The organism is Pseudomonas sp. RA_15y_Pfl2_54, assembly GCF_963971015.1.
Lineage (GTDB): Bacteria > Pseudomonadota > Gammaproteobacteria > Pseudomonadales > Pseudomonadaceae > Aquipseudomonas > Aquipseudomonas baetica_A.
On record NZ_CAXAPN010000011.1, the window covers coordinates 113,855 to 154,445 of the forward strand.

The following is a 40,591-nucleotide window of genomic DNA, read 5'->3' on the forward strand; positions in this document are numbered from 1 at the left end:
GCTGAGCTACGACGTCAACCAGGACATCGCCGCGCCCTACATCAAAAAAGGCATTCGCCCACAGGTTGCCGTACTGCGTGAGCAGGGCGTCAACGGTCAGGTGGAAATGGCGGCAGCGTTCGACCGCGCCGGTTTCAACGCGATTGACGTGCACATGAGCGACATTCTGGCCGGCCGTGTCGACCTGAACGAGTTCAAAGGTCTGGTGGCGTGCGGTGGTTTCTCCTACGGCGACGTGCTGGGTGCCGGTGAAGGCTGGGCCAAGTCGGCCCTGTTCAACAGCCGCGCTCGCGATGCGTTCCAGGGGTTCTTCGAGCGTAACGACAGTTTCACCCTCGGCGTGTGCAACGGTTGCCAGATGATGTCCAACCTGCACGAACTGATCCCGGGCAGCGAGTTCTGGCCGCACTTCGTGCGCAACCGCTCCGAGCAGTTCGAAGCGCGCGTGGCGATGGTTCAGGTTCAGGAGTCGAACTCGATCTTCCTGCAGGGCATGGCCGGTTCGCGTATGCCGATCGCCATTGCTCACGGTGAAGGTCATGCCGAGTTTTCCAGCGAAGAAGCTCTGCTGGAAGCGGATCTGTCGGGTTGCGTGGCGATGCGTTTTGTCGACAACCATGGCAAGGTCACCGAATCGTACCCGGCCAACCCGAACGGTTCGCCGCGCGGGATTACCGGTCTCACCAGCCGTGATGGCCGCGTGACTATCATGATGCCGCACCCGGAGCGTGTGTTCCGTGCTGTGCAGAACTCGTGGCGTTCGGAAGACTGGAACGAAGACGCGCCTTGGATGCGTATGTTCCGTAATGCTCGTGTGTGGGTTAACTAAGGTCCGTGTACAAGCTGGCGTTTTTTGTTCCTGACAGTCATGTCGAGGTGGTCAAGGAAGCCGTATTCGCTGCCGGTGGTGGGCGGATCGGGGGCTATGACCACTGTGCTTGGCAGGTGCTCGGTTTGGGCCAGTTTCGACCTTTGGACGGCAGTCAGCCGTTTATTGGGGAAGCGGGGCAGGTTGAGCGTGTTGAGGAATGGAAGGTTGAGCTTGTGGTGGCGGATGAGTTGATTCGCTCTGTAGTGGCGGCTTTGAAGTTGAGCCACCCGTACGAGACACCGGCTTATGAAGTGTGGCGGCTGGAAGATTTCTGATAGCCGCTTATTACAAGAAACCCGCAGATGAGTGATTGTCTGCGGGTTTTTTGTTGCCCCCGATTTTTTGCGCGATGGGGTTCCTATGTGGGAGCGGGCTTGCTCGCGAAGGCGTCGGCTCAGGCAATGATGTTCTGGCTGACCGAGTACATATCCATTGCTGTGGTCACGGCTGCTCAGGGTTCCGCCCTTACGGCGGGTCACTTTTTACAGACGCCTAAAAAGTAACCAAAAACGCTTGCCCCAACGTTCGGCCCGCTCGCTGGGGCTCGGGGTTCCTTCGCTCCGGGATCCATCCGGGGCATCGCCTCCGGTTTGCTTCGCTGCACCTCCTCTCGATGTTCTCCCCGGATGAATCCCTGCGCTCAGCCTGCCGACGGGGCCTGTGGATCAAGATCAAGAGCTGCAGCCGAGCTTGCGCTCATCCTGTTGAGTGGTGAGAAGCAGGAGCGAGTAGGTGGCGCTGCTTTGCTTTTCTGTGGGAGCTGGCTTGCCAGCGATGGCGGCCTGATAGCCGACCAGTCTCTATCTGGATGCACACACTCCAACTGTGGGAGCCCGATGAGGCCCGCCCGGCCACCCCATCACCCAAGGTTGTTTAAAAATGCATCAAATCACCAGAACCTTCCCACAAGGTTTTCAGGTTGTCCGTCGGACGTCGGGTCTCTAGTCTTTGGCTGTCACCGCAAATCGGTGATCGGGTGTGAGAACCCGGTAAGAGGTTTTAATCAAACGTCAGTAGCACCATAATCGCCGCCAGCTCATTTGCTGCCGGCAATGCTCTATGGCGGCTGTGTGCGGACGAACTTCGGTTCGGCCGGGTTGATCTCTTACCGGTTTCTCACTCCGCACATAGCTGCCACCTCCTCGTCGCGTGAGAAACGACCAGTGATGGCTTCAATCATTTGATTAGAGATCATTGCAATGACCAAGCCCGTACCCGACCCACCCGAAACCAAAACCCCACTCGAAGAAGCTCTCCGCGCCGAAGACCAGGCCCGAAACCGCGAAGCCATCAAGCGCGCCCTCGACTTCTACCTGTGCCCCGAACCCGCAAAGCCCCGCCGACCAAGCACCATGTTCATGGTCTGCCCCCAAGTCGACACCGAAAGCCTGCTCGCCCACGCTTGCGAGTCATTAGCCTCGGCAAGTCCCGCCGCCAGCCACTTCGCCAATGAGCTAAATGGTTCTCAGCGCAGCACCGTATTAGGCATCCAGCAAATCGTCATGCTTGCCGAACTGGCGGTAAATCGCGCACTGGATCGGGTAGACCCGCAAACCTGATTGATCAGGTTTACCGTGTCATCGTTCTTCGCGAGCAAGCCCGCTCCCACAGTTTTGATTGAGTAGAGGCTCGACGGGCGTCATCGCTGGCAAGCCAGCTCCCCATCTGGAATGCAATCACCTTGTGGGAGCGGGCTTGCTCGCGAAGAGGCCCGCTCAGGCGCAGCAGATTTAAACCTTTGCACCGAGCTCACTGCGATTGACCAACGCCTCAAGCGCTCCACTCAAACTCGCTGCCTTATCCCCCACCAACAAATGCCAGACCCCGCCTTCCAACTGGCTGACACCCTGACAACCCAGCTCTTTCAACTGCGCCTCGGACAACGCTTTACCATCGGCCAGTTGCAGACGAATACGTGTCAGCGCGATGCAGTCCAGTTGCAGCACATTCTCGCTACCGCCCAGTGCCGTCAGCCATTGTTGAGCTTGCGGCGCAGCGACCAACGCAGCTTTCGATTCCTCGACCACCACCGCAGGCGCAGACACCAACGCACGCCCCAGCGCCGGCATGGCGAGGCGGATTTCGTCGGCGATGCTGTCGGCCAATGGCCCGACCACTACCTGCAAGCTGCCGCCCTTGCCCGGGCGTACCACGGCCATCGCACCCAGTGCCTTCAAGTCAGCGTCAGAAGCCTTGTTGCGATCAACCATTTCCAGACGCAAGCGGGTAGTGCACGCACCCACCGTCACCAGATTCTCCGCACCACCGAGAGCCTTGATGTAAGCCGCAGCGCGCTCGTTCTCGGTGAGAACTGCCTTGTCAGCCGCCGCCACATCCTCACGCCCCGGCGTCTTCAAATTGAAACGACGAATGCAGAAATCAAACACCGCGTAATACACGACGGCATAAGCGAGCCCGACCGGAACCACCAACCAGCCATTGGTCGACCGGCCCCAGCCCAGCACCATGTCGATAAAACCGCCAGAGAACGTGAAGCCCAGATGAATATTCAGCGCGTTAGTGATCGCCATCGACAACCCGGTCAGCAGCGCATGTAGCAGATACAACAACGGCGCCAAAAACATGAAGGCAAATTCAATCGGCTCGGTTACCCCAGTCAAAAACGACGTCAAAGCCATCGACAGGAAAATCCCGCCCATGACCTTGCGCCGCTCTGGCAGAGCGTTGCGGTACATCGCCAGGCACGCGGCCGGCAGGCCGAAGATCATCATCGGGAACATGCCGGTCATGAACTGGCCGCCCTTCGGATCGCCGGCAAAGTAGCGCGACAGATCACCGGTCACCAACGCACCTGTGGTCGGGTCGGTGAAGTTGCCGAAGACGAACCACGCCATGTTGTTGAGGATGTGGTGCAGGCCGGTGACGATCAGCAGACGGTTGAACACGCCGAAGACGAAGGCACCGAAGCTGCCACTTTCCATCATCAGGCTGCCGAAGCTGTTGATGCCTTGCTGAATCGGCGGCCAGATGTAGCCGAACACCACGCCCAGCCCGACCGCCGCAAACCCTGTGACAATCGGCACGAAACGCCGGCCACCGAAGAACGCCAGGTACTCCGGCAGCTTGATGTCCTTGAAGCGGTTGTACAGCGCGCCGGCCATCAGGCCGCTGACGATCCCGGCGAGCATGCCCATGTTGATGCTCGCGTCGAGCACCTTGAGGGTGGAGATCATCACCAGATAACCGATCACTCCGGCAAGGCCTGCGGTGCCGTTGTTGTCCTTGGCGAAGCCGACGGCGATGCCGATGGCGAAGATCATCGCCAGGTTGGCGAAGATCACCTGACCGGCGTCGTGGATGATCGCGATGTTCAGCAGGTCGGTATCGCCCAGGCGCAGCAGCAGGCCGGCAATCGGCAGGATCGCAATCGGCAGCATCAGCGCGCGGCCGAGGCGTTGCAGGCCTTCGATGAAGAGTTGGTACATGGCGTTTGTCCTTTTTGTTTTTGTTAGCGCAGTGGCCAATGTTGATGACAGGCGTGGCGCACGGCGGCGGCGCTGCTCAGCTTGAGCAGGTCGCGGCTGAGGCGCTGACATTGGGCTTCGTGCAACTGGCGCACGCGATCCTTGATTTCACCGATCTGCACCGGGCTCACCGAGAGTTCGGTAACGCCGAGGCCGATCAGCACTGGTGTCGCTAACGGGTCCGAGGCGAGGGCGCCGCAGACGCCAACCCAACGTTTGTGCACCGCTGCGCCTGCGCAGGTCATGGCGATCAGGCGCAGCAGCGCCGGGTGCAGGGCGTCGACGCGGGCGGCGAGTCCTGCGTGATCGCGATCCATGGCGAGGGTGTATTGCGACAAATCGTTGGTGCCGATCGAGAGGAAATCGGCATGTTCGGCGAGTTGTTCGGCCTGCAATGCGGCGGCGGGGACTTCGATCATCACGCCCATTTCCGGGCGTTGAGTGATACCGAGTTCATTGCACAACGCATCGACCCGCTCGCGGATGTGCAGCAGTTCGTCGACTTCGGTGACCATCGGCAACAGGATCCGGCAACGCTGCAACGGGCTGACTTGCAGCAGCGCGCGCAGTTGCTGATCGAGAATTTCCGGGCGGGCCTGGGCCAGACGAATGCCGCGCAAACCGAGCACCGGGTTGGCTTCGGCGGGCAGCGGCAGATAGTCGAGTTGCTTGTCGCCGCCGACGTCGATGGTGCGGATGATCACTGACTTATCGCCCATGGCATCAATGACGGCTTGATAGGCGGCGCGCTGTTCTTCGACGTCAGGCGCAGTCTGGCGGTCAACGAACAGAAACTCGGTGCGCAACAGACCGACACCGTCGGCGCCGTTGGCAAACGCGTCCGCCGCTTCATGGCTGGACGCAACATTGGCGACCACTTCGATGGTCACGCCATTGCGGGTTTCGGCGGGCAGATGAGCCTTGGCTTGTTGCGCATCGCGGCGTTGTTGGCGGTCGATTTGCGCTTGCCGGACGTCGGCCAGACGTTCAGTGCTGGGCGTCAGTTCGAGGCGCCCGCCGTCGGCGTCGAGGACCACTGCTTGGCCATGCGGCTGATCGAGCAGCGCCGCGCCCAACGCCACCAAGCACGGCAGACCTTTGCCCCGCGCCAGAATCGCGACGTGCGACGTCGCACCGCCCTCGGCCATGCACAATCCGGCAACACCTTGAGCGCTGAGTTGCAGCAAGTCCGATGGGGTCAGTTCATGGGCGGCGACGATAGCACCGGCCGGCACCTCGTAATGCCAGGCTTGGCCAAGCAGGGCGCGCAGCACGCGTTGCTTGAGGTCGCGCAGGTCGTTGGCGCGCTCGGCCAGCAGCGCGCTGCCGGTTTTCTGGAGCACGTCGCACTGGATGTCGATCGACTGACTCCACGCATGGGTGGCGGCCGTGCCTTGCTCGATGGATTGTCGTGCGGCGTCGAGCAGGGCCGGGTCTTCGAGCAAGGCCAGATGCGCGGCGAAGATCGCTTCTTCGTCGGCGCTCCTGTGTTGTTTCGCTTGGGCGAGGGTGCTGCCGATTTCGCCGCGCACCTGATCCAGCGCCGCTTCAAGTGTTTGCTGTTGCGCCAGCGGATCATGATTGCCCGCGTCCGCCGGCAAACTGATCGCATTCAAATGAAACAACGGCCCGCCCACCAACCCCGGTGCGGCGCACACACCGTGCAACACATCCGCTTCGGCCGGGCGCTTGAGCGGTGCAACGCTGATCGGCGCGGCGACATGATGATCATTCGGTAGCGCGGTGGCCAATGCCGTGAGCAACGCTTGCAGGGCGGCTTCAGCGTCCGAACCCTGACAACTGACTTGCACTTCATCCTGTTCGCCGACCGCCAGTCCCATCAACCCGATCAGGCTGTTGCACGGCGCCGATTTACCGGCGAAGTGCAGTTGCGACTGGCTCTTGAAGCCCTGCGCAGTCTGGCGAATCAGCGCTGCCGGCCGGGCGTGCAGGCCGCCGCGATGAGCGACGCGCACATGGCCCTGAACCTCTGGCCCGCCAACGTCTTCAGCATTCGCCGCCGAGTTGTTGCGCGAGATGATGTGCAGCAACGGCTCGCCGACTTTCACCGCTTTGAGGGTGATCGGGCGCACCTGGAAGTCTTGACTGTTGGTCAGAATCAACAGGCTCACCAGGCTTTTGCATTGCAGGCCGACTTTGTCGACGTCATAGCGCAACAGCGGCTGCCCCTTGCTGACTCGCGTGCCTTCCTTGACCAGCATCGAGAAGCCTTCGCCGTTCAGTTCAACGGTGTCGAGCCCAAGGTGCAGGAGGATTTGCGCGCCGTTGTCGGCACGCACGGTGAGGGCATGGCCGGTGCGCGCAACGTGGATGATCACCCCGGCGCATGGCGAATACAGGGTGTCGTTGATCGGGTCGATGGCAATACCATCGCCCATCGCGCCACTGGCGAACACCGCGTCCGGGACTTTGGCGAGCGTGAGCACCGGGCCGCTGAGCGGGGCGCTGAGGGTCAGCTCTTTATTGTTGTTGTGCATGGCTCGGTCTCATCAGGTGTGCAGTCAGTCGGACTTAGTGCGTACGGGTCACTTTGCTCAGGTGGCGCGGTTGATCCGGGTCCATGCCACGGGCCACGGCGAGTCCGGCAGCCATCACGTAGAAACTCTGGATCGCCAGGATCGGGTCGAGGGCCGGGTGTTCGGCGCGGGTCAGGGTCAGGTCACGTTCGGTGACGTCATCCGGCGCTGCCAGCAATACGCGAGCGCCGCGTTGACGCATCTCTGCCGCCAGGCTCAGCAGGCCGGCCTGCTCGGCACCGCGTGGGGCGAAGACCAGCAACGGATAGTGTTCGTCGATCAGCGCCATCGGGCCGTGACGCACTTCGGCGCTGCTGAACGCTTCGGCCTGGATCGCCGAGGTTTCCTTGAATTTCAGCGCGGCTTCCTGGGCGATGGCGAAACCGGCACCACGACCGATGACCATCAGACGTTCGCAGTCGCGCAGTACGTCGATGGCCGCGCTCCAGTCCTGTTGCGCCGCGTCGCGCAGGCCTTCAGGCAGGGCGTTATGCGCCTCGAGCAATTCGTTGTCCTCTTTCCAGTGCGCGATCAAACGGGCGCTGGCGCTGAGGGTGGCGATGAAACTCTTGGTCGCGGCGACGCTGCTTTCGGTGCCGGCGAGCAGCGGCACGCTGAATTCACACGCCGCTTCCAGTGGCGAATCGGCGGCGTTGACCATCGAAACGCTCAGCGCGCCACGCTTGCGCAACAAGCGCAGGCTGTTGACCAGATCCGGGCTCTGACCCGATTGGGAGAAGGCAAAGGCCACTTGACCGCTGACCTTCAACGGCGCCTGTTGCATGGTCACCACCGACATCGGCAACGATGCCACCGGCACGCCCAATTGCTGCATGGTCAGGTAGGCGAAGTAGCTCGCCGCGTGGTCGGAGCTGCCACGGGCGACGGTCATCACCACTTGCGGCGGCTGACGGCGCAGGCGCCCGGCGATCTCGATCAATTGTGGGTCGAGCTGTTGCAGTTGGGCTTGCACGGCCTCAAACGAGGACAGCGCCTCTTCAAGCATTTTTGAAGTCAATGTCTTCTCCTTCGACCATGACGGCGGTCAGTGTGAGTGAGCGATCCAACCGCACGCAGTCGGCCCAGGCGCCGGGTTCAATGCGCCCGCGTTCGTTGATGCCGAGGTAGTCGGCGGGAAATTGAGACAGACGCTGCGACGCTTCACTGATCGGCAAACCGATCTTCACCAGGTTGCGCAGGGCTTGGTCCATGGTCAGGGTGCTGCCGGCCAGGGTGCCGTCGGGCAGTCGCACGCCGCCCAGGCATTTGGTCACGGTGTGGCTGCCAAGTTTGTATTCACCGTCGGGCATGCCGGCCGCTGCGGTCGAATCGGTGACGCAATACAGGCACGGGATTGAGCGCAGGGCCACGCGGATGGCGCCGGGGTGTACGTGGAGCAAATCCGGAATCAGCTCGGCGTATTTGGCGTGGGCCAGCGCCGCGCCGACGATGCCCGGTTCGCGGTGATGCAGCGGGCTCATGGCGTTGTACAAGTGGGTGAAGCTGGTCGCGCCGGCGTCCAGCGCGGCGACGCCTTCCTCGTAACTGCCCAGGGTATGGCCGATCTGCATGCGGATGCCACGGTTGCTGAGCTCACGGATCAAACCGTCGTGGCCGGCGATTTCCGGGGCAATGGTGATCACCCGGATCGGCGCCAGAGCCAGGTATTCCTCGACTTCGGCCATCAACGCGGTGTGGGCGAAGTTCGGTTGGGCGCCGAGTTTGCCGGGGTTGATGTACGGGCCTTCAAGGTGAACGCCGAGCACCCGGGCGCTGTTGGCCGGGCGCTGTTCGCAGAACTCGCCGACGGCTTTGAGCACGCTGGAAATCTCGGCGCTGGGTGCGGTCATGGTGGTGGCCAGCAGCGAAGTGGTACCGAAACGCACATGGGTCTTGGTGATCGTCTCGAAGGCGCTGGCACCTTCCATGATGTCTTTGCCGCCGCCGCCGTGAACGTGCAGGTCAATGAAACCCGGGAGCAGATAAGGCAGGTCGTTATCGGCCGGATCGCAGGGCACGCCTTCGATCGACACGACTTTGCCGTGTTCGTGGATCAGCCGGCCGCGAACCCAGCCGTGGGCAGTGAGGATGTTGTCTTCGGACATTTCGGTTCTCGCTGTTTGACGTCTGCGCCCGTTTAACGGCGCAGCTCTGCAACAAAGTCGTAGTAGTCGTTGCGGCAATAGGTGTCGGTGACTTCGATCGGTGTGTTGTCTTCCAGATAGCCGACCCGGGTCATCAGCAACATGGCGGTGCCGGGGGCGATGCCGACCAGTGCGGCGAACTCGTCCGAGGCGTTGATGGCCTGGATGTGTTGCAAGGCGCGCACGATCGGTTTGCCGATGCCGTCGAGGTATTCGTAGAGCGAATCACCGACCAATTGTGGCTTGGGCATGATCGCGGCGGGCAGGGTGCTCATCTCGATGGCCATCACGGTGTCGTCGGCTTTGCGCAGGCGTTTCATGCGCGCGACTTTGTCGTTCGGCGACAGGCTCAGGCGGATCAGTTCTTCGTGGGTCGGCAGGGTGATGTCCCGCTCCAGCCATTGCGAACTGGGCACGAAGCCCTTGAGGCGCAGCATCTCGCTGAAGCCTGACAGGCGTGAGAGGGGTTGTTCCAGGCGCGGGGTGATGAAGGTGCCGGAGCCTTGCAAGCGACGGATCAGACCTTGATCGAGCAACACCTCCAGGGCCTTGCGTGCAGTCACGCGGGAGATGCCCAACTGTTCGCTGAGATTGCGCTCGGACGGCATCGCCTGTTCGGCTTTCCACTGCCCGGCATGAATCGCCGCTTCCAGATTGCGCGCCAATTGCAGGTACAGCGGCGTCGGCTGAGAGTCATCGGGACGTAGGGCGTGGAGGTCGTTCATTGAGGTCATTTCCGGCGCGAGTATAGGATTGTTGTGGCTCGCTTGCTGGGCGCAAATTAATACCACTTGAATACCATGTCAACGCAGGAAAATGGCGGTTTGCCCAATGAAATGGCAGGTTGTGGAGAGGGGTGTCTTAAGTGGTATTAGAGGTGGGCTGTAAAAAGCAAAAGATCGCCGTCTGCGGCCGCTCCTGTCGTTGAAAGTGGTATCAACCCTGTAGGCGCTGTCGCAGGCGGCGATCCTCTGATTTATTTTTTTGCAGGTGGCCAGTGGTGGGTCGTTACGGGCGGATCTCGATCATCGTGCCGTCCGGCACCAGGCCCCAGACTTCGCGCATGTCCATGTTGCGCATGGCGATGCAGCCGTCGGTCCAGTCCAGCGTGTGGAACAGATCCTCGGGGGTGTCCTCGGTGTCGGGTGTGCCGTGGATCATGATCATGCCGCCGGGGGCGACGCCTTCCCGTCGGGCACGCGCCGAATCGCTGATGTTCGGGTAGGAAATGTGCATCGCCAGGTTGAATCGGTCGCTGACCTTTCGCCAATCGATCCAATAGAAACCTTCCGGTGTGCGTTTATCGCCTTCAAACAGTTTCGGACCTTTTTTCGCGCCCTTGCCCAGGGAAACCCGGTAGGTCTTGAGTGGCTTGCCGTCGGCGATCAACTGCAACTGATGAGCCGATTTGAGCACCAGCACTTTTTCGATCAGAGGGGTATTGGACGGCGATACGGTGGTCACGAATGACGCTTGCGAGACCGTGACGAACGACAGGCAGAACAGGGCAAGCAACCAGCGCATTGAAACGATTCCCCAGGGAGTGATGCAGATATTCATAGATGCTTTTATGTGATGACCGGCTGAGCGAGCGGCGGGATCGATTCCGAGCGAACCGGGTAGGTCTCGGCACGCCGATCAGCGAAGAAGCATTCTAAGGTACGGCCCACTGTGCGGAAAGCCAGCTCGTCCCATGGAATGTCGGCTTCGTCGAATAGTCGCACTTCAAGGCTCTCGGGACCGGCGGCAAAGTCCAGGTCGACCAGTTCTGCGCGAAAGAACACATGCACCTGGCTGATGTGCGGGACATCGATCAGCGTATAGATGCTCAGGTTACGCAGCCGGGCGCAGGCTTCCTCGGCGGTTTCGCGGGTCGCGGCCTGTTCGAGGGTTTCGCCGTTTTCCATGAAGCCGGCAGGCAATGTCCAGTAGCCGAGGCGCGGCTCGATGGCGCGGCGGCAGAGCAGCACTTGGGTGTCCCAGGTCGCGACGCATCCAGCGACGATATTGGGGTTCTGATAGTGAATGGTCTGACAGCTATCACAGACAAATCGCAGCCGCGAATCGCCTTCGGGAATGCGCTGGGTCACCGGGTTACCGCATTGGCTGCAAAATTTCATGCTGAGGTTCCTGAATGCTGCGCCTATCTTGGCGTGCAGCGGTGCCGGTCGGCAAGTTGTCGTTTCGCGACACAGCAAGAGTCGGGGGCTTGGGCGCTCGCATTGATTGGTGCATGATGCGGGGCAAGGCACAGATCGAGAACTCTTATGCTGGACGAGCTACTGCATCGGGTAAGCAACCACACACCGCGCACGCTGGAGACCGACTCGCGTTTTCCCGAGGCCGCCGTTCTGGTGCCGATCACCCGCAGTGACGAACCGGAACTGATCCTGACCCTGCGCGCCAGCGGCCTCTCGACCCACGGCGGCGAAGTCGCCTTTCCCGGCGGGCGCCGCGACCCCGAAGACCCTGATCTGATCTTCACCGCCCTGCGCGAAGCCGAAGAGGAGATCGGCCTGCCGCCGGGCCTGGTCGAAGTCATCGGCCCGCTCAGCCCGTTGATTTCTCTGCACGGCATCAAGGTCACGCCGTATGTCGGTGTGATTCCTGATTTTGTCGAGTATCTGGCCAACGACGCCGAGATCGCCGCCGTCTTCAGCGTGCCGCTGGAATTCTTCCGTAAAGACCCACGCGAACACACCCACCGCATCGACTACCAGGGCCGCAGTTGGTACGTGCCGAGTTATCGATTTGGTGAATACAAAATCTGGGGGCTGACGGCAATCATGATCGTCGAGTTGATCAATCTGCTCTATGACGCGAAGATCAGCCTGCATCAGCCGCCTAAAAGCTTCATCAACACCTGAAGCCATCGCAGCAATGGCCGCTCACCGTGAGCCCTGAGGACAACAAGATGAAATACCGCTTGGGCGACGCCCGTGTCCAAACCCATCCACAGAGCTGGGTCGCCCCCAATGCCGTGCTGGTGGGCAAGGTCAAACTCGAAGAGGGCGCCAACGTCTGGTTCAACGCTGTACTGCGCGGTGATAACGAACTGATCCTGATCGGCAAGAACAGCAACGTCCAGGACGGCACGGTGATGCACACCGACATGGGCTATCCGCTGACCATCGGCACCGGCGTGACCATCGGCCACAACGCCATGCTCCATGGCTGCACCGTCGGCGATTACAGCCTGATCGGTATCAATGCGGTGATTTTGAACGGCGCGAAGATCGGCAAGAACTGCATCATCGGCGCCAATTCGCTGATCGGCGAAGGCAAGGAAATCCCTGACGGTTCGCTGGTAATGGGCTCGCCGGGCAAGGTCGTGCGTGAGCTGACCGAGCCGCAGAAGAAAATGCTCGAAGCCAGCGCCGCGCACTATGTGCATAACGCGCAGCGCTATGCCCGTGATCTGGTTGAGCAGGAAGAATGAATACGCCTGAAAGACCCGTCGCCTCGCCCTGCGTGAGTATTTGTGCGCTGGATGAGGATGATGTTTGCACCGGGTGTCAGCGCACGGTCGAGGAGATTACGCGCTGGAGCCGGATGAGCAACGACGAGCGCCGTGTTGTGCTGGGGTTGTGTCATGAGCGGGCGAAGGCGAGTGGGCTGGTGTGGATGATCCCTGGGAAATCCGGCGTCTGACAGGGCGCCTTTGCGAGCAAGCCCGTTTGTATGGATCTATTGCATACACAAAATCTGTGTTCACTGTAGACCCAGTGTGGGAGCGGGCTTGCTCGCGAAGCGGCCGGCAACGCCACGACTTCTTATTGGCCCAAAACAATCCCTGAAGTAACCTGTGCGCCAATTTATCAGGTCGCCCCCATGATTTTCCTCATCGCCTACATCAGCAGCGTCGTGCTGATCAACTTCGCCTTCTCCACCGCGCCGCACCTGGACGTCATCTGGTCGGCTTGGGGTGGCTTGGTGTTCGTGTTGCGTGACATGGTGCAAACCCGCTTCGGCCATGGCGCGATCGTGGCGATGTTGGCGGCGCTGGTGTTGTCCTACGTGACGTCCGATCCGTCCATCGCATTGGCCAGCGCTGTCGCGTTCGGGGTCTCCGAGTGCATCGACTGGCTGGTGTTCAGCATCACCAAGCGGCCGTTGCGCGACCGTTTGTGGATCAGTTCGGCGCTGAGCATTCCCCTCGATACCTTCATTTTCTTCGGCATGATCGATGCCTTGACACCGCCCGTGATCATCACCGCTCTGGCTTCGAAGTTTGCTGGCGTGACGGCCGTCTGGCTGATCATGGCCTGGCGCGATCGCAAGCAGGCCGTCGCCAGCTAAAGCCAAACCCGCGGGTTCATGTAAAATGCCGCGCTTTCTCCCCATGGAAAGTGCGCCTGGCGTTGCTTTCCTCGATGATCCGCTTCTTTGAGGACCTGAGATGACCCGTATCGGAACTCCATTGTCGCCAACCGCGACCCGCGTATTGCTGTGTGGCTGTGGTGAGTTGGGCAAGGAAGTGGTGATCGAACTGCAACGCCTAGGCGTTGAAGTGATTGCCGTCGACCGCTACGCCAACGCGCCGGCCATGCAAGTCGCTCATCGCAGCCACGTGATCAACATGCTCGACGGCGCCGCTCTGCGTGCCGTGATCGAAGCCGAGAAGCCGCACTTCATCGTGCCGGAAATCGAAGCCATCGCCACCGCCACCCTGGTCGAACTGGAAGCCGAAGGCTTCACCGTGATCCCGACCGCGCGCGCTGCGCAACTGACCATGAACCGCGAGGGCATTCGTCGTCTGGCCGCTGAAGAGCTGGATCTGCCGACCTCGCCGTACCACTTCGCCGACACCTTCGAGGACTACAGCAAAGCCGTTGAGGATTTGGGTTTCCCATGCGTCGTCAAACCGGTGATGAGTTCGTCGGGCAAGGGCCAGAGCCTGCTGCGCAGCCACGATGACGTGCAGAAAGCCTGGGACTACGCGCAAGAGGGCGGTCGTGCCGGCAAAGGTCGGGTGATCATCGAAGGCTTCATCGATTTCGACTACGAAATCACCTTGTTGACCGTGCGCCACATCGGCGGCACCACGTTCTGTGCGCCGGTCGGTCACCGTCAGGAGAAGGGCGACTATCAGGAGTCGTGGCAGCCACAAGCCATGAGCCCGATTGCCCTGGCAGAATCCGAGCGTGTTGCCAAAGCGGTAACCGAGGCACTGGGTGGCCGTGGTCTGTTTGGCGTTGAGTTGTTCATCAAAGGTGATCAGGTGTGGTTCAGCGAAGTCTCGCCGCGTCCGCATGACACCGGTCTGGTGACCTTGATTTCTCAGGATCTCTCGCAATTCGCCCTGCACGCGCGGGCGATTTTGGGTCTGCCCGTACCGCTGATCCGTCAGTTCGGGCCATCGGCTTCGGCGGTGATTCTGGTGGAAGGTCAGTCGACTCAAACCGCGTTCGCCAACCTGGGCGCTGCGTTGAGCGAGCCGGACACAGCGCTGCGTCTGTTTGGCAAGCCCGAAGTCAATGGTCAGCGCCGCATGGGCGTGGCGCTGGCGCGGGATGAGTCGATTGAAGCGGCGCGTGCCAAAGCGACCCGTGCTGCTCAGGCGGTTGTCGTCGAGCTGTAAACCGAGGCGCGTTATTCGCGAGCAAGCCCGCTCCCACAGTCTTTTTGGTTGTACACAAAATGTGTGATCAACAGAGAACCCTGTGGGAGCGGGCTTGCTCGCGAAGCTTTTGATCTTCGGTCAGGCAACCTGATTCAGATCGTTATTCCTCGTTTCCTTCAGGCACAGCACCGCAATCAAACTCAGCACTGCCGCGCCCGACACATACCCGCCGACATAGCTCAAACCACCCATCGCCACCAGTTTCTGCGCAAAGAACGGCGCCGCCGAGGCCCCGACAATGCCGCCCAGGTTGTACGCTGCCGACGCGCCGGTATAGCGCACATGAGTCGGAAACAGCTCCGGCAACAACGCCCCCATCGGCGCGAACGTTACGCCCATCAAGAACAACTCGATGCACAGAAACAGCGCCACGCCCCAGGTCGACCCCTGAGTCAGCAACGGCTCCATCAGAAACCCGGACGCAATGGCCAGTACGCCGCCGATGATCAGCACCGGTTTGCGTCCGTAACGGTCACTGGCCCAGGCCGATAACGGTGTGGCGGCGGCCATGAACAGCACGGCAAAACACAGCAGTCCAAGGAACGTTTCGCGGCTGTAGCCCAGTGTGGATACGCCGTAGCTCAGGGAAAACACCGTCGAGATGTAGAACAGCGCATAGCAAACCACCATCGCCATCGCCCCCAGCAGCGTTGGCACCCAATACTGGCTGAACAGCTCGACCAGCGGCATTTTCACCCGTTCCTGGCGGGCGATGGCGTTGGCGAATACCGGGGTTTCATGGAGTTTCAGGCGCACATACAGGCCAACCATCACCAGCAGGGCGCTGAGCAGGAACGGAATGCGCCAGCCCCAACGGCTGAATTGCTCGTCGCTGAGGGCCATGGCCAGCGTGAGGAACAAGCCGTTGGCGGCGAGAAAACCAATGGAAGGGCCAAGTTGCGGGAACATGCCGAACCACGCGCGCTTGCCTTTCGGTGCGTTTTCCGTGGCCAGCAGGGCGGCACCACCCCACTCGCCGCCCAGTCCAAGACCCTGACCGAAACGCAGCACACACAGCAGAATGGGCGCCCAGGCCCCGATGCTGTCGTAACCCGGCAGCACGCCGATCAGCGTCGTACAAACACCCATCAGCAGCAGCGAAGCGACCAGTGTCGATTTACGCCCGATGCGGTCACCGAAGTGGCCAAACAACGCAGAACCCAGCGGTCGGGCGAGGAAAGCGATGCCGAAGGTGAGGAAGGCTGACAACATCTGTGCCGTGCCGGAGGTCTGCGGAAAGAACACCGGCCCGATCACCAGTGCGGCAGCCGTGGCGTAAACGTAGAAGTCGTAGAACTCGATGGCGGTGCCGATGAAACTCGCCGTCGCCACGCGGGTGGCGGAGTTGGTCGGTTGGGCAGGCGCGGTGTCGCTGTAAGCGGTACGGGTTGTCATGCGGTGATCCCTGACAGTCATGAGCTCCGGTGGAGCGAATTATTAGGGTCGAGCACCCAGGGATGTGGGATGAGGCGCGAGCGCTGTTTCAGGTAAGAACAGTCGCCGGGGTGATGCGCAAAAGGTCGAGACCTGAGCAGTGCCGGGTAAGCACTTGGATCGTCGGCGCTTGGGTAAGCGCCTCGATTATAGGAAGGGGGCTAACGATTGAACAAGCGTAAAAAACGCGTGAAAGGCACTCTCGCAGCGGTGATTTTTTGATCTGTTATCGGGGCAGCAAAAGCGCAGGGGTAGACGTGGTGTGCCAGATCAACACCTTGCTCACCCGGTTCTCTTCAGTCTCGAGAATTTCCAGTCGATAGCGCCCGATCTTCAGGCAAACCGCGCTCTCGGGAATGGTTTCCAGCGCCTCGGTCACCAGGCCGTTGAGGGTTTTCGGGCCATCGCTGGGCAAATGCCAGCCCAGGCATTTGTTGAGTTCCCGGATGGAGGCCGTGCCGTCGATCACCATGCGGCCATCGGCCTGCGGGTGAATATGCGGATTGTCGAGGCTGTGCTCGCTTTCGAATTCGCCGACGATCTCTTCAAGAATGTCTTCCAGGGTGACGATGCCGAGCACTTCGCCGTACTCGTCCACCACCATGCCGAGGCGACGTTGCTGCTTGTGGAAATTGAGCAATTGCAGTTGCAGAGGCGTGCTTTCCGGCACGAAGTACGGCTCGTAACTGGCCGCCAGCAGGGCTTCGCGGGTCAGACTGTGGTTATTCAGCAGGTGGCTGATCTGCCGCGTGTTGAGCACCGCTTCGACCTGATTGATGTCGCTGTGGAACACCGGCAGACGTGTGCGTTTGTTGTGGCGCAGTTGTTCGATGATCTGTTCGATCGGATCGTCGAGGTTGATACCGTCGACGTCACTGCGTGGCACCAGAATGTCATTGACCGTGATGTTGTCCAGCGCGTGGATACCCGACGTCGGGTGCGTGCGGGCCGGATGTTCGGGATCGTCATGACGATCAGCCTGCGCGTCGTCGTCACTCTGCTGAACCATTTGGGTTTTGCGCACGAACGGACTCAGGAGCAAATGGCTGATGCGACTGAAAAGCCAGGCAAACGGATAAACAATTTTCAGCGGCACGGCCAATAGCGTGTTGCCGAGGGTCAGCACGGCTTCCGGATAACGCCGGGCGAGGGTGCGTGGGAAGTAATCGGCGAAGACCAGCAAGATGGCGCCCGCACCGAGGCATGCCGCCCAAGGGCCGTTTTCTTCACAGAGGAAAATCGCCAGCAACGTCGCGATCACGACCGCGAGCGCACGGCAGAGGGTGTTGCACAGAATCAGGCTGTCGAGCGGGAAGCTCAGCTTCGCCAGCGGTTTATCACTGGCGCGTGAGGCGGTGCGTTGTGCGAGCAGGTGTTGCTGCGCGATTTCGACGGCGGTAAACAGCCCCGACCATAAAATCAGCAGGACAAATACCGCGAGCATCGGCCCTATGGGCAAACCGTCCATTTATGCCGCCCGTCAGATATGCAGGATGTATTCACGAACCAGTTTGCTGCCGAAATACGCCAACATCAGCAGACAGAAACCGGCGAGCGTCCAGCGAATCGCTTTGTGTCCGCGCCAGCCGAGACGGTTGCGGCCCCACAACAGCACGCTGAACACCACCCAGGCCAGACACGCCAGCAGCGTTTTGTGAACCAGATGCTGGGCGAACAGGTTCTCGACGAACAGCCAGCCGGAGATCAACGACAGCGAGAGCAACGTCCAGCCGGCCCAAAGGAAACCGAACAGCAGGCTTTCCATGGTTTGCAGTGGCGGGAAGTTCTTGATCAGGCCGGAGGGATGCTTGTGCTTGAGTTGGTGGTCTTGCACCAGCACCAGCAAGGACTGGAATACCGCGATGGTGAACATGCCGTAGGCGAGGATCGACAGCAGGATGTGGGCGAGAATGCCCGGCTCTTCATCAATGATCTGCACGGTGCCGGCCGGCGCGAACTGCGCCAGCAACACCGTGACCGCACCCAGCGGGAACAGCAGGACCAGCAGGTTCTCCACCGGGATTCGCGAACAGGCAATCAGGGTCAGGGCGATCACCGCCGCTGCGATCAGGCTGGAGGCGCTGAAAAAGTCCAGGCCCAGGCCGATCGGGGTCAGCAGGTGCGTGAGCAGGCTGGCGCTATGGGCCAGCACGGCGAAAACGCCGAGCGTAACCAGCAGGCGCTTGTTCGCCTTGGCGCCGGTGGCCAGACGGGTGCTCTGATAAAGGGTCGCAGCGGCATATATAAGGGCGGCGGCGAGGGTGGTCAGCAAACTGGGTGACAAGGGGAGCATAAATCCTGATCGGTAAGCCCGAAAGGGGCTGAGTTTGGCATAGAACCGCCATGGCACGAAAGACTCAGGAAGCTGACAGCGAGGTGTCCGCCAGACGCAGTCTTCGCTATAATCCGCGACCTGCCCACGCCGCAGGCTCGCCGAGCACATGTTGATTCCGGTCTGGGCCGCCATTATCCCGGTCTACACAGGGCCTGAAAGGATCGCGCAATGTTTGAAAACTTAACCGACCGTCTCTCGCAGACGCTGCGCCATGTCACCGGCAAGGCGAAGCTGACCGAAGACAATATCAAAGACACCCTGCGTGAAGTGCGCATGGCGTTGCTCGAAGCCGACGTCGCCCTGCCGGTGGTCAAGGACTTCGTCAATTCGGTCAAGGAGCGCGCTGTCGGCACCGAGGTGTCGCGCAGCCTGACGCCGGGCCAGGCATTCGTGAAGATCGTCCAGGCTGAACTCGAAAGCCTGATGGGCGCGGCGAACGAGGACTTGAACCTCAGCGCCGTACCGCCAGCCGTCGTGCTGATGGCCGGCCTGCAGGGTGCCGGTAAAACCACCACCGTCGGCAAACTGGCGCGCTTGCTCAAAGAGCGCAAAAAGAAGTCGGTCATGGTCGTGTCGGCGGACGTTTATCGCCCTGCGGCCATTAAACAGCTGGAAACCCTGGCCAACGACATCGGCGTGACGTTCTTCCCGTCCGACCTGAGCCAGAAGCCGGTCGACATCGCCAACGCGGCTATTAAAGAAGCAAAACTGAAATTCATCGACGTGGTCATCGTCGATACCGCCGGTCGTCTGCACATCGACGAAGAGATGATGGGCGAGATCAAGGCGCTGCACGCCGCGATCAACCCGGTCGAAACCCTGTTCGTGGTCGACGCCATGACCGGCCAGGACGCGGCCAACACGGCCAAGGCCTTCGGTGATGCGCTGCCGCTGACCGGTGTGATCCTGACCAAGGTCGACGGCGACGCGCGTGGCGGTGCCGCCCTGTCGGTGCGAGCGATCACCGGCAAACCGATCAAGTTCATCGGTATGGGCGAGAAGAGCGAAGCGCTCGAGCCGTTCCATCCCGAGCGTATTGCTTCGCGGATCCTCGGTATGGGTGATGTGCTCAGCCTGATCGAACAGGCCGAGCAGACCCTCGACAAGGAAAAGGCCGACAAACTGGCCAAGAAACTGAAGAAGGGCAAGGGCTTCGACCTCGAAGACTTCCGTGATCAGTTGCAACAGATGAAGAACATGGGCGGCCTGGGCGGCCTCATGGACAAACTGCCGAGCATCGGCGGCGTAAACCTGTCTCAGATGGGCAATGCCCAGAATGCCGCAGAGAAGCAATTCAAACAGATGGAAGCCATCATCAGCTCCATGACCCCGGCCGAGCGCCGTGACCCTGAGTTGATCAGCGGCTCGCGCAAGCGCCGGATCGCCATGGGGTCGGGCACTCAGGTGCAGGACATTGGTCGCTTGATCAAGCAGCACAAGCAGATGCAGAAGATGATGAAGAAATTCACCGCCAAAGGCGGAATGGCGAAAATGATGCGCGGCATGGGCGGTATGTTGCCCGGCGGCGGTATGCCGAAAATGTAAATAACTCGCCGGTCGTCGCACCGGCGCAGGCCCCGCAAGGATGCGGGATCAACAGCAAACCCGCACTCGGCGGGAGCTGACTGGCCGTTTTCATCGACGGCTCTATATGCAAATCTGCACGGCATGCCATAGGCGCCGGAAAAAGTCATTTGCAAAAGTCCGGATATTCCTTAGAATATGCGGCCTTTCGGGCACCCATGCCCGCTGTGCATTTAGATTTGCAGCACCGACTACAGGAACGATGTTCACATGCTAACAATCCGTCTTGCCCTTGGCGGCTCCAAAAAGCGCCCGTTTTACCACCTGACCGTAACCGACTCCCGCAACCCGCGTGACGGTTCCCACAAAGAACAGGTTGGTTTCTTCAACCCTGTTGCCCGTGGTCAGGAAACTCGTCTGTCCGTGAACCAAGAGCGCGTAGCCTACTGGCTGAGCGTTGGTGCACAACCTTCTGAGCGCGTTGCTCAGTTGTTGAAGGAATCTGCCAAGGCTGCGGCCTGAGCAATATGAACGCGACGCCTGCTGTTGCCGATGATTTGATCGTTATTGGCAAAATTTATTCTGTTCACGGCGTTCGCGGCGAAGTGAAGGTTTATTCCTTTACTGATCCGACTGAAAACCTGTTGCAGTACAAAACCTGGACGCTCAAGCGCGAAGGCAATGTCAAACAGGTCGAGCTGGTCAGTGGACGCGGGAGCGACAAGTTCCTGGTCGCAAAGCTCAAGGGTCTTGATGATCGTGAAGAAGCTCGTCTTCTGGCCGGTTACGAGATCTGCGTGCCGCGCAACCTGTTCGCTGAATTGACCGAAGGCGAGTACTACTGGTACCAGCTGGAAGGTCTGAAGGTCATCGATCAACTGGGGCAATTGCTCGGGAAAATCGATCATCTTCTGGAAACCGGCGCCAATGATGTAATGGTAGTCAAGCCTTGCGCTGGCAGCCTGGATGATCGCGAACGCCTGTTGCCCTATACGGAGCAATGCGTGTTGGCAGTCGACCTCGCCGCGGGTGAGATGAAGGTGGATTGGGACGCGGACTTCTAAGCGTGGCTAACTTGCGCGTAGAAGTGATCAGTTTGTTTCCCGAAATGTTTTCCGCCATCGGCGACTATGGCATCACCAGTCGAGCGGTCAAACAGGGGCTCTTGCAGCTGACCTGTTGGAATCCGCGGGATTACACGACGGATCGGCATCACACTGTGGACGATCGCCCGTTTGGCGGTGGTCCGGGCATGGTGATGAAGATCAAGCCCCTGGAGGATGCTCTGGTTCAGGCCAAGGCAGCAGCCGGGGAGGCGGCGAAGGTGATTTACCTGTCCCCCCAAGGCCGTCAACTGACTCAGTCGGCGGTACGCGAGTTGGCACAATCGGATGCATTGATCCTGATTGCCGGCCGCTACGAAGGCATTGACGAGCGCTTTATTGAGGCTCATGTCGATGAAGAGTGGTCGATTGGCGACTATGTACTGTCTGGCGGTGAGCTGCCGGCCATGGTCCTGATCGATGCGGTTACACGACTGCTGCCTGGAGCTTTAGGGCATGCGGATTCCGCTGAGGAAGATTCCTTTACGGATGGTCTGCTGGATTGCCCGCACTACACCCGACCTGAGGTGTATGCGGATCAGCGTGTTCCCGACGTGTTGCTGAGTGGCAATCACGCGCATATCCGGCGTTGGCGTTTACAGCAGTCCCTTGGTAGGACCTATGAACGACGCGCCGATCTTCTGGAAAGCCGCTCGCTTTCTGGAGAAGAGAAGAAGCTGCTCGAGGAATACATCCGCGAGCGGGACGATAGTTAACAACGTATCGATGGTAGATCAGTTGATTTACCTTAGGAGCACAGCATGACCAACAAAATCATCCTTGCACTCGAAGCAGAGCAGATGACCAAAGAAATCCCTACCTTTGCCCCAGGCGACACCATTGTCGTTCAGGTGAAAGTGAAGGAAGGCGATCGTTCCCGTCTGCAAGCGTTCGAAGGCGTTGTAATCGCCAAGCGTAACCGCGGCGTGAACAGTGCGTTCACCGTACGTAAAATCTCCAACGGTGTTGGCGTAGAACGTACTTTCCAGACCTACTCCCCGCAGATCGACAGCATGGCTGTTAAACGTCGCGGTGACGTACGTAAAGCCAAGCTGTACTACCTGCGCGACCTGTCGGGTAAAGCAGCTCGCATCAAGGAAAAACTGGCTTAAGTCCAGCTTCCGATGCAGAAAAAAGCAGCCTACGGGCTGCTTTTTTGTTGTCTGCAATTTATCCACAGCATTTTTATTTCAGGCCATAACCATGACCCCCCGTGACCAGGAAATCGAACGCCGTACCGAGCTCTCGGTGACCCGTGTAACCAAAGCCGTGTTCCCGCCGACCACCAACCACCACAACACCCTGTTCGGCGGCACCGCGCTGGCGTGGATGGACGAGGTGTCGTTCATCACCGCCACGCGTTTTTGCCGTTTGCCGCTGGTGACGGTGTCTACTGACCGCATCGACTTCAATCATGCAATCCCGGCCGGTTCCATCGTCGAACTGGTGGGGCGAGTAATCAAGGTCGGTAACACCAGCCTCAAGGTCGAGGTGGAAGTGTTTGTGGAAAGCATGAGTTGTGACGGGCGCGAGAAGGCTATCCATGGGCAGTTCAGCTTTGTCGCCATCGATGATGACAAACGACCGGTGCCGGTGCTGCCGGGGTTTGCGGCCTGATCCACTTCCGAGCCGCGCCATTCGCGAGCAAGCCCGCTCCCTCACTGGATCGAGGTCTCCTGTGGGGGCAGGCTTGAACTGGATCGAGGTTTCTTGTGGGAGCGGGCTTGCTCGCGAATGCGTCAGGTCAGGCGCCGCTGGTTAAAGGCTGGATCAACGCCAGCAGCGTCCACCCCGATCCCGGCTTCAAAGCGGTCTCTGGCGTCACCACATGCACCCATCCGCTGTCATCGCGCATGAACAACAGCGTGGCGCGCTTGCCATGCAGCGCACGGTAATCCTCCCAGCCAAATCCATCCGTCAGCGTGGTGCTATACAGCTCGGCCCCCTGACCCATCTGGCCGGCCAGTTTGGCGTAGGTCAGTGCCTCGCTGCCCAGTTGATTGCCGCGATGCTCAAGACTGGCGCGATGCTTGTCGCTGCGACGGCTTTCCTGACCGCTGGCCAGGCCAAACAGGCGCTGATGCCCGAAGTCATGGCGAAAGCGCATGGCTGCCAGCGTGTTGAGTTCGCCCGACGGCGACAGTGCCAGCAAATGCCCCAGGCCAACCAGATCCAGATGCGCATCGGCATGCTGCGAAGCCGGATTACCGAAGTACGTCGGCAAACCCTCCATGCGCGCGGCACGGATGTTTTCCCAGCTTGAATCGGTCAGCAACACTCGGCTGCCCAATTGTTGCAACGACTTGCCCAACGCCCGGGCCGGCCCATTGGCGCCGACGATCAGGAAACCACTGGGTGCCGGCTCTGCGACGTTGAGCAAACGCGCCAACGGTCGCGCCGTTGCGCTTTGCAGCACGACGGTGCCGATGATCACCGCGAAGGTCAGTGGCACCAGCAACAGTGCACCTTCATGCCCGGCTTCATCCAGGCGAATCGCGAAAATCGCCGACACTGCCGCCGCGACAATCCCGCGTGGGGCGATCCAGCACAGCAATGCCCGCTCACGCCAGTTCAGGCTAGATCCCACGGTGCTCAGCACAACGTTCAAAGGTCGGGCGATCAACTGGATGACCAGCAGCAGGATCAGCACCAGCGGCCCGAGCCCGATCAAGGCGTTCAAGTCCAGCCTTGCGGCGAGCAGAATGAACAGCCCGGAAATCAGCAACACGCTGAGGTTTTCCTTGAAGTGCAGGATGTGCCGTACATCCACGCCTTTCATGTTGGCCAGCCACATGCCCATTAATGTCACCGCCAGCAGGCCGGACTCATGCATCACCTCGTTGGAGACAATGAAAATTCCCAGCACCGCCGCCAGCGAAGCGAGGTTGTGCAGGTACTCCGGCAGCCATTGCCGCCGAATGACCGTGCCGAGCAACCAGCCTCCGGCAACCCCGAACGCCGCGCCGCAGGCAATCACCCCGCCAAAGGTGAACAGGCTCTGCTTGAGGCCATGGCCTTCGGCACTGGCAATGATGAAGCTGTAGACCACCACGGCGAGGAGGGCGCCGATCGGATCAATGACGATGCCTTCCCAGCGCAGAATGTTGGCGATCGAGGCTTTGGGCCGCACCACTCGCAGCATTGGCACAATCACCGTGGGGCCCGTGACCAGCGTCAGGCTGCCGAAGAGGATCGCCAGCATCCAGTCGAAGCCGAGCAAAAAGTGAGTGGCGAGCGCAATGACAATCCATGTCGAGAGGGCGCCGAGAGTCACCAGTCGATGGACGACGCTGCCGATTTCCTTCCATTCCGACAGGTGCAGCGTCAGGCTGCCCTCGAACAGGATCAGCGCCACGGCCAGCGATACCAGTGGCATCAGCAGCGGCCCGAACATTTCTTGCGGATCGAGCCACCCCAATACCGGGCCGACCAGAATGCCGGTCAGCAACAGAAACAGAATCGCCGGCAGCTTCAGGCGCCACGCCAGCCATTGGCAACCTAGCGCCGCTGCGCCTATCCCGCCAAATGCCAATAGAATTTGCTGCTCGTTCATTGATGCTCCCTGTTCCTTGAAATTGCGGGCTATGAAAGACTAGCGCCCATTCCTACCGTTCACTCTACATTTGCGCGCAGTCGTTGAACTGTGTGCCTTGAGCGCCCATGCCTGCCATCGACCATCCACTGATTGACCAATTCCTCGACGCCTTGTGGCTGGAGAAGGGCCTGTCCGACAACACCCGTGGCGCCTATCGTAGCGACCTTGCGCTGTTCAATGGCTGGTTGCAGGAGAAAAACCTGGAGCTGATCAACGCCGGCCGTGAGTTGATCCTCGATCATCTCGCCTGGCGTCTGGAGCAAAACTACAAACCGCGATCCACTGCGAGATTTCTCTCCGGCGTACGTGGGTTTTATCGTTATCTGCTGCGCGAAAAGCTGATCACAGTCGATCCGACATTGCGCGTCGACATGCCGCAACTCGGCAGGCCGCTGCCCAAATCCTTGTCGGAGGCCGACGTTGAGGCATTGCTCAAAGCACCGGATCTGAGCGAAGCCATCGGTCAGCGTGACCGCGCCATGCTGGAAGTCCTGTATGCCTGCGGCCTGCGGGTAACCGAGCTGATCAGCCTGACCCTGGAGCAGGTCAACTTGCGCCAAGGCGTATTAAGGGTGATGGGCAAGGGCAGCAAAGAGCGGCTGGTGCCGATGGGCGAGGAGGCGATTGTCTGGGTCGAGCGCTATATGCGTGACGGGCGTGCAGAACTGCTCGGCGGGCGCCCCAGCGATGTGCTGTTTCCCAGCCAGCGCGGTGAGCAGATGACCCGGCAGACGTTCTGGCACCGGATCAAACATCAGGCCAAGGTCGCCGGGATCGGCAAATCGCTGTCGCCGCACACCTTGCGGCACGCGTTCGCCACGCACCTGCTCAACCACGGCGCGGATTTGCGCGTGGTGCAGATGTTGCTCGGTCACAGTGATCTGTCGACCACCCAGATCTACACTCATGTGGCGCGGGCACGGTTGCAGGATCTGCATGCCAAACACCACCCGCGTGGCTGAACAAACAATCGATGTGCAAGCAATTGCATCCGCCTGTGCGTCTGGCGACAGGCGCATTCGGCCACCGTGACCTTATGTGTTAGGCTTTGCCGGTTTGCACGATGGACGGTTATGACCCGGTGTTCCGGCCCGGGCGTTCTGACCGTTCCATTTGTCCGCCCTCAGGAGTTCTCATGCGTCTGACCCAGATTTTCGCCGCCGCCGCCATTGCGTTGGTCAGCACCTTTGCCGTCGCCGATGATGCGGCTGACAAAGCCATTCGTAAAAGCCTGGAAAACCTCCAGCTCGATGTTCCGGTAGACAGCATTTCCGCGAGCCCTCTGCCTGGCATGTATGAAGTCAAGCTCAAGGGCAGCCGTGTGCTGTACGCCAGTGCCGATGGCCAGTACATCGTTCAGGGCTACCTGTTTCAGCTCAAGGACGGCAAACCGGTCAACCTGACCGAGAAGACCGAGCGCCTGGGCATCTCCAAACTGATCAACGCCATTCCGGTGGCTGAAACCGTGGTTTACCCGGCCGTGGGCGAGACCAAATCGCACATCACCGTGTTCACTGACACCACTTGCCCTTACTGCCACAAGCTGCACGCCGAAGTGCCCGAGCTGAACAAGCGCGGCATCGAAGTGCGTTATGTCGCGTTCCCGCGTCAGGGCCTGGGCTCGCCGGGTGATGAGCAACTGCAAGCCGTGTGGTGCTCCAAAGACAAGAAAGCGGCCATGGACAAAATGGTCGATGGCAAGGAAATCAAGGCCGCCAAGTGCGCGAACCCGGTTTCCAGACAGTTCGCCCTCGGTCAGTCGATCGGCGTGAACGGTACACCGGCCATCGTTTTGGCCGATGGGCAAGTCATTCCGGGCTATCAGCCTGCGCCACAAGTCGCCAAACTGGCGCTGGGCGCGAAGTAATTCGCATCGTCACGGTCAGACTTTGACGATCATGGTCCGGTAGCCGCATCGCCGGGCCATTAATAGAGAGCCGCGAGCACGCGGTTGTTTTCCGGCCGACCCTGAGTCGGCCGTTTCATGGGGAGTTCACAGTGAATCCGGTCAAAGTAGGCATCTGTGGGTTAGGGACCGTCGGTGGCGGTACCTTCAACGTACTTCAGCGCAACGCCGAGGAAATTGCTCGTCGTGCCGGGCGTGGGATCGAAGTGGCACAAATTGCCATGCGCACGCCAAAGCCTCAGTTCCAGACGACCGGTATTGCGATTACCAACGATGTCTTCGAAGTGGCCACGAACCCTGAGATCGACATCGTCATAGAGCTGATGGGCGGCTATACCGTTGCCCGCGAGCTGGTACTCAAGGCCATCGAGAATGGCAAGCATGTGGTCACCGCGAACAAGGCACTGATTGCCGTTCACGGTAATGAAATTTTCGCCAGGGCACGCGAGAAAGGCGTGATCGTGGCGTTTGAAGCCGCGGTGGCCGGTGGCATTCCGGTGATCAAGGCGATCCGTGAAGGCCTGTCCGCCAACCGCATCAATTGGGTGGCCGGGATCATCAACGGCACCGGCAACTTCATCCTCACCGAAATGCGCGAGAAGGGCCGTACGTTTGAAGACGTATTGGCCGAAGCTCAGGCGCTGGGTTACGCCGAAGCCGATCCGACCTTCGACGTCGAAGGCATCGACGCCGCGCACAAGCTGACCATTCTGGCTTCCATTGCGTTTGGCATTCCGCTGCAGTTCGACAAGGCTTACACCGAAGGCATTACCAAGCTGACCACCGCTGACGTCAACTACGCCGAAGCACTGGGCTACCGCATCAAGCACCTCGGCGTGGCGCGCAGTACGGCTGCGGGCATCGAGTTGCGCGTACACCCGACGCTGATCCCGGCCGATCGCCTGATCGCCAACGTCAACGGCGTGATGAACGCGGTGATGGTCAACGGTGATGCTGCCGGTTCGACCTTGTTCTACGGCGCCGGTGCCGGCATGGAGCCAACGGCCTCTTCGGTCATCGCCGACCTGGTGGACGTGGTTCGCGCCATGACCAGCGACCCGGAGAACCGCGTCCCGCATCTGGCCTTCCAGCCAGACTCGCTGTCGGCCCATCCGATCCTGCCGATCGAAGCCTGTGAAAGCGCTTACTACTTGCGCATACAAGCCAAGGATCACCCGGGCGTACTGGCTCAGGTGGCGAGCATTCTGTCGGAGCGTGGCATCAACATCGAGTCGATCATGCAGAAGGAAGTCGAAGAGCAGGACGGTCTGGTGCCGATGATCCTGCTGACCCACCGCGTGGTCGAGCAGCGCATCAATGATGCGATCGCAGCCCTGGAAGCCCTGGCCGGCGTCAACGGTCCGGTTATGCGGATCCGCGTCGAACACTTGAATTAACAGCAGCAGCAAGCTTCAAACTTCAAGCTGCAAGTAAAAGCAGAGGCGCTTTTCACTTGTAGCTTGAAGCTCACCGCTTGTAGCCCAAACCGAAGGTTTGCCCTTATGCGTTACATCAGTACCCGCGGCCAGGCACCGGCCCTGAATTTCGAAGACGTCCTGCTGGCTGGTCTTGCCACCGACGGTGGTCTGTACGTCCCGGAAAACCTGCCACGTTTTACCCAGGAAGAAATCGCTTCCTGGGCAGGCCTGCCGTATCACGAGCTGGCCTTTCGCGTCATGCGCCCGTTTGTAACCGGCAGCATTCCTGACGCCGATTTCAAAAGGATTCTTGAACAAACCTACGGTGTGTTCTCGCACAGCGCCGTCGCGCCGCTGCGTCAGCTCAACGGCAACGAATGGGTCATGGAGCTGTTCCACGGCCCGACCCTGGCGTTCAAAGACTTCGCCTTGCAACTGCTCGGTCGTCTGCTCGACTACGTGCTTGAAAAGCGCGGCGAGCGTGTAGTGATCGTCGGCGCCACCTCCGGTGACACCGGTTCGGCCGCCATTGAAGGCTGCAAACACTGCGAAAATGTCGACATCTTCATCCTGCACCCGCACAACCGTGTGTCCGAAGTGCAGCGTCGCCAGATGACCACGATTTTCGGTGAGAACATCCATAACATCGCCATCGAAGGCAACTTCGATGACTGCCAGGAAATGGTCAAAGCCAGTTTCGCCGACCAGAGCTTCCTCAAGGGCACGCGCCTGGTGGCGGTGAACTCGATCAACTGGGCGCGGATCATGGCCCAGATCGTTTACTACTTTCACGCTGCCCTGCAGTTGGGTGGCCCTGCGCGTTCGGTATCGTTCTCGGTGCCGACCGGCAACTTCGGCGACATCTTCGCCGGTTACCTGGCGCGCAACATGGGCCTGCCGATCAATCAGTTGATCGTCGCCACCAACCGCAATGACATCCTGCACCGCTTCATGAGCGGCAATCAGTACGTCAAGCAAACCCTGCACGCCACGTTGTCGCCGTCGATGGACATCATGGTGTCGTCGAACTTCGAACGCCTGCTGTTCGACCTGCACGGTCGCAACGGTGCAGCGATTGCCGGTTTGATGGATTCGTTCAAGCAGGGCGGTGGTTTCAGCGTCGAGCAAGAGCGCTGGACCGAAGCACGCAAACTGTTCGATTCGCTGGCCGTGGACGATGCCCAAACCTGCGAAACCATCGCCGAAGTCTATGCGCAGACCGGCGAACTGCTGGACCCGCACACCGCCATTGGCGTGAAGGCCGCACGCGAATGCCGTCGCAGCCTCGACATCCCGATGGTGATCCTGGGCACGGCGCATCCGGTGAAATTCCCGGACGCGGTAGAGAAAGCGGGTGTAGGAAAAGCGCTCGAACTACCTGCACACCTTTCTGATTTGTTTGAGCGAAACGAACGCTGCACCGTTCTGCCAAACGAGCTGAAAGCCGTGCAGGCCTTTGTCAGCCAGCATGGCAACCGCGGCAAGCCGCTTTAAACCTGCAAAGCTGTCACATTTTGAAGCCCGTCTCCTGACGGGCTTTTTTGTTTCTGCTGCCACACTGCTCGGGTTTTCACCCTCGAAGGACGGGTGAGTCGATCACGAAGGAAGTGGCAATGCTGTTTTATAGAGGTTTGAAACCGGCACTGGGCTGGTTGTGCTTGTTCGGATTGCTGGGAGTGATGCACGGCAGTGTGGCCGCGCAATTGGCGTTGCACGATGACGCGGTGGGCCTCAACGTTCAGCCCATCGAACTGGACGCACATGAGCGCCAGTGGATTCGCGATAACCCCACGGTGACGGTCGCGTCGGTGCAGTACCCGTTGTATCTGTTTCAGGATGAGCATGGTCAGTGGAGCGGCTTGAACAACGATGTGCTCAAACGCGTCACGGCGATGACCGGGTTGCAGTTTGTGCATCATGAGTCGTTTTCCACGGATCACATGCTTGAGCGCCTCGAGAGCGGGGCGGCGGACATCAGCACAACGCTGGCCGTAAGCGACGAACGCAAGGCGTTTCTTGATTTCAGTCACGCATTCGGCGGCGCGGGCTGGGTATTTGTCGGGCGCGCCGGGGCACCCTCGGTGGAGTCCCTGGAGCAACTGGCCAAGCGAGTGGTGGTGCTGCCCGCCAGGCATGCACTGGAAGACGTGATCCGACGTGATTACCCTTCAATCGAAATCCGCTCGGTCAAAACCTACGCCGAAGCACGGGCATTGGTCGAGAGCGGCGAGGCCTACGCGACGATCGAAAACGAGATCGGTGCACAGCTTTATCCGTTGGGGTTGCTCAAGGTCGGTGCACTGGTGGAAGGCAAATGGGAGGCTGATCATCTGGCGGTACGCAAGGGCATGCCGGAACTTTTGAGTATTCTCAACAAGGCATTGGAGGCGTTCCCCCCTGCCGAGTTATGCGCCATTCGCCTCAAATGGCTGGAGGGTATTTCGCCGGCGCCCATACCGTCGGTGTGGCAGCGGATGATCGAATGGGGCTGCTGGGTGATGGGTGGGCTGGGTGTTTTCGGCCTGTTGTCGCTGGTATGGAATCGGCGCCTGACGGCGGTGATCAAACAGCGCAGCGAGGCGGAAAAGGTGCTGGGCGATCAACTGGCGTTTCAGCGCGCGCTGATTGATTCCATGCCTGATCCGATGTTTGTCCGAGATCTGCACGGTCGACTGATCATGTGCAACCGCAGCTACGAGGAGGCTCTTTCGGTTCGGCTGGATCAGGTGCAGGGGCGTTTGCTGATCGAGATCGATGTGTTGCCCGAAGCGACCGCCCTGATGCTGCACGACGAGTTCATCGTGCAACTGAGCACACGCAAGTCGCGCTTCAGTAAACGCCAACTGCAATTCAAGAATGGCCCGCGCGAGGTCTATCAGTGGACCGTGCCGTTCTACAGTGCCGACGGCCAGTTGCGTGGACTGCTGGGCGGCTGGACCGACATCACCCAGCGTAGGACGGAGAGCGGGTGCCGATGTCTGCAGTGAAGATGGGAAACTTCCTATAAGACGCGGCTACTTTTCCTATGGGAGGCTTAAGACGGCTGCCCTAGAGTGAGCGACAACTGCGGTGAGAGTCCGCGATTGTCGTTCCGGAGGTCGCCCATGCGCTCGCTTAAAGTTCTGATTCTTGAACCCAATCCGTTTCAGCTGATGGCATTGCATCAAATGCTCAATGCCATCGGCATCTATGACGTACTGACCGCACCGTCCCTGGCGTCGGCCCTGTGTTCGCTGGGCCACCGCGGCGTGGTCGATATTGCCATTTGCGATCCGCAACTCAAGGGCGGCGATGGCCTGGCTCTGATTCAGCATCTGGCGGTACAGCGTGAAGCCCGTGCGCTGATCCTGCTGGGGGCGGTCGCGCCGAGTCTGCTGAGCGATCTCGAGCCGTTGCTGCGCGAGCATCGGTTGCGATTATTGGGGCGCTTGCAAACGCCGGTCTCGGCAGTGCTGATGAGAGGTTTGCTGGACGGCTACCTGATCGCTGCTTCGCAGCCTGTCGGGGTCTGAAGGGCACGGTTATTTTTCTGTCATCTTCACCGTGCATGCTCTGACAGACCGGTGACGCTGCAGTGCTTGCGACCGGCATGCAGAACTTTCTTCTCGGGCCGGTGGTCATTTACTGTGGACACGCCCCAGACACAATGTTTTCGGACTATTGAGTGGAGATCGAGATGGAAAGTATCAGTCTATTGCTCGGTGAGGCTCTGAGCCCGTATCAGGTTTCGTTGTCTCCAAGCGGTGCCCAGGGTGAATGCCTGGTGACCTTGAAGAACAGCAGCGGCGCCATTGTCGTGGAACGCCCATTCAATCAGGCACAACTGACCGACAAGCGTCAGTTGACCGATGTCGTCGATGGTTTGCACCGTGACGTCCTGATTGCCGAAGGGCGCCTGGAGCCCTGCGTGATCGCGGCCTTGCGCAATGCGGCGCTGGACAAGCGTGCGGCGCTCTGAAAATGAAATGTCTCTTGTGGGAAACTTCCTGCATCTCTGTCAGTCAGACCTCGTAACAGCAGGATCAAGCATTGTGCTCCGGTGCTTGTCGCTTGCTGCTACGGGTCTTTATTACGGGCCACGTTTAACCCCGAGTCGTCTCCCCACTTCTCGGGGTTTCTTTTGTCCGCCGTTTACTGCGCGGCCTGCTGTTCGAAGAACAGCCGTGCCTGTTCCAGATAATCGGCCTGTTGCTTGGGGTCAAGCCACGCGGCGTACAGCCGATTGAGATGTTCGTGGGGCAGGGTGCGTAGCAGTTGGTTGATCTCGCCGATGGCCTGACGCCCCATCGTGGTGTCGGAACAGGCGATATAACCTGAGAGATATTTTCCGACGCCCTGGATCGGATAAAACTCCAGCTCATCTTCGGCAATCTGCGCCTGCTTCGCCTGATAGCGGATTTCCGGCCAGTAACCCAGCACCACCTGCAACCGGCCCAGACGCTGCATCGACAGCAGATTGGCCAGCGCATCATTGCCGTAATGCGCAGTCAGCGCGCCGCTGGGCGCTTGATGCAGGATAGTGTCGAGAAACTCGCCGTAGCTGCGTTCGGCGACAACGCCGACCTTCCTGTTGCCATTCGCGAGTAGCGCAGACAGATCAACCTCGCCATTCACCAGATAGGGTTCAAGCACCGCCCGATCCTGCCGACGAACCACCAGACCATTGCTCACCGCGCGAATCGCAGGGATCGAATACGCAACCGACTGCGCGCGTACCTGGTTCCATATCAGCGCGGGGTCACAGGCGAAAGGGTTGTCATGGAGCATCTGCAAGCCACGGGCGCGATTGACCCGCATCAGCGTATGTTCGTATTGCGGCATGCCAGCGATCAGCATCGGCAGCAACTGATCGATCACCCCCTGGCCCTTTTTCGGACCTTCGAAAATGGTCATCGGTGGCAAGTCGCGCAGTAACCAGATCAGCGTAGGTTTTGCCTGCGCCCAAGCGGGCAGGGTCAGCAGAAACAACAGACCGAACAGGCGCCACGTCCATCCGTGGCGGGAGCGGTTGGCGTCCGATGCCTGTCGGTGCTTCAGCTTAAATGGCTCCGTCTTCGCGCAGTTGGGCGATCTGCTTTTCGTCATAGCCAAGATCGTGGAGTACCTGCGCATTGTGTTCACCGAGTTGCGGTCCGACCCATTCGGAGGAGCCCGGTGTCTCTGAGAGTTTGGGCACGATACCCGGCATCTTGAAAGATTTGCCGTCCGGCAGTTTGGCAGACAGGAACATTTCCCGAGCCAGGTACTGCGGATCACTGAACATGTCTTCGGCACTGAAGATCCGGCTGACCGGTACGTCAGCCTGATTGAGCAGGTCGAGCACCGATTGCAGCGGCAGCGAATTGACCCAGCGATCGATCACGCCATACAACTCGTCGCGGCGATTGTCGCGACCGTCGTTGCTGGCCAGTGTCGGGTCATTGGCCAGATCTTCACGGCCGATGATCAGCATGAAGCGCTTGAAGATTGCATCGCCATTGGCGCCGATCTGCACATGTTTGCCGTCGGCGCTGGTGTGGATCGACGACGGCGTGATGCCGGGCATGATGTTGCCGGTGCGTTCACGGATAAAACCGAACACATCGAACTCCGGCACCATGCTTTCCATCATGGCGAAGATCGCTTCGTACAGTGCCACATCGACCACTTGGCCGAGCCCGCCGTTGACCTCACGATGACGCAGCGCCATCAACGCGCCGATCACGCCCCACAGCGCGGCAATCGAGTCGCCGATGGAGATGCCGGTACGCACCGGCGGCCGATCCTCGAAACCGGTGATGTAGCGCAACCCCCCCATGGATTCGCCGACGGCGCCGAACCCCGGCTGATCCTTCATCGGCCCGGTCTGGCCGAAGCCGGAGAGGCGCACCATCACCAGTTTCGGGTTCAACGCGTGCAGGATGTCCCAGCTCAGACCGAGTTTTTCCAGCACACCGGGGCGAAAGTTTTCGATCAGGATGTCGGCTTCACTGAGCAGTTTTTTCAGGATCGCCAAGCCATCGGGATGCTTGAGGTTGAGGGTCAGCGACTTCTTGTTGCGCGCCTGAACGAACCACCACAACGAGGTGCCCTCGTACAACTTTCGCCATTTGCGCAACGGATCACCGCCGTCCGGCGATTCGATCTTGATGACTTCGGCACCGAACTCGCCGCAAATACGCGAGGCAAACGGCCCGGCAATCAATGTACCCAGTTCGATGACTTTCACGCCGCTGAGCGGCTTGTTGGTAAACGGCATGCTGAATCCTGTAGGACAAGGTTGAGCGGATACAGCGTTTTAGCATAGCCGGCTGTCAGGCGCCGCAGGTTGATCGCCATCAATTCGATGATTGCCTACCGCATCGGTTAGACTTGCCGACTTTCCTCGTATCAAGAAGCCCGTTCATGGCCCAGCCTTCGACCACTTACAAGTTTGAACTGAACCTCACCGACCTCGACCGCAGCGTCTACGAGAGCGTCAAGCAGACCATCGCCCGTCACCCTTCGGAAACCGAAGAGCGCATGACTGTGCGGCTGCTGGCCTACGCCCTCTGGTACAACGAGCAGTTGTCGTTTGGCCGTGGTCTGTCAGACGTGGATGAACCTGCGCTGTGGGAAAAGAGCCTGGACGATCGTGTTCTGCACTGGATCGAAGTCGGCCAGCCCGACGCCGACCGTTTGACCTGGTGCTCGCGTCGCACCGAACGCACCAGCCTGCTGGCCTACGGCAGCCTGCGCGTGTGGGAAACCAAGGTGATCCCGGCGATCAAGAACCTTAAAAACGTCAACATTGCCGCCGTCCCGCAAGAAGTGCTGGAAACCCTGGCCAAGGACATGCCCCGCGTCATCAAGTGGGACGTGATGATCAGCGAAGGGACGATTTTCGTCACCGACGATCGCGGTCAACACGAAGTCCAGTTGCAATGGCTGCAAGGTGAGCGCGGCTGATCCTGCGTTGTCATCTGATTAATCCCACGTATTCAAGAGAAGTCTCCGTCACCCCATGCGTATCGAACCTCGTCAACTGCCTGCCACTCTGCCTTTTCTCGGTGACCTGCCGCCGCTGCTGACCCGCTTGTATGCGGCGCGGGGCGTGCAATCCGAGGCGGAACTGGACAAGAGTCTGGCACGGTTGATTCCGTTCCAGAAACTCAAGGGCATCGATGCGGCAGTCGATCTGCTGGTGACAGCGCTGGAGCAACGCCAGCGCATCCTCATCGTCGGTGATTTCGACGCGGACGGCGCCACGGCCAGCACGGTGGGTATGCTCGGTCTGCGACTGCTGGGTGCTGCTCATGTCGATTATCTGGTGCCGAATCGCTTTGAATACGGTTACGGCCTGACCCCGGAAATCGTCGAAGTTGCCATGACTCGCGAGCCGCAGTTGCTGATCACCGTCGACAACGGCATTTCCAGCGTTGAAGGCGTGGCCGCTGCCAAGCGTCATGGGCTCAAAGTGCTGATCACCGACCACCACTTGCCCGGCGATGAACTGCCGCTGGCCGATGCGCTGGTCAATCCCAACCAGCCAGGCTGCGAGTTCCCGAGCAAGGCGCTGGCCGGTGTCGGGGTGATTTTCTATGTGTTGATGGCGTTGCGCGCGCGCCTGCGCAGCCTCGGCTGGTACGAAAGCAAGCCGCAGCCGAACATCGGCGAATTGCTTGATCTGGTCGCGTTGGGCAGTGTCGCCGACGTTGTCCCATTGGACGCCAACAACCGGATTCTGGTGCATCAGGGTCTGGAGCGGATTCGCGCCGGGCGTGCGCGGCCGGGGATCAAAGCGATCCTTGAAGTGGCCAAGCGTGATGCGGCTCGCATCACCTCCACGGATCTGGGTTTCATCGTCGGCCCGCGCCTGAACGCCGCCGGGCGCCTGGATGACATGAGCCTGGGCATCGAATGCCTGCTCACCGCCGACGCCAACATGGCCCGCGAAATGGCCGCGCAACTGGACGGTATGAACCAGGATCGCAAAACCATCGAGCAAGGCATGCAGCGCGAAGCGCTGGCCCAGTTGAAGGACTTGCCCGTTGAGTCGATGCCGTTCGGTCTGTGCCTGTTTGATCCGGAGTGGCACCAGGGCGTCATCGGCATCCTCGCCTCACGGATGAAAGAGCGTTATTTCCGTCCGACCATCGCCTTCGCCGATGCTGGCGATGGTTTGCTCAAGGGCTCGGGGCGTTCAGTGCAAGGCTTCCATATTCGTGATGCCTTGAGCGTGGTTGCAGCGCAGCATCCAAACCTGATTGCCAAATACGGCGGCCACGCAATGGCAGCCGGCCTGACCTTGCCGCAGGAGAATTTTCCGTTGTTCGCTGAGGCATTTGACGCCGAAGTGCGTAGGCAACTTCGCGAAGAAGACCTCACCGGGCGCATGTTGTCGGACGGCACGCTGGCGGTTGAAGAATTCCACCTTGAGCTGGCCCGCGCCCTGCGCCATGCCGGGCCTTGGGGTCAGCACTTTCCGGAGCCACTGTTTCACGGTGTATTCCAGTTGGTCGAGCAGCGGGTCGTCGGTGAGCGACACTTGAAAGTGGTACTCAAAAGCGAGTGCGGCTCGGTGAAACTCGACGGCATCGCCTTCGGTATCGACCGCGACATCTGGCCGAATCCGACGATCAAATGGGTCGAACTGGCTTACAAGCTCGACGTTAACGAGTTTCGTGGCAATGAGACCGTGCAACTGATGATTGCCCACATCGAACCGCGCTGACCCCTTCGCGAGCAAAGTCGCTCCCACAGGTCCGGTGTTTTCCTGGTGGAGCGAGCTTGCTCGCGAAGGCGGACTTTCCCACACGGAATGACTCTGAACCCTCCCGCATCCCCGGTTGTCGACTAGGCTCTAAGCACTGCTTGATTGGCCTTGTGACGTCTTGTCGTTTTTTGCCCGCGGGGGCGGGTGCTGCATCTCTTCCTGTCACTCGACGACTATTCAAACAGAACCCTGGAGCCTGCCCACTGATTTGAGAGGTGCCCCATGAGTCTGCTGCTTGAACCCTTTACTCTGCGCCAACTGACCCTGCCCAACCGCATCGCCGTGTCGCCCATGTGCCAATACTCCTGCGTCGACGGTCTGGCCAACGACTGGCACCTCGTACACCTTGGCAGCCGCGCCGTGGGTGGCGCCGGGCTGGTGTTCACCGAAGCCACGGCGGTGACGGCCGACGGTCGGATCACCGCCCAAGACCTTGGCCTGTGGAATGACGAACAGATCGAACCACTGCAACGTATCACTCGTTTCATCACCTCGCAGGGCGCGGTCGCCGGCATTCAACTGGCTCACGCCGGGCGCAAGGCCAGCACCCATCGACCCTGGATCGGCAAGCACGGCAGCGTCAAACCGGATGATGGCGGCTGGACACCGGTCGGGCCGTCGCCGATTGCCTTTGATCCGCAGCACACGCAACCCAAACAGCTCGATGAAGGGCAGATCGCCGAAGTCATCCAAGCCTTTGTCGATGCCGCAGAACGCGCGCTGACAGCGGGTTTCAGTGTGGTTGAGGTTCACGCCGCGCACGGTTATCTGCTGCACCAGTTCCTGTCGCCGCTGAGTAATCAACGGCGCGATCAGTACGGCGGCTCGTTCGAAAACCGGATTCGTCTGGTGCTGCAAGTCACTGAAGCGGTACGGGCAGTCTGGCCAGAGGAACTGCCAGTGTTTGTCCGTGTGTCGGCCACCGATTGGGTTGAGGACGGCTGGAACCCTGACGAAACCGTTGAGCTGGCGCGGCGTCTGAAAGCATTGGGTGTGGACTTGATCGACGTTTCCTCGGGTGGCACGGCAGCCAACGCCGAGATTCCTGTCGGGCCGGGTTATCAGACGCGCTTCGCCGAACGCGTGCGCAAAGAGTCAGGCATCGCCACTGGCACTGTGGGAATGATTACCGAACCTGCGCAGGCCGAGCACATTCTGCGTACCTGCCAGGCCGACATCATCTTCCTCGCCCGCGAGTTGCTGCGTGATCCGTACTGGCCGTTGCACGCCGATGATGATCTGGGCGGACGCAAAGCGGTGTGGCCGGCGCAGTATCAGCGTGCGACCCATCGTGATCAGCCGATTCATGAGTCTGATTTGCGCGATTGAGTGCGTCGCTGACATGCAAAAAGCCCCGGCCAGTGAGGGTCGGGGCTTTGTTTTTTCTGTTGGCGGCTGTTTTGCCAGTGCTGCCGTCTTCGCGAGCAGGCGCCTCAAACCCTCAAGGATACTTACGCTTGTCCGGCGCCGGCGGGAAGTACTGGTACAGCCAGGTCTCACTCAACGTGCGGTCATTGGTACGAATGAACAACCGCAGTTCCACGGGCTCCACGCTGTCGTTGGTCGGGTACCAGTCGAACAGGATCCGGTAACCCTTGATGTCATCGAGCACCAACACGCTGAAGTCCTGCACCTTGCCGTTGGAGCAGGTGATGACCGGTTCGATCCCGGTGCCCTGCGGCAGGCGATCCAGACCGCCACCAGTGAAATCCACGGCGAAACGGCGCGCCCAGACCGGCGGATAATGCTCGCCCGGTGCCCAGCCTTCAGTGAATCCGCCCATCCCGGAACGGGTCGCCTGCACCCGCGCCAACGGCGTGCTGACCGGTGGCAGGGCACTCCAGTAAAGCTTGTAGCCGTAGTTCAGCGAATCACCGGCGGCCACCGGTTTCTTCGGCGTCCAGAACGCGACGATGTTGTCGAGGGTCTCGCCGGTGGTAGGGATTTCCAACAGATCGATAGAGCCTTCGCCCCATGCGGTCGTCGGTTCGACCCACAGGCTCGGACGTTTGCTGTACCAGTCGACGGTGTCCTGATAGTTGGCGAATTCATGGTCGGTTTGTACCAGACCAAAACCTTTAGGGTCCGTGTCGGCAAATGCGTTGAACTGCAGCGTCGCCGGGTTGTTCAGCGGACGGCAGATCCACTCGCCGTTGCCGCGCCACATCGCCAGGCGATCCGAGTCATGGATTTGCGGGTGGATGGTGTCGCACATGCGGCGCTCGTGGGTGCCGCAACTGAACATGCTGGTCATCGGCGAAATGCCCAATTGTTCGATGGCCGTGCGTGCGTTGATATGCGCGTCGATTTCCATCACCACGCGTTCGGCCTGGCAATCGATGTCGAAGCGATAGGCGCCGGTCGCGCTCGGCGAGTCGAGCAGGGCATAAACCACAAAATGCGTGGCGTTCTGATCCGGTGTCTCGAACCAGAACTGGGTGAAGTCAGGGAATTCTTCGCGCTTCCTGGCATAGGTGTCGATCGCCAGACCACGCGCCGAGAGGCCATATTGGCCAGTCGCGTCGACTGCACGGAAATAGCTGGCGCCCAGGAACGACAGCACGTCATGACGATCCAGTTCCGGCGCCTTGAACAGCTTGAAGCCGGCGAACCCCAAATCGCCCTTGAGCTGCTGAGTGTCGACCGAAGTGTTCTCGTAGTTGAACAGCGCCGGGCGGAAATGCACCTCGCGGGCGGTACGGGTCTTCGGATCGACGCTGTGCATGCGCACCGGTTGGCGAAAACCCATGCCGACGTGGAAGAACTGCACGTCCAGTTGCCCCTTGTTCTCCTTCCACAACGAATGCTCGCCGTCGTAGCGGATCGCGTTGAAGTTTTGCGGGGTCATGGTCGCCAGCGTCGGCGGCAGCACCTGTTTGGTGTCCTGGTAGGCACTGCCGGCCAGTTGTTTGGCCTTGCGCTTCAGGGCTTGGAAATCGAAGGCTTGTGCGTCGCCATCAGCGACGTCACCGCTGGCGGCCCAGGCATTCGCCGCCAGCAGGCCTGAGGCTGAAAGACCGGTGTAAGCCGCAATGGCCATGGACGCTTTAAGCAAATTCCTGCGGTGCATAAATACAACCTGTCGTGTGCAATCCCGCGCCGTTCCTGGCACGTGCTGGATCAGAAAGTACGGTTCGGACAAGCCTTCGGCCAAACGCTGCGGACTATAAACAGATGCCGGCTAGCTTAAACCGTTCGATTGTCGAGCAAAAATGATTGATTACGAGGCTCAGTCTGGCAATGAAACAAGACATGTCGGTATTTTTTCCGACGGCACTTTCTGATTTACAGGGCATTTCTGCTTTTTTCGACTAATTACTCTAAAAAGCCCTTTTCAGCACCGATTAAATTTCTATTCTATGGACATGACCGGTCGCGAACCTTCAGACCGGTGGGGCACACGACGCTGCTGAAAGGGGCAGGGCGATGTGGTGGTTGAGCAGTTCTTTGACGTATTAGAGAAGGACATCGTCCATGGCAAAAATACAAGGCATCACTGACATGTTGGGCATCTTTCCCTGCCTTGGCAGCGGTCGAAAAAGGCGTAGGCTCAGCTCTGATGAGTTGAAACTGTTGGAGCGTTATCGGGAGCTTTCAGAGAGCGACCGGATCGCCATGCGGTATCTGGTGGATGCGATGAGGAGTGTTTCGCGGTTTTAACGTTGGGATAGCCTGTGGCGAGGGAGCAAGCGCCCTCGCCACAGTTTTTTTGGATGGATTTCAGCTACAGGTTCCCAAAACCGGATACGGCTGTTTGTGGTGGTCAACTAATTCCGGACACCTCGATAGGTGGTTTCGATGCCATCGCCCGCTCGTAAACGGTCGGCGGCAGATACCCCAGTTTTGAGTGCAGCCGTTCGTTGTTGTAAAACCCAACGATGT

Annotated in this window: 39 protein-coding genes (1 of these 39 only partly in view); 25 read left to right on the forward strand and 14 right to left on the reverse strand. The window is 59.9% G+C overall.

All coding sequences use genetic code 11. The features are described 5' to 3' along the window. The 3 genes from purL to AACY50_RS10700 form a co-directional block, all read left to right on the forward strand. Window positions 1-829, forward strand: partial view of a phosphoribosylformylglycinamidine synthase gene (purL, locus tag AACY50_RS10690; protein ID WP_339466157.1) — the end only. It extends 3,068 nt beyond the left edge of the window; 829 of the gene's 3,897 nt are visible here — the last part of the coding sequence; the start codon falls outside the window, past its left edge; it ends in the stop codon at window positions 827-829. A gap of 5 nt (window positions 830-834) precedes the next feature. Further along, complete coding sequence (locus AACY50_RS10695; protein ID WP_339466158.1) at window positions 835-1,146, forward strand: YqfO family protein; 312 nt, start codon at window positions 835-837, stop codon at window positions 1,144-1,146. A 924-nt stretch (window positions 1,147-2,070) separates the two neighbouring features. Next, on the forward strand, window positions 2,071-2,430 hold the full coding sequence (locus tag AACY50_RS10700) for a DUF6124 family protein (RefSeq protein ID WP_339538541.1): 360 nt from the start codon (window positions 2,071-2,073) through the stop codon (window positions 2,428-2,430). A 171-nt stretch (window positions 2,431-2,601) separates the two neighbouring features. On the opposite strand, the gene nagE is transcribed toward AACY50_RS10700, so the two are convergent. The 7 genes from nagE to AACY50_RS10735 form a co-directional block, all read right to left on the reverse strand. Further along, on the reverse strand, window positions 2,602-4,317 hold the full coding sequence (gene nagE / locus AACY50_RS10705; protein ID WP_339494810.1) for an N-acetylglucosamine-specific PTS transporter subunit IIBC: 1,716 nt from the start codon (window positions 4,315-4,317) through the stop codon (window positions 2,602-2,604). Between the two features lie 23 nt (window positions 4,318-4,340). Then, on the reverse strand, window positions 4,341-6,854 hold the full coding sequence (gene ptsP / locus AACY50_RS10710) for a phosphoenolpyruvate--protein phosphotransferase (protein ID WP_339538542.1): 2,514 nt from the start codon (window positions 6,852-6,854) through the stop codon (window positions 4,341-4,343). A 34-nt stretch (window positions 6,855-6,888) separates the two neighbouring features. Further along, window positions 6,889-7,911, reverse strand: a complete 1,023-nt coding sequence (locus tag AACY50_RS10715) for an SIS domain-containing protein (protein WP_221729902.1) — start codon at window positions 7,909-7,911, stop codon at window positions 6,889-6,891. Beyond that, on the reverse strand, window positions 7,892-8,998 hold the full coding sequence (gene nagA, locus AACY50_RS10720) for an N-acetylglucosamine-6-phosphate deacetylase (protein WP_339432110.1): 1,107 nt from the start codon (window positions 8,996-8,998) through the stop codon (window positions 7,892-7,894). The genes AACY50_RS10715 and nagA overlap by 20 nt, the downstream gene beginning before the upstream one ends. A gap of 32 nt (window positions 8,999-9,030) precedes the next feature. Beyond that, a complete protein-coding gene (locus AACY50_RS10725; protein WP_221729900.1) occupies window positions 9,031-9,762 on the reverse strand; it encodes a GntR family transcriptional regulator in 732 nt (243 codons plus the stop codon). 283 nt (window positions 9,763-10,045) lie between these two features. Beyond that, window positions 10,046-10,561 carry a L,D-transpeptidase family protein gene (locus AACY50_RS10730; RefSeq protein WP_339432112.1) on the reverse strand — a complete coding sequence of 172 codons (516 nt, stop codon included), beginning with the start codon at window positions 10,559-10,561 and terminating at the stop codon, window positions 10,046-10,048. Window positions 10,562-10,605: 44 nt separating this feature from the next. Further along, window positions 10,606-11,157 carry an NUDIX hydrolase gene (locus AACY50_RS10735; protein ID WP_339432113.1) on the reverse strand — a complete coding sequence of 184 codons (552 nt, stop codon included), beginning with the start codon at window positions 11,155-11,157 and terminating at the stop codon, window positions 10,606-10,608. Window positions 11,158-11,304: 147 nt separating this feature from the next. Between AACY50_RS10735 and AACY50_RS10740 the strand changes: the two genes are divergently transcribed. The 5 genes from AACY50_RS10740 to purT all read left to right on the forward strand — a co-directional run bounded on the left by AACY50_RS10740 (window position 11,305) and on the right by purT (window position 14,618). After that, window positions 11,305-11,904, forward strand: a complete 600-nt coding sequence (locus tag AACY50_RS10740; protein ID WP_339432114.1) for a CoA pyrophosphatase — start codon at window positions 11,305-11,307, stop codon at window positions 11,902-11,904. A 47-nt stretch (window positions 11,905-11,951) separates the two neighbouring features. After that, on the forward strand, window positions 11,952-12,476 hold the full coding sequence (locus AACY50_RS10745) for a gamma carbonic anhydrase family protein (protein ID WP_339432115.1): 525 nt from the start codon (window positions 11,952-11,954) through the stop codon (window positions 12,474-12,476). Then, on the forward strand, window positions 12,473-12,688 hold the full coding sequence (locus tag AACY50_RS10750; protein WP_339432116.1) for a DUF1289 domain-containing protein: 216 nt from the start codon (window positions 12,473-12,475) through the stop codon (window positions 12,686-12,688). The genes AACY50_RS10745 and AACY50_RS10750 overlap by 4 nt, the downstream gene beginning before the upstream one ends. A 180-nt stretch (window positions 12,689-12,868) precedes the next feature. Then, a complete protein-coding gene (locus tag AACY50_RS10755; RefSeq protein ID WP_221729895.1) occupies window positions 12,869-13,336 on the forward strand; it encodes a VUT family protein in 468 nt (155 codons plus the stop codon). 100 nt (window positions 13,337-13,436) lie between these two features. Further along, the gene (gene purT, locus AACY50_RS10760; RefSeq protein WP_339432117.1) at window positions 13,437-14,618 is read left to right on the forward strand and encodes a formate-dependent phosphoribosylglycinamide formyltransferase; all 1,182 of its coding nucleotides are present in this window, start codon (window positions 13,437-13,439) and stop codon (window positions 14,616-14,618) included. A gap of 120 nt (window positions 14,619-14,738) precedes the next feature. Here purT and AACY50_RS10765 read toward each other — a convergent pair whose 3' ends face one another. The 3 genes from AACY50_RS10765 to AACY50_RS10775 form a co-directional block, all read right to left on the reverse strand. After that, the gene (locus tag AACY50_RS10765) at window positions 14,739-16,055 is read right to left on the reverse strand and encodes an MFS transporter (RefSeq protein ID WP_339466165.1); all 1,317 of its coding nucleotides are present in this window, start codon (window positions 16,053-16,055) and stop codon (window positions 14,739-14,741) included. 265 nt (window positions 16,056-16,320) lie between these two features. Beyond that, window positions 16,321-17,562: a transporter associated domain-containing protein gene (locus AACY50_RS10770; protein ID WP_339466167.1), complete on the reverse strand. Its 1,242-nt coding sequence runs from the start codon at window positions 17,560-17,562 to the stop codon at window positions 16,321-16,323. A gap of 12 nt (window positions 17,563-17,574) precedes the next feature. Then, window positions 17,575-18,387, reverse strand: a complete 813-nt coding sequence (locus tag AACY50_RS10775) for a cytochrome C assembly family protein (RefSeq protein WP_339432120.1) — start codon at window positions 18,385-18,387, stop codon at window positions 17,575-17,577. Window positions 18,388-18,597: 210 nt separating this feature from the next. Between AACY50_RS10775 and ffh the strand changes: the two genes are divergently transcribed. The 6 genes from ffh (at window position 18,598) to AACY50_RS10805 (ending at window position 22,673) form a co-directional block, all read left to right on the forward strand. Next, window positions 18,598-19,974, forward strand: a complete 1,377-nt coding sequence (ffh, locus tag AACY50_RS10780) for a signal recognition particle protein (RefSeq protein WP_339432121.1) — start codon at window positions 18,598-18,600, stop codon at window positions 19,972-19,974. Window positions 19,975-20,223: 249 nt separating this feature from the next. After that, window positions 20,224-20,475 (forward strand): 30S ribosomal protein S16, encoded by a 252-nt coding sequence (gene rpsP / locus AACY50_RS10785; RefSeq protein ID WP_016986371.1) that lies wholly within the window; start codon window positions 20,224-20,226, stop codon window positions 20,473-20,475. A 5-nt stretch (window positions 20,476-20,480) separates the two neighbouring features. Further along, complete coding sequence (gene rimM / locus AACY50_RS10790; RefSeq protein ID WP_095191188.1) at window positions 20,481-21,017, forward strand: ribosome maturation factor RimM; 537 nt, start codon at window positions 20,481-20,483, stop codon at window positions 21,015-21,017. 2 nt (window positions 21,018-21,019) lie between these two features. Next, window positions 21,020-21,772 (forward strand): tRNA (guanosine(37)-N1)-methyltransferase TrmD, encoded by a 753-nt coding sequence (trmD, locus tag AACY50_RS10795; RefSeq protein WP_090281920.1) that lies wholly within the window; start codon window positions 21,020-21,022, stop codon window positions 21,770-21,772. A 45-nt stretch (window positions 21,773-21,817) separates the two neighbouring features. Next, a complete protein-coding gene (rplS, locus tag AACY50_RS10800) occupies window positions 21,818-22,168 on the forward strand; it encodes a 50S ribosomal protein L19 (RefSeq protein WP_003175895.1) in 351 nt (116 codons plus the stop codon). 91 nt (window positions 22,169-22,259) lie between these two features. Continuing rightward, the gene (locus tag AACY50_RS10805; RefSeq protein WP_221729888.1) at window positions 22,260-22,673 is read left to right on the forward strand and encodes an acyl-CoA thioesterase; all 414 of its coding nucleotides are present in this window, start codon (window positions 22,260-22,262) and stop codon (window positions 22,671-22,673) included. A 127-nt stretch (window positions 22,674-22,800) separates the two neighbouring features. Here the strand turns inward: AACY50_RS10805 and AACY50_RS10810 are convergent, their stop codons facing one another. Further along, window positions 22,801-24,609 (reverse strand): cation:proton antiporter, encoded by a 1,809-nt coding sequence (locus AACY50_RS10810; RefSeq protein WP_339466168.1) that lies wholly within the window; start codon window positions 24,607-24,609, stop codon window positions 22,801-22,803. A 107-nt stretch (window positions 24,610-24,716) separates the two neighbouring features. Here AACY50_RS10810 and xerD point away from each other — a divergent pair, with 107 nt between their 5' ends. The 7 genes from xerD (at window position 24,717) to AACY50_RS10845 (ending at window position 31,933) form a co-directional block, all read left to right on the forward strand. After that, window positions 24,717-25,613, forward strand: a complete 897-nt coding sequence (gene xerD / locus AACY50_RS10815; protein WP_339434031.1) for a site-specific tyrosine recombinase XerD — start codon at window positions 24,717-24,719, stop codon at window positions 25,611-25,613. A gap of 173 nt (window positions 25,614-25,786) precedes the next feature. Next, complete coding sequence (gene dsbC / locus AACY50_RS10820; protein ID WP_339434032.1) at window positions 25,787-26,518, forward strand: bifunctional protein-disulfide isomerase/oxidoreductase DsbC; 732 nt, start codon at window positions 25,787-25,789, stop codon at window positions 26,516-26,518. A 131-nt stretch (window positions 26,519-26,649) separates the two neighbouring features. After that, window positions 26,650-27,954 carry a homoserine dehydrogenase gene (locus tag AACY50_RS10825; RefSeq protein ID WP_221729884.1) on the forward strand — a complete coding sequence of 435 codons (1,305 nt, stop codon included), beginning with the start codon at window positions 26,650-26,652 and terminating at the stop codon, window positions 27,952-27,954. Between the two features lie 105 nt (window positions 27,955-28,059). Next, window positions 28,060-29,469, forward strand: coding sequence for a threonine synthase (gene thrC, locus AACY50_RS10830; protein WP_339495997.1), 1,410 nt, complete (start codon window positions 28,060-28,062; stop codon window positions 29,467-29,469). Window positions 29,470-29,588: 119 nt separating this feature from the next. Beyond that, window positions 29,589-30,962 (forward strand): transporter substrate-binding domain-containing protein, encoded by a 1,374-nt coding sequence (locus AACY50_RS10835; RefSeq protein ID WP_339538544.1) that lies wholly within the window; start codon window positions 29,589-29,591, stop codon window positions 30,960-30,962. A gap of 117 nt (window positions 30,963-31,079) precedes the next feature. Beyond that, on the forward strand, window positions 31,080-31,487 hold the full coding sequence (locus AACY50_RS10840; RefSeq protein WP_221729881.1) for a response regulator: 408 nt from the start codon (window positions 31,080-31,082) through the stop codon (window positions 31,485-31,487). A gap of 164 nt (window positions 31,488-31,651) precedes the next feature. Beyond that, window positions 31,652-31,933 carry a DUF3509 domain-containing protein gene (locus AACY50_RS10845; RefSeq protein WP_221729880.1) on the forward strand — a complete coding sequence of 94 codons (282 nt, stop codon included), beginning with the start codon at window positions 31,652-31,654 and terminating at the stop codon, window positions 31,931-31,933. A gap of 173 nt (window positions 31,934-32,106) precedes the next feature. On the opposite strand, the gene AACY50_RS10850 is transcribed toward AACY50_RS10845, so the two are convergent. Both AACY50_RS10850 and AACY50_RS10855 read right to left on the reverse strand, forming a co-directional pair. Continuing rightward, window positions 32,107-33,060 carry a TIGR02285 family protein gene (locus AACY50_RS10850; RefSeq protein ID WP_339495998.1) on the reverse strand — a complete coding sequence of 318 codons (954 nt, stop codon included), beginning with the start codon at window positions 33,058-33,060 and terminating at the stop codon, window positions 32,107-32,109. Next, on the reverse strand, window positions 33,014-34,213 hold the full coding sequence (locus AACY50_RS10855) for a CaiB/BaiF CoA transferase family protein (RefSeq protein WP_339466171.1): 1,200 nt from the start codon (window positions 34,211-34,213) through the stop codon (window positions 33,014-33,016). Before AACY50_RS10855 ends, AACY50_RS10850 begins: the two co-directional genes overlap by 47 nt. A 146-nt stretch (window positions 34,214-34,359) precedes the next feature. On the opposite strand from AACY50_RS10855, the gene AACY50_RS10860 reads away from it, so the two are divergent. From AACY50_RS10860 to AACY50_RS10870, 3 genes are all read left to right on the forward strand, one after another. Beyond that, the gene (locus AACY50_RS10860; protein ID WP_007908961.1) at window positions 34,360-34,902 is read left to right on the forward strand and encodes a YaeQ family protein; all 543 of its coding nucleotides are present in this window, start codon (window positions 34,360-34,362) and stop codon (window positions 34,900-34,902) included. A 55-nt stretch (window positions 34,903-34,957) separates the two neighbouring features. Then, window positions 34,958-36,667, forward strand: a complete 1,710-nt coding sequence (gene recJ, locus AACY50_RS10865; protein ID WP_339434037.1) for a single-stranded-DNA-specific exonuclease RecJ — start codon at window positions 34,958-34,960, stop codon at window positions 36,665-36,667. 264 nt (window positions 36,668-36,931) lie between these two features. Then, the gene (locus AACY50_RS10870) at window positions 36,932-38,038 is read left to right on the forward strand and encodes an NADH:flavin oxidoreductase/NADH oxidase (RefSeq protein WP_339538545.1); all 1,107 of its coding nucleotides are present in this window, start codon (window positions 36,932-36,934) and stop codon (window positions 38,036-38,038) included. 112 nt (window positions 38,039-38,150) lie between these two features. Here AACY50_RS10870 and AACY50_RS10875 read toward each other — a convergent pair whose 3' ends face one another. Further along, window positions 38,151-39,779 carry a glucan biosynthesis protein D gene (locus tag AACY50_RS10875; protein ID WP_339434039.1) on the reverse strand — a complete coding sequence of 543 codons (1,629 nt, stop codon included), beginning with the start codon at window positions 39,777-39,779 and terminating at the stop codon, window positions 38,151-38,153. Between the two features lie 404 nt (window positions 39,780-40,183). On the opposite strand from AACY50_RS10875, the gene AACY50_RS10880 reads away from it, so the two are divergent. Further along, on the forward strand, window positions 40,184-40,369 hold the full coding sequence (locus AACY50_RS10880; protein WP_221729874.1) for a hypothetical protein: 186 nt from the start codon (window positions 40,184-40,186) through the stop codon (window positions 40,367-40,369). The last annotated feature ends 222 nt before the right edge of the window (window positions 40,370-40,591 follow it).

Coding starts and splice junctions, on each gene's coding strand:
- recJ (WP_339434037.1), top strand. CDS start 34,958: ATGCGTATCGAACCTCGTCAACTGCCTGCCACTCTGCCTTTTCTCGGT.
- ptsP (WP_339538542.1), bottom strand. CDS start 6,854: ATGCACAACAACAATAAAGAGCTGACCCTCAGCGCCCCGCTCAGCGGC.
- thrC (WP_339495997.1), top strand. CDS start 28,060: ATGCGTTACATCAGTACCCGCGGCCAGGCACCGGCCCTGAATTTCGAA.
- AACY50_RS10775 (WP_339432120.1), bottom strand. CDS start 18,387: ATGCTCCCCTTGTCACCCAGTTTGCTGACCACCCTCGCCGCCGCCCTT.
- dsbC (WP_339434032.1), top strand. CDS start 25,787: ATGCGTCTGACCCAGATTTTCGCCGCCGCCGCCATTGCGTTGGTCAGC.
- AACY50_RS10750 (WP_339432116.1), top strand. CDS start 12,473: ATGAATACGCCTGAAAGACCCGTCGCCTCGCCCTGCGTGAGTATTTGT.
- xerD (WP_339434031.1), top strand. CDS start 24,717: ATGCCTGCCATCGACCATCCACTGATTGACCAATTCCTCGACGCCTTG.
- AACY50_RS10730 (WP_339432112.1), bottom strand. CDS start 10,561: ATGCGCTGGTTGCTTGCCCTGTTCTGCCTGTCGTTCGTCACGGTCTCG.
- AACY50_RS10880 (WP_221729874.1), top strand. CDS start 40,184: ATGGCAAAAATACAAGGCATCACTGACATGTTGGGCATCTTTCCCTGC.
- purT (WP_339432117.1), top strand. CDS start 13,437: ATGACCCGTATCGGAACTCCATTGTCGCCAACCGCGACCCGCGTATTG.
- AACY50_RS10700 (WP_339538541.1), top strand. CDS start 2,071: ATGACCAAGCCCGTACCCGACCCACCCGAAACCAAAACCCCACTCGAA.
- AACY50_RS10765 (WP_339466165.1), bottom strand. CDS start 16,055: ATGACAACCCGTACCGCTTACAGCGACACCGCGCCTGCCCAACCGACC.
- AACY50_RS10770 (WP_339466167.1), bottom strand. CDS start 17,562: ATGGACGGTTTGCCCATAGGGCCGATGCTCGCGGTATTTGTCCTGCTG.
- AACY50_RS10840 (WP_221729881.1), top strand. CDS start 31,080: ATGCGCTCGCTTAAAGTTCTGATTCTTGAACCCAATCCGTTTCAGCTG.
- AACY50_RS10745 (WP_339432115.1), top strand. CDS start 11,952: ATGAAATACCGCTTGGGCGACGCCCGTGTCCAAACCCATCCACAGAGC.
- rpsP (WP_016986371.1), top strand. CDS start 20,224: ATGCTAACAATCCGTCTTGCCCTTGGCGGCTCCAAAAAGCGCCCGTTT.
- AACY50_RS10805 (WP_221729888.1), top strand. CDS start 22,260: ATGACCCCCCGTGACCAGGAAATCGAACGCCGTACCGAGCTCTCGGTG.
- AACY50_RS10725 (WP_221729900.1), bottom strand. CDS start 9,762: ATGAACGACCTCCACGCCCTACGTCCCGATGACTCTCAGCCGACGCCG.
- AACY50_RS10875 (WP_339434039.1), bottom strand. CDS start 39,779: ATGCACCGCAGGAATTTGCTTAAAGCGTCCATGGCCATTGCGGCTTAC.
- AACY50_RS10860 (WP_007908961.1), top strand. CDS start 34,360: ATGGCCCAGCCTTCGACCACTTACAAGTTTGAACTGAACCTCACCGAC.
- rplS (WP_003175895.1), top strand. CDS start 21,818: ATGACCAACAAAATCATCCTTGCACTCGAAGCAGAGCAGATGACCAAA.
- rimM (WP_095191188.1), top strand. CDS start 20,481: ATGAACGCGACGCCTGCTGTTGCCGATGATTTGATCGTTATTGGCAAA.
- AACY50_RS10810 (WP_339466168.1), bottom strand. CDS start 24,609: ATGAACGAGCAGCAAATTCTATTGGCATTTGGCGGGATAGGCGCAGCG.
- nagA (WP_339432110.1), bottom strand. CDS start 8,998: ATGTCCGAAGACAACATCCTCACTGCCCACGGCTGGGTTCGCGGCCGG.
- AACY50_RS10740 (WP_339432114.1), top strand. CDS start 11,305: ATGCTGGACGAGCTACTGCATCGGGTAAGCAACCACACACCGCGCACG.
- AACY50_RS10845 (WP_221729880.1), top strand. CDS start 31,652: ATGGAAAGTATCAGTCTATTGCTCGGTGAGGCTCTGAGCCCGTATCAG.
- AACY50_RS10735 (WP_339432113.1), bottom strand. CDS start 11,157: ATGAAATTTTGCAGCCAATGCGGTAACCCGGTGACCCAGCGCATTCCC.
- ffh (WP_339432121.1), top strand. CDS start 18,598: ATGTTTGAAAACTTAACCGACCGTCTCTCGCAGACGCTGCGCCATGTC.
- AACY50_RS10850 (WP_339495998.1), bottom strand. CDS start 33,060: ATGACGAAAAGCAGATCGCCCAACTGCGCGAAGACGGAGCCATTTAAG.
- AACY50_RS10870 (WP_339538545.1), top strand. CDS start 36,932: ATGAGTCTGCTGCTTGAACCCTTTACTCTGCGCCAACTGACCCTGCCC.
- AACY50_RS10755 (WP_221729895.1), top strand. CDS start 12,869: ATGATTTTCCTCATCGCCTACATCAGCAGCGTCGTGCTGATCAACTTC.
- nagE (WP_339494810.1), bottom strand. CDS start 4,317: ATGTACCAACTCTTCATCGAAGGCCTGCAACGCCTCGGCCGCGCGCTG.
- AACY50_RS10855 (WP_339466171.1), bottom strand. CDS start 34,213: ATGCCGTTTACCAACAAGCCGCTCAGCGGCGTGAAAGTCATCGAACTG.
- AACY50_RS10835 (WP_339538544.1), top strand. CDS start 29,589: ATGCTGTTTTATAGAGGTTTGAAACCGGCACTGGGCTGGTTGTGCTTG.